Genomic DNA, 56925 nt, shown 5'->3' on the forward strand with positions numbered 1-56925 from the left:
TGTCTTATGAATTTCGTGGCTCCAATGGCAAACTGGAGCCACTGCCTGGCACGGCATTTATGCCGGGCAGTGGCGGGGATGGATCGAGACCGCGCAGGTTCTCGGAACCGTGCTAGAGTGGGATCGTTCCCGTCAATTTCCATGGGGCCTGAACGGATACGCGGGGGAGAACCCGCCCCGTATGACAAGCATAGGACAGGGAAAGATGACCAGACACACTATTGGCGTGGATATATCAAAAGACCATTTGGACCTTCACGCATTGCCTTCAGGAGAGGAAGTGAGGATCCAGAACAGGAAAGGCAGCTTTCCCAAGCTGATCCGATGGCTTCGGAAGCTGGAGCCGGAGATCGTCGTCTTCGAACCGACAGGTTCCTATCATCGAGCATTCGAACAGGCTTTGCACACGGCAGGAATCCCCGTTTGTAAGGTGAACCCACTGTATGCGCGCCGGTTTTCGCAATCCGCTGGTGTCTTGGCCAAGACCGATCGGGTTGATGCAGCTATGCTGGCACGGATGGGATTTGCCTTGGACCTTGAGCCACAGCAGCCGCAGCGGGAGTTGGTTGCCATCTTGCGTGAGCTGGCGATGTTCAGACGGGGATTGGTTAAAGAGCGCACAGCAACACTGAATAGGCAGAAGGTGCTGACCCACCCCCTGCTGAGACGCCAGTGTGCGGCCCAGTTGCGCCAGATCGAGCGGCAGGTGAAGCAGTTGGATGCCGAGATCCGTAACACTGTCGAGGCAGATAGACAGTTGAAGCGGCAGAAGGAAATCCTGATCAGCATTCCTGGCATTTCGGATGTTACTGCCTTCACCGTATTGGTGGAGATGCCGGAAATCGGGACACTTTCTTCGCCGCAGGTTGCCAGCCTGGCAGGCCTTGCGCCGATGACGCGGGAATCCGGAAAGTGGAAGGGAAAGTCCTTCATCCAGGGCGGAAGGGCGGTCTTGAGGCACGCTATGTATATGCCTGCACTTGTCGCCTCCCGTCATAACCCGGACCTGCGCGCCCTGTATGAACGGCTTGTTGCAGCCGGCAAGCCAGCCAAGGTTGCGATAACAGCGGTGATGCGTAAGCTGATTGTTTTAGCCAATGTCCTGATCAAGGCTGACAGGCCTTGGGAAGTGCGTCCTGCCCTCTAGCCTCCAAAAGATCAATACAGTATTCTAAGCGTCAGTACCGCTTAGATTGATTTTCCCGAGCGGAATTTCAGGATTTTGGAGACGCGATGAGCTTCGACGATGAGGAAATCAGGGCCATCAAGACGAGGCTGCTTGAAGATGGTTATGTCAACGACGAGCAGGGCCTGGGTGCAATCGCGTTCAAAGATCATGGAGACGCAATAATTTCTGATCTTCGGCTGGCCGGTTACTCTCAGCCAATTGCCCGCGGTGCCGGCTACTTTTCAGGCAATGGCAACGTCTACTGGATGCATAACCCGGATCTGGTAAGTGCCGATGAGGCCCGCTGCATGACCCGCAGATGGGTGAATGACCGTGAACACTGCTAAGGGCTTTCCTGTTCGACAGCGGCCTTTCCTTCTCAAGGACAGGTTCAGAGTGTTTTGCTTTCAACCGAAAGTGAGCACCCTCATCGCGAGATGAAGGTGCCCATCATGGTGTGCCTAGAGTATATGAGATGGAGGAACCAATCTCGACTCTCCTTATAGGTGAAGTAGACTTAGGTTTCGTTAACTCATCGCAGGAGTTTGATCCAATTGACGAACTTGAGACAATGGACACTGGCATTGGGTGCGGCCGCCTTTGCGGATGCATCAATGTCGGTTGCGGAGAACAGTGAACCCGTACCAGACGAGGTTATTGCTGCGCAGCGCGCCTCTTTGGCCGCTGCAACGGAAGGGACAGGTTTTGGCCCTCAGTCACCGCGTGATATTGGACAGGCGGAAGGTACCAACCCGCGCGTGTTCAGCAAGGCGCCAGCTGTTACAGGGATGACTCTTTGCGATATTCATTTTCATGAGAACGCTGAGCATCGTGGTGGAGAGTTCACCACCTATGCCGGCAATGGTGATGGCAATGGATACGGAACAGGTTACAAATTCTCCGGAGAACTGACACCAGCCGAGAAAGCTTCTGCCGGCAAAGCGGTTGGAGCCAGCGAGCATGGAGACCTGGTGCCTGGCGACACAATCGAAGCCCATTTCGTTTATTCAACCGCACAGGCAACGCTTGGAAATGGATTGGGCACCTGCCTTGGTGAAGCGACCAGCAACCCCCAATTGCGGGTGGAAGCTGTTGTTGCAGTCCTTGTTTCTGAGGGAGGCGCAGACTTTACCGAATTGGCGCGGATCCAGGAAACTGGCGGGCTGAACCAGCTTCCAAACCTGCCGACCGATTTGGGGGCACCGGTGACCTACACAGGATCAACCACGGGCCCGGCCTATAACGAGAAGGGATCTCCCTTCCAGGTTACCTGGAATGTCCGGCCGAAAGTTCTCAAGCTTGATATCCATTCAGTTGACGCCTGGCTGGGCGACAACCCGTTTTCGGAAACACATGCGCATGGTGTCCGGAACCTGGTCCGGAACCCAGCATTGCTTTCGCCAATCAATTGAGATGAAACGGGTAAGAGGAGCGATTTCTCAGCTTCCTCTTACCCAACCTGCCGTAGCAGACACCTTGTGTTTAAAAGTTATCCCAGCCCTGCGCCGCCGGAAGCACCTCTTGATCAAAGTCATCAAAGGCCGCGTCAGCATCTGGCATCGGAGGATGCGCTTGAGGCAAGGATTTAGCCGCTGCGGGCGGAGCTGTATCTCCTTTGAACTTGGAGATCTCCTGTGTGAGCTGGCTGGCGTCGTTCGACAGCATCTGGCTTGCAGCAGATGTCTCCTCAACCATTGCTGCATTCTGCTGCGTCACTTGATCAAGCTGGGAAACCCCCATGTTGATCTCACTCAAAGCTGTCGATTGCTCAGAGGCCCCTGTGGCGATTTCACGGATGTGATCTGAAATCGTTGCCACGCTCTTGATAATCTGCTGCAGTTCTTGGCCGGATTTTCCGACGAGGCTCACACCATTGCCTACTTGCTGGTTGCTTTCACTGATCAGCTGCTTGATCTCTCCTGCAGCATCAGAAGACCGCTGGGCAAGTGCTCTGACTTCCGATGCAACAACTGCGAAACCGCGGCCGGCCTCACCTGCCCGTGCAGCTTCCACGCCAGCATTCAAAGCTAGCAGGTTGGTCTGGAACGCAATGTCGTCGATCACACCGATAATCTTGGAGATTTGTTCCGAAGAGTTTTCAATTTTTGACATCGCATCAACAGCGCTAGTTACAACTTCGCCGCTGCGTTCCGCAGAGGCCTTGGCGTCAGTCACGATCTCTTCGACATTTCGTGCGCCGTCTGCTGAGGCTTTAACTGTTGCCGTCAATTCTTCCAGCGCTGCAGCCGTTTCCTCAAGGGTTGCAGCCTGGCTTTCGGTGCGCTGGGAAAGATCATTGGCGGCCTGGGCGATTTCATCCGATGTCCGCCCTACTGCTGCAGAAACCTGCTTTACGGCACCAACGGTGGTGGCAAGCTGCTCCAGAGAATGGTTGAAAGCGTCTCCAAGGGCTGCAATGTCCGGCTGATTGGATGCTTCAATTCTGTAGGCAAGGTTGCCTTCGCTCAATTCCTTCAGGCCAGCCCCGATTGCTTCCAGCCCGCGGCGGCGCTCGGTCACGTCTGAAGCAACCTTCACAACCCGTTCGACCTTGCCGGTGTCATCCTCGACAGGCGCATACGTCGCTTGAATCCAGATGGTTTCGCCGGACTTTGTCATCCGGGGAAATTGATCCGTAAATGCCTTTCCGCTGGCGAGGTCGGACCAGAATGTCCTGTATTCTTCAGAGGCAACCAGCTCAGGAGCAACAAACATGGAGTGATGTTTTCCCTGGATCTCTTCGAGATCATAGCCAAGTGCGTTCAGAAAATTCTGGTTGGCTGTGATGATTGTTCCATCGGGGTGGAACTGAATTGTTGCCTGTGTCCGGTCAACCATGCCAGCAATGATGGCATTCGTATCCGGCTGTTTTGAATCCGCAGTTTTCCTGCTTTTGAAGAACATCTCGATTACTCCAAGGCTATCTTCTGGGCCACACACCTTCGAACTGCGAACGTACGAAAGCTTTGTGCCAAAACCGTTAATGCAGATTGCTGAGGTTCAAATGGCTCTAGAAGCCCTTTCAATTAGCCTTGACGCAAGACGGATACTCTGGGCTGTTGCGGCTGTGGGTGAACCAGCTAGTCTGACCTGATGAAACAGTTTTCGGAGACCCTATGAAGCGCCGAAGCACATTGATTTTACTTGCTGGCGCTGCGGCGCTGGCCGCCTGCGCAGGCACCGCCTCTCCGCCGGAGGAGGCCCGGTTTGACCCGCCGCTCTATCCCAATGAGACGCCGGAGCTGCGCCAGAAGATCAATCATTGGGCCGATCACTACGAGGTTCCGCGCAGCCTGGTGCACCGGCTGGCGGTCCGGGAAAGCACTCACAGACCGTGGGCCGTGAACCGGCCGTACTACGGGCTTTTGCAGATCCTTCCGGCGACGGCGCGATCGATGGGGTTCACCGGCCAGCCCAAGGACCTGCTGGACGCCGATACCAACCTGGAATTTGCCGTCAAATACCTGCGTGGCGCCTGGCTGATCTCTGATGGCAGCCAGGACAACGCTGTGAAACATTATTCCCGCGGCTACTATTTTGAGGCCAAGCGCCGCGGCATGCTGAAAGAAACCGGACTGCTGCCCTGACCCAGGTCGCAGGCAAGGCCCCCAGCGCCCCGCAGGGGCGCTGCCGGGCCCAACGGGACGCAGGCGCTGTCCGCAGGACGGTGCCAAGGCCGGGCGGGAGCGCTCGCGCGGCCAAGTGGCCGATCCACCAACCCCCAGGGACTTTAGGGAAATTCTAACTGCCGCCGGGTTTACTGCCCGAATGCTGAGCCTTCTTAAACTGCTGCTGCCCGCGCTGATGCCCTCCTGGCGGTTCTTTCAATCAGTGGACCCTTCGCCCCGGGTGGAATGGGCCCTGCTGAACAGTGCGGATGATGCTTCTGTCCAGTGGCAGGAATTCCGCCCCCGACCGCAGCATCTGCCACTGCGGGCCATGGCGCAGCGCCTGCTGTGGAACCCGCGTTGGAACGAAAGCCTGTTCCTTGTGTCCTGTGCGGAGCGGCTGACCCTCGCACCCACATCGCACAGCGAGCAGGAAATCCTGCGCCGTATCAGCGCCGAAATCGCCCGCAGCCTGCCGCCCGCGTGCCATTTGCCGTTGCTGCAGTTTCGCCTGGTCTTTCTGGATCGCGGCGAAGACGGCGAGATCATCAAAGCCGTGACCTATCAGTCGGAGCCGCAGCCGCTGGCCGGGTTGATTGCCGCATGACGCTGGACCTGGCCCTGCGCGCAACCGAGATTCTACTGGCTCTGGCCTTTTTGCAGCAAAGCGCCGAACATCTGGCCGGCTTTCGGGAGGAACGGGGTCTATTCGGTCCGCGGCTGCTGCTGTCGGCATTGCTGCTGCTGGGTGTCGCCACACCCTGGGTTCTGCTGGGGTTGGTCTTGCTGGCGCTGCTGATCCTGCGGCGGTTTCAAGGCCCCTATAATGGCGGCAGTGACAAGATGGGACTTCTGATCCTGTGCTGCCTGACCGCCGCCCGCTGGTTGCCGCAGGAGCACTGGCAGGAATACGCCTTGGCCTATCTCGCGGGGCAACTGGTGATCTGCTACTTCATGTCCGGCCAGGTCAAAATCGTCAATCCCGAATGGCGCTCCGGGCGCGCGCTGCAGGATGTGTTCCGCTTTTCGGCCTATCCGGTCAGCGAAGACCTGCGGCGACTTGCAGACCGCCCGTGGCTGCTCTGGGGGATGGGCTGGGCCGTCATCCTGTTCGAAGTCATGTTCCCCCTGGCCCTGTTCAGCCGCGAGGCACTGGTGCTGGCCCTGTGCATTGCGGCCCTGTTTCATCTGGCCAATGCCTGCCTGTTCGGGCTGAACCGGTTCTTCTGGGTCTGGCTGGCCGCCTACCCGTCGCTTTTGTGGCTGCAGGAGCGGGTCATCCTCTGACCGCCGCCGAAACGAAAAAGGCCGCCCCCTTGGGCGGCCTTTCCGTAAGATACGCAGGTCAGAGGTTTATTCCTCTTCCAGCTCCTCAACAGCTTTCTGCAGATCGTCCTTGGAGACCTCTTTCTCGGAGACTTTGGCCTGCTCGACGATGTGGTCGACAACCTTGTCTTCGAAGATCGGCGCGCGCAGCTGCTGCTGCATCTGGGCGTTCTGCTGGATGAACTCGAAGAACTGGCGTTCCTGGCCCGGGTACTGGCGAGCCTGCGCCATGATCGCCTGAGTCATTTCGGCGTCGGTCACTTCGACCTCGGCTTTCTGGCCCAGCTCGGCCAGCAGCAGGCCCAGGCGGACGCGGCGTTCGGCCAGGGTGTTGTGCTCGTCAGTGGCTTCGATTTCGCCGTGGTCGTGGCCTTCCACTTCCGGGTTGTCCTCGTGCCACAGCTGATGCGCGATCTGCTTGGCTTCAGCTTCCACCAGCGACGGCGGCAGGTCGAAGGAAACCAGGGTGTCCAGCTGGTCCAACAGCGCACGCTTCATGATCGCGCGCGAGGCGCCAGCGTATTCGGCTTCCAGACGCTCGCTGATCTGACCTTTCAGGGCGTCCAGATCGTCGGCGCCGAATTTCTTGGCCAGCTCGTCGTCGATCTCAGCCGCTTTCGGCGCTTTGACTTCCTTGACGGTGCAGGAGAACACGGCCTCTTTACCGGCCAGGTGCTCGGCGCCGTATTCCTCGGGGAAGGACACGGTCACGTCTTTTTCTTCACCGGCTTTGGTGCCGACCAGCTGCTCTTCGAAGCCGGGGATGAAGGAGTTGGAGCCCAGAGCCAGCGGGTAGTCATCGCCTGCGCCGCCGTCAAAGGCTTCACCGTCGATGCGGCCCACAAAATCGATCACGACCTGGTCGCCATCTTCGGCTGCTGCGCCCTCTTCGCGGGCTTCGAATTCCTTGGCGGTCTCGGCCAGGTTGGCCAGCGCTTCGGTGACGGCTTCGTCCTCAGCCTTCACAACCAGCTTTTCCAGCTCAACGCCGGAGAAGTCGACCTCGGGGATTTCCGGCAGTGCCTCATAGGACATCTCGACGTTGACGTCGTCGCCTTCTTTCCAGTCTTCGTTGGTCATCTTGACGTCGGGCTGCATCGCCGGACGGTCGCCGCTGTCCTCGAAGTGCTTGTTCATGGCGCCATCGACGGCTTCCTGCATGGCTTCGCCGATCAGGCGCTGGCCGAACTGCTTTTTCAGCAGTGCCATCGGCACCTTACCCTTGCGGAAACCTTTCATTTCAACTTCCGGCTGGGCTTCGACCAGCTTTTCGTTGACCTTCGCGTCCAGCTCGGCGGCGGTGACGGTGATGGCGTAGCCGCGTTTCAAACCTTCGTTCAGCGTCTCGGTGACCTGCATCCTATTCCCCATAGAGATTCGGGGCACCTGCGTGCAGGGGCCCCCAGACAATTTGCGGTCTTCTATTTCCCCCGGCCCGGCGGCGCAAGGGGGATTGCCCCATTCCTGTGCAATCCTGCAGGTTTCCGGGTCCGCAAACGAAAAAACACGCCCGCAAAGGGGCGTGTTTCCTGATCTGAAACCGAGGGAGTGGCGGTTCAGAACTTCCAGCGGGCGCCGGCCAGGATGACGTTTGCGTCCTGATAGGCCGTGGCGCTGGTGTCAGCATAGGAATAGTCGCGGTAAGCCACATAGGTCTCGACATTGTAGGCATCGATCTTCTGAACGGCGGCAACACCCCAGGATTCGGCGCTGTCGCCGGTGGTGACCATGTCGGAGCCGTCATAATAATCGACCGAGAAAGAGGTCGAGCCGACCGCGATCAGGTCCGCCGAGTAGCCCAGCTTGGCGTAGGCATAGGTGCCTGCGATGTCACGCTCGCCCGCAGCGATGTTCAGCGACAGGCCGGTGGCCTTGTGCAGCACCGCAAAGGAGCCGGAGATGTCGCGGTAATCGGCCTGGCCGGTTTCCTCAGTCCAGGAGGCGCCGATGCCGGAGTCTATGGCAAAGCCTGCGGCGTCATCATTGGCCCAGCGGACTGCCACGTCATAGCTTTCGCGGTCGTTGGCGTCGCGCAGAACATCGGTGCCCCAGGACGTCGACAGGGTGAAACCAGCAAGCTCAGATGAATCGTAACGGACACGGCCCAGACGGCCACCGTCCAGATCCGTGAACGCATCGCTGATGTCCACGCCGCTCAGCACGCCTGCGCTGGTGCGGAAGGCATAACCGCCCGCAGAATCAGCCACCGCGTTGGAGGCGCCAAGGGCCGTACCAGAGAAATCCGCACCGGTGATGCCGTCAGTGGCCATCGAGCCCTGACCCGCCGAGAAGCGGCCATAGCGTGCTGTGTCGAACTGGAAGTCCACATGGCGGATGTTGGTACGGTCCCAGCTCAGATTGTCGCCGGTCGAAGTCTGGCTGACCCCGTCAGAAGCGCGAAAGCCAAGGGCGGTCTCGAAGTTGAACCGCAGGGTGTTCGCGCCATAGGCCTGCTCCAGCCAGAAGCCGATACGCGAGTTGGAAGCCGTGTTGTCGGTCAGCCGGTTGAAGTCCTGTTCGCCGTCATCGAAGGACTGGTAAACCGGGTTGAACTGACCGTACCAGCGAAAGCTGCCACCGGTGTCGTTGGTGTAAGTCGGGCCAGCAAAGGCAGGGGCCGCAAGTGCTGCTGCCAGCGACGCTGCGCCTGCGCGTGCTGCAAATTTGGTGCTCATTATTTTTGAGTCTCCTGTTCCGTCGGCGCTGTCCCTCTCCATCCCTGAGAGCAGTGCCGGGAATTTGGCTAACATGCGATTTCCAGCTCCATGAGGGTTGAAAGAACGGCGCCGAATTCAGCCGTATTGCATAGGCGGTTTTTTGCCGATGGCAGGTTTTGATTTGCGGAAATACGCCTATGGTCAGGCGTTTATGTGAAGCTCTTCACACTTACCTCGGTGCTAAGGGCAATGCAGCCATGCAGCTAGCGCAACCCTGCGCCAGCGCAGAAACAGCTAGGTGTTTGCGCACAGGCATACGGCCAGAAAATGCGCGCCATCATAGGAATGCACACCAAGCCCGGTCTCCCCCAAGGCAGCCAGTTTTCGGTCTCATACCTTCGTGTTCACCGTGCAGGCGGCGGTCTGTAGGAGTTCTTCCGCCGCAATCCCTTCAGTCAGGCGGCATTGCCAGCGAAGAATGAGAAACAGGTGAGGAGAAGCAGTAGCCCAGCCATCCGATCATTGATGAATGTGAACAAGTAGAGTGATCTGACGATGGGATGACCGCGGATATCGCCCGCGCCGCACTACAGGAGGTGAAACAGAATGAGCACGCAGATCATTCCCGATGACGCAAAATACGTGTCGGCAACGCAAGCCATCGAATCCCCCGCTTGCCGTTCAAACGCGACAAGTTCTATAAGATGGGAAAGATAGAGAACATCACCCCCATCACGCTCTACCAAAGTGCGCGACCGTTCTACTCGGTGGCTGAGATTGATGCTTTGTTCCAGCTTGCCAGCGAATAGCAAAGTGGGGGGCCAAATCCCATGAAATCCGAAATAACTAAACGTTTTCAATGGCAATGTGGTGCGGGTGAAGGGACTCGAACCCCCACGCCTTGCGGCGCCAGAACCTAAATCTGGTGCGTCTACCAATTCCGCCACACCCGCACTGCGCCGGGACAAGCCCGCCGCGTGACGCGGTGAATAGCAAAGCCTGGTCAGGGATGCGAGGGGAAATCGTGTCGAAACTGCCGTTGTGCAAAACAGCAACAATCCGTCCGGAATATGGCAACAATCGGCGGTTTTTTGCGCAAAAGGCTGGGCGCTGAATCCGCTTGTGCAGTAGTTTGGCAAAAAAGTCTGAGGCAGACAAAGCGAGCAACACTATGAAACCGTTTGGAAATGCGGCCTTGCGCGCGCAAATGGCGATGCGTGGGCAATCACAGCCCCGACGGCTGTTTCAAGGCAGCCAGAACATCAGCCTCTTGCGCGGCACCCTTGTGCTGACCCGCGAGGGGGAGCGCGCGGCTGAGGAAATCAAATCCGGCGACAGCCTGATCACCCGCACGCAAGGCATGGCCCAGGTGGGGGCCGCAAGAACCCGCCGCGCGATGCTTCAGGCGGTTTGCTTTGCCGCCGGCTCGCTGGGCGACACACGCGCAGACGGTGATCTGGTGGTGCCCTGGGATCAACGCATCCTGGTGCGCGACTGGCGCGCCAAGGCGATGTTCGGCCAGCCGCAGGCGGTGGTGCCAGCCTATGAGCTGGTGGACGGAGAATTCATCCGTGACTTGGGCCTGCAGATGATGGATCTGACGGTGCTGGAGTTTTCCCGCCCACATGTGATCTATGCTGGCGGGCTGGAACTGGCAGCCGCCGCCGCGCCGCAAGAAGACCTGCGCCCGGCAGCCTAAGCCGCTTATAATCCCAGTTTACGGAACACGGCTGGGATCTGCTCCGGCAGATCCTCGGCAATCAGGCCGGGGCCGAACTCCAGCGCACATTCCACATGGATATAGGCTGCCGTTTCCGCCGCCTGCATCGGTGAAAAGCCGCGCGCCATCAGCCCGGTGATGAACCCCGCCAGCACATCGCCTGACCCGGCAGTTGCCAGCCAAGGCGCGGAGCGTTCGTAATGGGCGGAATTGACCGAGCAGCGCCCGTCCGGCGCAGCGATCACCGTATCCGGCCCTTTGAACAAGACCACACAGCCTGCACGTTTGGCAGCCTCGCGGGTGGCGTCCACCTTGGAATAGGCGGGGCCTGCGGTGGCGGGCGCGTTCAACTTCTCGGCCAGATCCGGGAACAGCTTGGCAAATTCACCGCCATGCGGGGTGATCACGCAGGTCTCATGCAACAGGTTGAACAGCGCTTCTGGCTTTCGCTCAAAACGTGTGAGCGCATCAGCATCCAGAACAGTCGCACGCTGCTCCTTCAGCACTGCCATCACCACCGCCTGGGTATCCGCGCCACGTCCCAATCCGGGGCCGAGGCAGATGGCGTTGAAACGCGTGTCCTCAAGCATTTCGCTGACCCCATGCGCGCCATCGATCTGTTGCAGCATGATGGCCGTCAGATTGACGGCATTTTCAAACATTGCCGAGCGCGGCGAGCCAACGGTGACCAGCCCTGCCCCGATCCGCAAGGCGCCACGGGCCGCCAGTCGGGCGGCGCCGGTCTTGCCATGGCCGCCGGAAAGGACGAGGGCGTGGCCGTGGCTGTATTTGTGTTTCTGTTTGCCAGTTCGGAAATCTGAACTCCGCTTGGTATCAGCACTACGAATTCTTGCCGTCATCAAAGAAGTAATGCTGCTGTCGCCCCTACCCGTTGCATTTCGTTTGAATGAAGGGACTTTGGCACCCAGTCCGATATCCTTAACCACTACCTTATCAGTTGCAGCCGCCAGTCCAGCCAAATAATGGCCCTGGCGCGGCCTTTGGAAAGTAACTATCAGTTGCGTGTCTGGCGCATCGGACCAATCCTTGTCTTGACTGTCCAAGAATCTGCCACTGTCTGAGCAAAAGCCAGAGGGCACGTCGATGGCGACCTCTGGTGTCGATTTGATCATCTCCCAGCAGAACGCCCAAGCGTCACCCTCCAACGGACGTGACAAACCAGAGCCAAAGACGGCATCAATTCTCAATTCAAAATTCTGACAGAGATAGTCGCGTCTCATCAGACTGTTATCAGTTAATTTTCCGGTCTCCAGCCACCGCTCATAATTCACCTTCGCATCCGGCGGCAGCTTGTCCGGGTCTCCATACAGAAACACCTCCACCTCCCAGCCGCGCTCCTTCAACAGCCGTGCCACCACAAAACCGTCGCCGCCATTGTTGCCCGGCCCGCACAGGACCACGGCCCGGCGCGTCCCTTCATCTTTCTCCAAATACTCCGGGGAGCGCGAGGGGCTGGCCCCTCGCCCGATGTCAACAGACTCCGCCAGCTCTGGCCACTCCTCGAAAATGGCCTCAACCACCCCCTGCCCGGCCCGCTCCATCAACTCCAAGCCGGTCACTTCGCCGGACTCAATCGCGGCCTGTTCAATGGCCCGCATCTGGGCTGCGGTCAGCAGTTCAGTCATTTTTTGACCTTCTCCGATTCAATTCTGCGCTATTTCCGGGCGCAGTGCTTATTTTTTAGGCGGACAGCTTCAAATCCTGCCTTCAAATGCCGCAGCTGCAGCCTCCTGCATTGCTGCCTTCATTTAGAAGTGAAATGACACCCCCAACAAGCTTGCGAGGAGCCTGCGCATGAAAAAGATCGAAGCCATCATCAAGCCTTTTAAACTGGACGAGGTGAAGGAAGCGTTGCAGGACGTCGGCGTGCAGGGGCTTTCTGTCATCGAGGTCAAGGGCTTTGGCCGCCAGAAGGGCCATACTGAGCTCTACCGCGGCGCCGAATATGTGGTCGACTTTCTGCCCAAGGTGAAGGTCGAGGTTGTCCTGGACGACGATCAGGTCGACCAGGCGATCGAAGCCATTGTCGACGCGGCCAAAACCGACAAGATCGGCGACGGCAAGATCTTTGTCTCGCCCGTCGAGCAAGCCGTTCGCATCCGTACCGGCGAGACCGGCCCGGACGCGCTGTAAGACTTCAAAAACATCCTGACATCTACATCAGAAGGACCAAGGGAATGAGCGTAGACGCAGTTCTCAAGACACTCAAAGAAGAAGACGTCGCCTATGTCGACATCCGGTTCACCGACGTGCGCGGCAAGCTGCAGCACGTGACCGTGGACGTGGACCTGGTGGACGAAGACTTCCTCGAAGAAGGCTTTATGTTCGACGGCTCCTCGATTGCCGGCTGGAAGTCGATCGAGAACTCCGACATGAAACTGATGGCAGACACCAGCTCTGCCTATATCGATCCGTTCTACGCGGAAAAAACCCTGTGCATCCATTGCTCCATTGTCGAGCCAGACACCGGCGAAGCCTATGAGCGCGACCCGCGCGGCACCGCCCAGAAGGCCGAAGCTTACCTCAAGTCCTCCGGCATCGGCGATGTGGCCTATATGGGGCCGGAAGCGGAATTCTTCCTGTTCGACGATGTGCGCTTCTCCAACACCATCAACAAGGTGTCCTATGAAGTAGACGCAACCGACGGTTCCTGGAACACCGACGCCGAGTTCGAAATGGGCAACATGGGCCACCGCCCGGGCCTGAAGGGCGGCTATTTCCCGGTGAACCCCATTGACGAAGCACAGGACCTGCGGTCTGAAATGCTCTCGACCATGAAACGTCTGGGCATGAAGGTCGACAAGCACCACCACGAGGTTGCCTCCTGCCAGCACGAGCTGGGCCTGATCTTCGACAGCCTGACCAAACAGGCCGACGAGCTGCAGAAGTACAAGTACATCATCCACAATGTGGCGCATGCCTACGGCAAGTCGGCAACCTTCATGCCCAAGCCGATCTATGGCGACAACGGTTCCGGCATGCATGTCAACATGTCGATCTGGAAAGACGGCAAGCCGCTGTTTGCCGGCGACAAATATGCGGACCTGTCCCAGGAAGCGCTGTATTTCATTGGCGGTATCCTGAAGCATTCCAAGACCCTGAATGCCTTCACCAACCCGTCCACCAACTCCTACAAACGCCTAATCCCCGGCTTTGAGGCCCCGGTTCTGCGCGCCTACTCTGCCCGCAACCGGTCCGGCTGCGTGCGGATCCCGTGGACCGAAAGCCCGAAAGCCAAGCGCGTCGAGGCCCGTTTCCCCGATCCGGCGGCGAACCCCTACCTGTGCTTTGCCGCGCTGCTGATGGCCGGCCTGGACGGCATCAAGAACAAGATCGATCCGGGCGAAGCCATGGACAAGAACCTGTACGACCTGCCGGCCGAAGAGCTGGAAGGCATCCCGACCGTCTGCGGCTCGCTGCGCGAAGCCATGGACGCGCTGGCCGCCGACCACGACTTCCTGCTGCAGGGCGACGTGTTCACCAAAGACCAGATCGACGGCTATATCGAGCTGAAGATGGAAGAGGTCCACAAGTACGAGCACACCCCGCACCCGGTGGAATTCGGCATGTACTACAGCTGCTAAGCTGCCAGATCAGACACGAAAAGGGCGTCCCGCGGGGCGCCCTTTTCCTTTGCAGGGCTTGCTCTTGAGACAGGCATTCCTTATCCAGCGCGGCTCGCGCTTGGCAGACAGGAGCCTTCCATGACACCTCCAAACACTCTTGGCATCGACTTTGGCACCTCCAACTCAGCCGCTGGCATTGCAGTTGCCGGCCAGCCATGGCTGGTGGAAATGGAACCGGGGCAGCAAACCCTGCCCACGGCAGTGTTCTTTGCACAGAGCGCAGGCGCCATGCGAATCGGCCACAGTGCGACGCGGGCGCTGATCAGCGGCGAAGAAGGCCGGTTCATGCGTGCGCTGAAAAGCCTGCTGGGCACGCCACTGCTGCAAGAGGAGCGGCGGCTGGGCGGCGAACGCCTGAGCTTTGCCACCCTGATTGCGCGGTTCCTGGCCGAGATGAAGCAGCGGGCAGAAGCGGCAACACATATGGAGTTCACCCATGCGCTGTCCGGGCGTCCGGTTCGCTTCCATTCCAAGGACGAGGGTCGCAACGCGCAGGCCGAAGCAGACCTGCGCGCCTGCTATTTGGCGGCTGGCTTTCAGGATGTGATGTTCATGTATGAACCAGAGGCCGCCCTGCAGGCCGCACTGCCTGCGCCGGGCCCGGGGCTGATTGTCGATATCGGCGGCGGCACCTCGGATTTTACGGCCTTTGAACAGGACGCGGACGGCACAACCCGCATTCTGGCCTCGCACGGCATGCGGCTGGGCGGCACTGATTTTGACCGGCAGCTGAGCATACGCCATGTCATGCCGCTGTTGGGCTTGGGCAGCCAGATCCGCAATACGTTCGGCAGCGGAACCCTGCCCGCTCCGAACCGGCTGTTTTATGATCTGGCGACCTGGCAGATGATCCCCTTTCTCTATGCACCGGAAAGCCGCCGCGCGGCACGGGACCTGGCGGCCAATGCGGCGGAACCGGCAAAGCTGGAGCGGCTGGTTTCTGTGCTGGAGGATGAGCTGGGCCATGAGCTGGCGTTTGCCGTGGAGCACGGCAAGATTCGCGCCAATTCCGGCAGCGCATCGGCCCTGATTGACCTGAAGCTTCTGGAACGCGGATTGTCGGTGCCGCTGGATGACGCCGTCGTGGCGCAGACATTGGCGGATCAGACCGCGGCGATTGGTGCCTGCGCAGCAGAGACCTTGGCGCAAGCAGGCCTGCCTCCGGCAAAAGTGGAGCGGATCGTTCTGGTCGGCGGCTCTTCGCTGCTGACGGCCGTGCAGGCTGAAATGCGCATCCTTTGCCCAAATGCCCGGCTGGAAACGGAAAATGCGATGACAGCGGTCGCAGACGGCCTTGCCCTGGCGGCAGGAACGGCTTTTGCCTAAGCGAATGGGAAGCAAGGGCAGCTTTTCCCGTTAGACAAGATCGGCCAGCGCGTTAGGCTGCAGGGCAAGAGTCACAATTTGAGAGTTTCCTTCATGCGCCGACTGCTGGCCCCAGCCCTGATCTCCGCCCTTCTCGCCGCCCCGGCCCTGGCTGCCGACTGCGGCAACACATCTGCCGGGTTTGACACCTGGAAACGGGAATTCCAGCGCGTGGCCAAACGCGCAGGTGTGCGCAAGAATGGCCTGCAGGCCCTGGCCAATGCCCAATATGCCCGCCGGACAATTTCAGCCGACCGCAACCAGAAGAGTTTCAAATACTCGCTGGAGAAATTCATGCAGATCCGCGGATCTGCCACGATCGTCGCCCAGGGCCGCAAGCGTAAAGCCCGCAACCCGGATTTCTACGCAGCGCTGGAACGCAAATACGGCGTGCCCGCAGGTATTCTGATTGCCATTCACGGGATGGAAACCGCCTTTGGCAATTACATGGGCGACAGCCAGGTGGTCTCTGCCATCGTCACGCTGACCTATGACTGCCGCCGCTCCGGTTTTTTCCGCCCCCATGCGCTGGGGGCGTTGAAACTGGTGGATCAGGGGGCCATCAGCCCCGCCACTCTGGGCGCCAAACACGGCGAGCTTGGCCACACCCAGTTCCTTCCGGGCAACGCACTGAAATACGGCGTGGATTGGGACGGAAACGGTCGCGTCGACTTTTACAATATGGGCGATTCTCTGGCCTCGACCGCCAATTACCTGCGCAAAAAGGGCTGGAAACCCGGCAAAGGCTATCAGCAGGGGGAGCCAAACTACCGCGTGCTGAAGGAATGGAATGCCGCCACCGTCTACCAGCAGTCGCTGGCGATCATGGGGAAACAGATCGACGGCTGAAGACTGGCGCCCCTGAAACCCGGCATGACTGCGCCCGCCCTGCCCGGCGGGCGTTTTCTGTTATTCCCGCCGAGTAATACAATCTCCAGCTATCGTGAAGATTGCAAGCCTTTGGGCATCAATGTGTCGACCTCCCGCCACAGTTGAGCCGCAATCCAGCGTCCGCCAATCTGGATAACTCAAAATTTACATTACTTTTCAGACAATTGATCACTTCTTAAGTTCATTTTCACAGACCAGCACAACTTCCGGAAAATCAGTCACAGACGCCCTACTTTCAACTATTTCAAATTTTAATCTTCCTGTAACGGCACCCTGAATGGAGGATCCGGACAGTGGCGAAAGATGTGCAATATACAGGTCGGTTGGGGCTGGAAGGCCGCGACAGCGGAACGATGTCCGAAGCGGTGACCACGGTTGTCGACACGCTGGATGACTTCGGCCACCCGGCTGAGCAGATAGAGGCACGGGCCGAAAATACGGCCAGGCTTCAATGCGACCATTATCAGGTGACTGTGCGCGTGCGCCGCCTGCCTCTGTGTCGCACCAGAAAACTGCCTGGCAGTGTCATGCAGCCTTCGGCGCTGCTGGAGCTGTCGCTGACGCCGACCTACCCTGATTATTGCGACCGGGAAATTTCCGAGCTGATTCTTGCCGCCATGCTGAGGCGCCTGGTGGATAAGGTCGAGGCAACTTCAGTGGAGTGGCTTGATACTGGGGTGACCCTGACATGCGAGCAATTCCAGAGCGCATTTGATCCCCAGACAGCCGATGCGGGGCATTCTGTTTCGCCAAAGGACGCCGCTGAAGACAGTTCATCTGCGGCTGAATGGGCGATACCGTCCAAGCCACGCGGAAGAGAGTGTTTTACCCCGGTTGAACAGACCGCCTTGGCGCTCGAAGCGCATTGCGAACTTGCGTTTCAGCAGGCTGAACGGCCTAATCCCGAAAGTTTCGATGCACAGGTTTCCGGCAAATCGCGGACTGGACTGATAGTCACAATCCCCACAGCAGAGTTGCGCGGCAGCTGGGGGCGCAAGCTGCAGGATTCTGCGCTGGCAGCCCTGTCCTTCTCGGGGCCGCGCCGTTTGCGCTTCATCACCCATATGCTGCTGCTGACTGCTCTGGTTCTGTATCTGGACAGCGCAGGCATGGTCCTGGCCGCCCGGTCGCTGGTGCCATAAGGGCTGGCTGTCGGCAGAGAAAAGGCCTGACTCTTCTGCCGACAGGCTAGGTCAGAAACGACGTTAAAATCCGTCGCTTTCAGCCGCGATTCCGAAAAGATGGGGCGCCACGCTGGACACACCTGTGCAGCAAGGACTTCCCAGCATGAATGAGCATTACCGCGACATCCGAAAAATCGACCCGACCCGCGGCGCCACATTGGGCGACAACACCCCGAATGACAATGACCGGGTTGAAATCGGCCCCACACAACTGGCCTTCTCTGAATGGGCCGCAGCCGGGCTGCAGCTGCCCGACCTTCAGGCGCTGCGCAAGTTCCGCTGGGAACGGCTGACCCGGTTCATCAACGACCGCGGCTATGGCGGCCTGCTGGTGTTTGATCCGCTGAACATCCGTTATGCAACCGACAGCACCAATATGCAGCTGTGGAACACCCATAATCCGTTCCGCGCACTGCTGATCTGCGCCGACGGCTATATGGTGCTGTGGGACTACAAACAGTCCCCGTTCCTCAGCGAATTCAACCCTCTGGTGCGCGAGCAGCGCGCGGGCGCAGACCTGTTCTATTTCGATCGTGGCGACAAGATCGACGTGGCCGCCGACAAATTCTCCAACGAGGTGCGCATCCTGCTGGAAGAACACAGCGGCAGCAATAAACGGCTGGCGGTGGACAAGGTGATGCTGCATGGCCTGCGCGCACTAGAGGCGCAGGAGCTGGAGATCTTCCCCGGCGAAGAACTGACAGAGAAATGCCGCGCAGTGAAAGGCCCGGATGAAATCCTGGCGATGCGCTGCGCCCATCACGCCTGCGAAACCGCGGTGGCAGCCATGGAGAAATTCGCCCGCGAACAGATTCCCGGCGGCACTATCTCCGAGGATGACGTCTGGGCGGTTCTGCATGCGGAAAACATCCGCCGCGGCGGCGAATGGATCGAAACCCGGCTCCTGGCTTCCGGCCCGCGCACCAACCCGTGGTTCCAGGAATGCGGCCCCCGCATCATCCAGAACAACGAGATGATCAGCTTTGACACCGATCTGGTCGGCTCCTACGGCATCTGCATCGATATCTCCCGCAGCTGGTGGATCGGCGATGACACGCCACGGCCCGATATGATCTATGCGATGCAGCACGGGATCGAACACATCCGCCACAACATGGAAATGCTGAAACCCGGGGTGAACATTCAGGAGCTGTCACGCGGCTGCCATCTGCTGGACGATCAGTTCCAGAAGCAGAAATATGGCTGCATGATGCATGGTGTTGGTCTGTGTGATGAATGGCCACTGGTCGCCTACCCGGACCAGATGGTCGACGGCGCCTTCGACTATGAACTGGAACCGGGCATGGTGCTCTGCGTCGAGGCGCTGGTCTCGCCTGAGGGCGGCGATTTCTCGATCAAGCTGGAAGACCAGGTGCTGATCACCGACGACGGCTATGAGAACCTGACCAGCTACCCCTTTGACAAGGCGCTGCTGGGCGAAGCCTGAGCCCAAATGCCGGCCTCTCCCGCAAGGAGAGGCCGGAACAGCCTGTGGCGCCGTCAGGCGCCTCCGCTTAGCAATGGCGTTGCAGGAACGGCGCAAGCTTGTCGCGCAGAACCAGCACCCCAGGAGAACCCGTCACCTCTGCCAACCGCTTCAGCGGCACCCAGGCGAGAGAGTGGGATTCTTCACTGGCGGAAATCTTCCCGGCCTCTGCCTGAAACAGGTAGCGCACATCGAAATGCAGATGCGCGGCTTCCTTTGCGTTTTCGGGGATCTCGTGGATGTCGACGTCAAACACCCATTCCGACATCCGCTTGATCCGCGTTAGCCCGCTTTCCTCATAGGCCTCTTTCTGGGCCACAAACGGCACATCGGCGATGCCATCGCAGTGGCCTCCCAGCTGGAACCAGCGGCCCAGTTTTCGGTGATGGGTCAAAAGCACGCTCTGCATATCCCAAGACATCACAAAGGCGGATCCGGTCACATGGCCCGTTTGCGGGTCCCTGCCAAAGGGCTGCGGTGCGCTGGCACAGAAATCCTGTAACCTTTGCCACATGTCACAGTCGCGTGCGGTTTGTGGATTGTAACATCCGATCCCCATAAGGCTGCTGCTGCTCATCTGCCTTCACCTTCCCGTGACGTCCCGTCCCATTGCCTTGTTCAGAACCCAAACAGTGCTCAATCTATGCAGAACACCCAACAAAGGCCACGCCCATGCCCACGGAACGGATATCCTTCCCCGGCCACGCCGGAAACACTCTTGCTGCCCGCCTCGACCTGCCCGAGGGGCCGGTACTGGCCACGGCGCTCTTTGCCCATTGCTTCACCTGCTCCAAGGACATACCGGCCGCACGGCGGATTGCCGGGCGTCTGGCGGCCATGGGGATTGCAGTTCTGCGTTTCGATTTCACCGGCCTGGGCCATTCAGAGGGAGAGTTTGAAAACACCACCTTCAGCTCCAATGTGGCGGACCTGATCAAGGCCGCCCAGTATCTTGCCGGGCGCAGCATGGCACCGTCCCTGCTGATCGGCCATTCACTGGGCGGTGCTGCGGTGCTGCGGGCCCGGGCTGGCATCCCGACGGTCAAGGGCGTCGTCACCTTGGGAGCGCCGTTTGACCCCGGCCATGTATCACATCATTTCGACGCGGCGCTGCCGGAGATTGAAGCCAGCGGCAAGGCAGAAGTCTGCCTCGGCGGGCGGGCTTTTATCATCGGCAAGGAGTTCGTCGACGATATCAGCGCTGAAGCGCTGGAGCCGGCTATCGCCGGGCTGAAAGCCGCCCTGCTGGTTCTGCACGCTCCGCGCGATGAAACTGTGAGCATCGACAATGCGGCGTCAATTTTCACCGCTGCGAAACATCCCAAAAGCTTTGTCACACTTGACGATGCCGACCACCTGATCTCGCGGCCTGCAGATGCGGAATATGCAGCGGAAGTCATCGCTGCCTGGGCCGGGCGTTATGTGAAAATGACACCACCCGCACCTCCGCCCGGCGCGCCGGAAGGCATCTTGCGGGTGACAGAAGCCGATCCCGAGGGGTTTTTGCAGGATGTACAGTCCGGCCCCTATCACCACACCTATGCAGATGAACCGCTGGCCTACGGCGGCACCAATCGCGGCATGTCACCATACGGCTTTGTTGCGGCCGGGTTGGGGGCCTGCACCTCGATGACCCTGCGGATGTATGCCCGCCGCAAGGGCTGGCCGCTTGAAGGGGTCAGCGTGGATGTGAGCCATGACAAGGTGCACGCCCAGGACGCTCAGCCCACCGGACCTGCCAAGATCGACCAATTCACCAGGGTCATCCACCTGTGCGGCCCCTTGGACGATGCGCAGCGGGCAAGGCTCATGGAAATAGCCGACCGCTGCCCGGTGCACCGCACGCTGGAGAGCGGTGCCAAAGTGGTGACCCACCTGGACGCCAAACAACATTCGACCGCTGTCTGAGGGGGAGTCGGGGTACTCCCGCCCCCGGCCATTGCAGAAAATCTGCAACAGCAGCGGCCTTGGGGCCCCGGCCCCCCCCCCCCCCCCGGGGCGGGCCCCCACAACGCCCGGGGTGGCCCAAAATCTGCAACCGCCGCGGCCTGGGGCCCGGCACCGCGCCCACGCGCGGTGCCGGGCCCAACTGCGGCAGGTCTTCGCCAGAAGACCGTACCGCAGGCGGGAGCTTCTGCTTTTGCGATACGTGGCGACCGGCAGGGGCCCCGCCGTCCACTCTGAAACGACGCAAAGAGACAGCATCGCTGTCCAAGACATGTCAAACCCACGGAGTTGGCGGCGGGCCGACGCACCCGTCTTTTGCGCCCGTCCGGCGCGCCCTGCGCCTCATCGCTGATGAAGACCCGCAAAATTCCTGCTCAAAGCGGTGAAACCGCACATGATACCGCAATCATCAGGGCAATCTGCCTCATCACCCTCTCCCAGCCTTGCTGTCTGCCCTCTCCTGATCTAAGAGGCCGGGCATCTGCTGCACAATCACAAAAAGGTGCTTTCGCCCATGATCCCGCGCTATGCCCGCCCCGAGATGGTCGCCATCTGGTCCCCCGAAACCAAATTCAAGATCTGGTATGAGATCGAGGCACATGCCTGCGAAGCCATGGCAAACCTGGGCGTGATCCCGCGCGCAAACGCCGATGCGGTATGGAAAGCCAAAGACGTGGAGTTCGACGTCGCCCGCATCGACGAAATCGAAGCTGTCACCAAACATGACGTCATCGCCTTCCTGACCCATCTGGCAGAGCATGTCGGTTCCGAGGAAGCCCGCTTTGTGCATCAGGGCATGACATCATCGGACGTGCTGGACACCTGCCTGAACGTGCAGCTGGTGCGTGCTGCCGACATTCTGCTCGAGGGCATGGACAAGGTGCTGGCTGCTCTGAAAAAACGCGCGCTGGAGCACAAGGACTCCGTGCGTGTCGGCCGCTCGCACGGCATCCATGCCGAGCCCACCACCATGGGCCTGACCTTTGCCCGCTTCTATGCGGAAATGGATCGCAACAAGAACCGTCTGGAAAAGGCCCGCTGGGAAGTGGCCACCGGCGCGATCTCAGGCGCGGTCGGCACATTTGCCAATATCGACCCGGCGGTCGAGGATCATGTCTGCGAGCAGCTGGGCCTGCGCCCGGAACCGATCTCGACCCAGGTGATCCCGCGCGACCGCCACGCGATGTTCTTTGCCACCCTCGGCGTCATCGCTTCGTCGATCGAAAACATCGCCGTGGAAATCCGCCATATGCAGCGCACCGAAGTGCTGGAAGGCGCGGAATTCTTCTCGATGGGCCAGAAGGGCTCCTCGGCGATGCCGCACAAGAAGAACCCGGTTCTGACCGAAAACCTGACCGGCCTCGCGCGCCTGGTGCGCATGGCGGTGATCCCGGCAATGGAAAACGTGGCGCTGTGGCACGAGCGGGACATCTCCCACTCCTCCGTCGAGCGCGGCATCGGTCCGGATGCCACCATCACCCTCGATTTTGCCCTGAACCGGCTGGCCGGTGTTGTCGACAAGATGCTGGTCTTCCCCGAGAACATGCTGGACAACATGAACAAGTTCCCTGGTCTGGTGATGTCCCAGCGGGTGCTGCTGGCGCTGACACAGGCCGGTGTCAGCCGCGAGGACGCCTATGCCATGGTGCAGCGCAATGCCCTGAAGGTCTGGGAAGAGCGCGTTGATTTCCGTGAACTTCTGCTGGCGGATGCCGATGTTGTTGCGGCACTTGGCGAAGACGCGATCAACGAAAAATTCGACATGGGCTATCACACCAAACATGTCGATACGATCTTCAAGCGGGTCTTCGGCGAATAAGCCATACTAAAGAAAGTTTGTCAGACGCCCCGCCCTTCCGGTGGGGCGTTTTGTTTGTCTGCTAAAAACGCCTTTGTGAACAAAAATACAGACCGCTGCCCCGGTTCTGAGGTTAAACTGTGTCAGAGATTGCATTTGGAGTTTACGACATGCGTATTTTCGCCTTGGCCGCTGCCTTGACCCTGCCAGTTGCAGCCCTTGCTGCCAGCGGCAACGACTGGAACCCGCCGAAGCCGTCCGAAACCACCAAAACCTGCAAGGGCAAACGTGTCTGGGACGAGGAAAAGAAACGCTGTGTGCGGCCTCAGAAGTCCTCGCTGAATCAGGAAGGCTTGCTGGAGGCTGCGCGGGAACTGGCCTATGCCGACCGCCAGGAGGATGCGCAGGCCGTGCTGGGCGCAATGGCGGATCAAAAGGACAGCATGGTGCTGACCTACTGGGGGTTCACGCACCGCAAACTGGGCAACCTGAAACTGGCCCAGGCCTTTTATGATCAGGCGCTGGCACAGGAACCGGACAACATCCTGGCCCGTTCGTACATGGGGCAAGGCTTTGTTGAACAGGGGAAATACGGCGCGGCTCTCGCCCAATGGAAGGAAATCAGGGCCCGCGGCGGTGCAGGCACCTGGGCAGAAGCCTCGCTGCACAGCGCGCTGCAAACCGGCGCCACCTACAACTATTAGGCTTCAGCCTTTCTTTACGGCTTCCGTCCTATTCTGCACCCCGCGATTGAGAAGAATCTTATCTAGGGTGCGAGAATGCCTCAAGACGATATGCTGGCGCTTCCACTGGACTTGGGCGGAGGCGGAATGGGCGGAATGGACATGGGCGATTTCGCCGCGCCTGCGCCACTGGGCGGCCTGGATGCAGGCGGTCTCGGTGGCGGGATGGGCGGCGGAGCATTGGCAGATCCGGCCGCGGCCTCTGGGCTCAGCGGCAAGGCCAAGGCGGCCATCATCGTGCGGCTGCTGCTGAATGAGGGCGCGGAGATTCCGCTCGAAGAGCTGCCCGACGATCTGCAGCTGGAGCTGACCCAGCAGATGGGACGGATGCGGATTGTTGACCGCGACACGCTGAACGCCGTGGCGGGCGAATTCGCCGATCTTCTGGACAATATCGGCCTGCATTTCCCCAACGGGCTGGCCGGCGCCCTGACAGCGATGGAAGGCAAGATCAGCCGCCATACCCACAGCCGCCTGCGCCGGGAAGCCGGGGTAAGACAGTTCGGCGACCCCTGGGAACGGCTGAAGCAACTGCCACCCGAAGATCTCGCCGAGCTGGCAGAGGCCGAAAGCACGGAAGTCGCCGCAGTGCTACTGTCCAAGCTGGACACCGCCAAGGCAGCCCAGATGCTGATACATCTGCCCGGCCCCACGGCCCGCCGCATCACCTATGCCGTCAGTCAAACAGCCAATGTGACACCGGACACGGTGGACCGCATCGGCCTGTCGCTGGCTGCCCAGGTTGAATCACGGCCCGATCTTGCCTTCGATCAGACACCCGGCCAGCGCCTGGGCGGCATTTTGACCGAAGCCGCGGCCGCCAAGCGCGACGAAGTGCTGACCGCACTGGATGAGGAAGACGAGGAATTCGCCGTCACGGTCCGCAAGGCGATCTTCACCTTCGCACTTATTGCCGAGAGAATGCAGGCGATGGATGTCCCCAAACTGATCCGCGTTCTGTCGCAGCCCGATCTGGTCACCGCCATTGCCTTTGCCACCGACGAAGAGGACGTGGCCACCTCCGAGTTCCTGCTCAAGAATATGTCGAGCCGCATGGCGGACAATATCCGAGAGGAAGTCGCTGAACGAGGCAAAGTCAAACGCAGCGAGGGTGAAACCGCCTATGGCTTGATCGTTTCCGCCATGCGCGATCTGGCCACTTCAGGCGAAATTACGCTGAAGTCGACCGACGAGGACGAAGAAGAGGACGCCGGTTAACGCCAGCCACCGGGGCTGGCCACGTTCTGCCAGCCCTGTGCCAGTCCTGTGCCAGCGCAGCTTGTACCTGCTGCATCAGCTGCGTATGATGCAGGCTTCCGGGCGCAGTTCCGCGCCGCAGCCATCCAGACGCCATGCCCGCAGATCCTTCCCAGCTCTCCACCTGGAGCCATGTCAAATATTTTGGCAGCAACCTGTTTCTGCGCGGCCTTCTGCGGGCCGCCGGGCTGGTGCCCTACCGGTTGCGGGTTCCGATGATGGGCCGGCTTGTCACTGCCATGGGGCGGCTGGCAGGCTTTGACAAGCGGGTGCGCAACAACCTGAAACTGGTCAGCCCGGAATTGGCGGACATGGACCCGGCAGAGCTCTACCGCAATGTCAGCGACAATGCGGGCCGGATGATTGCAGAAATCTACGCTGGCAAGCCCTTTCATGACCGCGCCCATGCCGCGCCGATCTCCGGTCCGGGCCTGCAGGCTCTGGAGGAGGCGCGCGCAGCAGGTCGCCCGGTGCTGCTGGCCACCGCCCATTTCGGCAATTACGATGCCGCCCGTGCCGCGCTGGTCGCCCGCGGTCACGAAATGGGCGCGCTTTATCGCCGAATGGCCAACCCCTATTTCAACGCACATTATGTGGACGCCATCAAACAGAATGGCGAGCCGCTGTTTGAACAGGGCAAACGCGGCATGGTGGAGCTGGTCCGGCATCTGAAAAAAGGCGGTATCGCCGCCATTGTCACCGATCTGCATGCCCAGGGAGGTGAGCTGATCGACTTTTTTGGCAAGCCTGCAGTCACCTCTACTGTCCCGGCGGAACTGGCACTGAAATTCGGGGCCGTACTGATTCCCGTCTATGCGGTCAGGCAGGAAAACGGTCTGGACTTTGAGATCATTATGAACGCCGCAGTGCCGGCTTCTGATCCGCTGACCATGACCAAGGCGCTGAGCGCCGATCTGGAGGGTATTGTCCGCAAACACACCGGCCAGTGGTTTTGGATTCACCGCCGCTGGAAACCTTATGTGCCCGTTGGAAAAGCGGCAAAACAACCCAGGCAGGACGCAGGCTGACGCGGAAGATCAGTCGACCCGCACCGCAGCAATGACCGGGCCGAACGGGGCTGCCTGCACCAGCACGGCGGAAGCTGCGCTGCCAGGTGCCGGAACTGCGATCTCCAGGTCGCCTGCCCCATCCCATTCCGCTGCAATCTGCCAGTCTTCAACCACATTGGCATAGCTGAGTGTCCGTCCGGCCAGTTCTCCGCGATTGATGCTGACAGTCTGCTGCGGCGTATATCGGATCAATTGTACCAGCAGCCGGTCTTCGGACAATTGCGCCCTTGGCTGCAACCGGATCACCACCTGTTCCCCCTGCCGTTTCGCAGACAGCGATACAGACCGCGGCTGCTTTTGATGGCGGGCGATGGCATCCTCTACTTTCATCCTGTCGGCGCCAACCACATCGTCCTGGCCCATGATGATCATCTGAGGGGTGTAGATCATGCGCCGCCCGCCCGCCTGGGCATATCCCTTCTGCCGTTTGGTGTGCGAGGGGTTTGCGAATGCATCCTTCCAGCCGATGTAGTCCCAATAATCGACATGAAACGCCAACGGCAGCACATCTTCGCGCTCTGCCAGCTTGTGCAGCAGCGCATCTGCGGGCGGGCAGGAAGAACAGCCTTGCGAGGTATAGAGTTCAACCACAACAGGTTCCGCTGCGGATTGGCCGTACACCGGCAAGGCTAGTCCAAGAACAGCCGCGAGCGGCACCAGGAATCTCATGAATCGCTTTCTATGTTTTTCAGGCTTCTGGTCTAAAGATGTGCCGCCGATTTAGCCAATCAATCATTTTTGAGGGCACCGAGAGGCAGCACAGCGCAAAATATGTGTACGATTGCATACAAAAGCACCCCCTGCGGCGTTTGTGCTATTGAATGCTTAATCTTCCTCATGCATTTAGCAGTCAGCGAATTCCCGATCTGAAATTCTTGAGGGAGGCCAAACATGCCTATCACCGTCGGTCAGGACAATGCCAAAGCGCGCCGAACACTCAGCGTCAACGGCAAGTCGATTTCCTACTACTCCATTCCCGCCGCCACTGAGGCCGGCTTTGGCGATTTTTCCAAACTGCCCGCCGCGTTGAAAGTGGTGCTGGAAAATATGCTGCGGTTCGAGGACGGCGGCTTTTCCGTCTCCACGGACGACATCAAGGCCTTTGCCGAATGGGGCGCCCAGGGCGGCAAGAACCCGCGTGAGATCGCCTATCGCCCGGCCCGCGTGCTGATGCAGGATTTTACCGGCGTGCCAGCGGTTGTGGATCTGGCGGCCATGCGCGACGGCATCGTCGGCCTGAAAGGCTCTGCCGCCAAGATCAACCCGCTGGTGCCGGTGGATCTGGTCATCGACCACTCGGTGATGATCGACGAATTCGGCAACCCGCGCGCGTTCCAGATGAACGTCGACCGCGAGTATGAGCGCAACATGGAGCGCTACCAGTTCCTGAAATGGGGCCAGAACGCCTTTGACAACTTCCGCGTTGTGCCGCCGGGCACCGGCATCTGCCACCAGGTAAACCTGGAATATCTGGCGCAGACCGTCTGGACCGACACCGACCAGAACGGCGAGGAAGTCGCCTATCCGGATACGCTGGTCGGCACCGACAGCCATACCACCATGGTCAATGGCGCCGCGGTGCTGGGCTGGGGCGTTGGCGGCATCGAGGCCGAAGCAGCGATGCTGGGCCAGCCGATTTCCATGCTGATCCCCGAAGTTGTCGGCTTTGAGCTGACCGGTGAGATGGTCGAAGGCACCACCGGCACCGACCTGGTTCTTAAGGTCGTGGAAATGCTGCGCGCCAAAGGCGTGGTTGGCAAATTCGTCGAATTCTACGGGACTGGTCTGGACCGGCTGCCGCTGGCCGACCGTGCCACCATCGCCAACATGGCACCGGAATACGGCGCCACCTGCGGCTTCTTCCCGATCGACGGCGAAACCCTGCGCTATCTGCGCAACACCGGCCGTGACGAAGACCGCATTGCGCTGGTCGAAGCCTACGCCAAGGAAAACGGTTTCTGGCGCGACGCGGATTACAATCCGGTCTACACCAGCACCCTGAGCCTGGACATGGGCACTATCGTTCCGGCCATCTCCGGCCCGAAACGCCCGCAGGACTATGTTGCGCTGACCGACGCCAAATCGGCCTTCGCCAATGAGATGGAAGAGACATTCAAACGTCCGATGGGCAAGGAAGTCGCCGTCAAAGGCGAAGACTACACCATGGAATCGGGCAAGGTCGTGATCGCCTCGATCACCTCCTGCACCAATACCTCCAACCCCTATGTGATGATCGGCGCCGGTCTGGTCGCGCGCAAGGCGGCTGCCCTCGGTCTCGACCGCAAGCCCTGGGTCAAAACCTCGCTGGCGCCCGGTTCGCAGGTTGTCTCCGCCTATCTGGAGGCCGCGGGCCTGCAGGAAGATCTGGACAAGGTCGGCTTTAACCTGGTGGGCTACGGCTGCACCACCTGCATCGGCAACTCCGGCCCGATCCAGCAGGAGATCTCCGAGGCCATTGCCGAGGGCGACCTGGTGGCAACCTCGGTGCTGTCGGGCAACCGCAACTTCGAAGGCCGTATCAGTCCCGATGTGCGCGCCAACTACTTGGCCTCTCCGCCGCTGGTGGTGGCCTACGCATTGGCCGGCACTATGGACATCAACCTGGCGTCTGACGTGATTGCGCAGGACAAGGACGGCAATGACGTCTACCTGAAAGACATCTGGCCTTCGACACAGGAAGTCGCAGAGCTGGTCGAACGGACCGTCACTCGCGAGGCGTTCCAGTCGAAATACGCCGACGTCTTTAAGGGCGACGAAAAATGGCAGGCGGTGGAAACCACCGACGCGGAAACCTATGACTGGCCCGCAGCCTCTACCTATATCCAGAACCCGCCCTACTTCCAGGGCATGGGCACGGAGCCGGGCACCATCTCAAATATCGAGAACGCCAAGGTTCTGGCGGTTCTGGGCGATATGGTCACCACCGACCACATCTCCCCCGCTGGTTCCTTTGCCACAACCACCCCGGCCGGCCAGTACTTGCTGGAGCGTCAGGTGCAACCGCGTGAGTTCAACTCCTATGGCTCGCGCCGCGGCAACCACGAGATCATGATGCGCGGCACCTTCGCCAACATCCGCATCAAGAACGAGATGCTGGACGGCGTCGAGGGCGGCTACACCAAAGGCCCCGATGGCGCACAGACCTCGATCTTTGATGCCTCAATGGCGCATCAGGAAAACGGTACCCCGCTGGTGGTGTTCGGCGGTGAACAATATGGCGCGGGCTCCTCGCGCGACTGGGCGGCCAAGGGCACGGCGCTGCTAGGCGTGAAGGCGGTGATCGCCGAATCGTTTGAGCGCATCCACCGCTCCAACCTGGTGGGCATGGGCGTGATCCCGTTCGAATTCACCGGTGGCGACAGCCGCAAATCCCTGGGTCTGACCGGCGAGGAAACCGTCTCGATCAGCGGGTTGGACACCATCCAACCGCTGCAAGAAGTTCCCTGCTCGATCACCTTTGCCGACGGTTCGGTGAAAGAAATCACCCTGAAGTGCCGCATCGATACCGCGCCTGAGATTGAATACATCGAACACGGCGGCGTTCTGCACTATGTGCTGCGCAACTTGGCCAAGTCATAAAATCCAACTGGGTTTTGCACCTAATAACATGCACCCTTCGGGGTGCATGTTTGTTTTTGGCCCCAGGGTCTGTGTGTGCTGCCCCCGCAGACAAAAGAAGAACACCCATTGTCTGACAAGCGCATCCGAGGCACACTTTTTACGTGTAATTTCAACAGCTTTTAACGGCTGTACGGCATTGCATACTTATGCAAAGGTGCATCAAAAATACACCTAATGATTTGAGCAGATCACTAACAAGGCTAGGCCCCCCGCATGAAAGAGGCAGCTTTTGTAGTTGTTTATCCCGACATCGAAACATTCGATGGCCATCTCAACGCAGTCCTGGACATGCTGCCCGCCACCCGTTCCTTTCCCGGTTGTCTGGACGCCCATGTTGGTATCGATCGGGAACGCTTCGAGATTGCCATTTTCCACCTGTGGGAAACGGCCGAGCATCTGAACCACTATATGGATTGGCGCGCCGAACGCGGCGATCTGGATGCCCGCAGCGCAACCATGCGTCGGGAACAGGAGTTCCGCACTTTCTCGGTGCCATAGCCTCGACCTGAACGGGGGCTGCACAGGATCTGTTCAGGTTTAGCCCATTGCAACTGTGCACTGGCAGGAAGAGATTGCAGCCATGAAACAGACAGAAAACATCAGCGGCTATCACGCCCATGTTTACTTTGACGCAGAGACGGTCAAACAGGCGCGCAGCCTGTGCCAGCGCGCTGCGGATACCTTTGCTGTGGAAATGGGCCGCGTCCATGAAAAGCCTGTCGGCCCGCATCCCATGTGGTCCTGCCAGCTGGCGGCCACACCGGATCAGTTCGCACAATTGCTGCCCTGGCTGGCCTTGAACCGGGACGGGCTGGTGGTCTTTGCCCATCCGGAAACCGGCGATGCCATTGCTGATCACCGCGACCATGGCATCTGGTTGGGCACCGGGCTGGATCTGGATCTCAGTATTTTTGGTTGACCTAAAACGCAAATTTACCAGAAATTTCCGGGGAGCTGGGACCCTTTCCAGCACTCATAAATCCCAGAGGATTCAATGGCAGAAGCAGTAATCATCAGCTTGCGCCCCAGGCCAGGAAAATTCACTGAGCTGACGGCACTTATCACTCAGATGGTGGAGGAGGCCCGTAAACACAACGGATGTTTGCAGGCGGAAATCCTGCTGGCGCCGGAACGGGAAGAAATCTCCGTATTCCAGAGATGGCAGGATTCAGAAGCATTCGGCGAATACCTGATCTGGCGGTCTAAGCAGGAACACCTTGATCGTGTTTATGCGCTGGCAGAGGCCGAGCCCGACTTCAGCAGCTATACGTTGATTGAACCGGTCCAACCCTGACGGCTGATTACTGCCCGGCGGCGGCTTTTTCCATTGCCGGGCGCAGGGTGCTGTCGATCACCCGCTGAGTGATGGGGCCTGCCCACCGCAGGATGATTTTGCCGTTGCCGTCCACGACATAGGTTTCCGGCACCCCATAAGAACCCCAATCAATGAACATCCTGCCCTTTGGATCAGCGCCAACAGCTGAATATGGGTCTCCAAGCTCTTTTAGAAAGTTAACCGCTTTCTCTTCCTGATCCTTGTAGTTGACACCGTAGACCGGAATGCCTTCCGCTGACAGCGCCTCAAGGTTGGGATGCTCCGCCCGGCAGGGCGCGCACCAGCTGGCCCAGTAGTTCACCAGCTTCACGCTGCCGTCCCGCAGGGTCGCGTCGCTGAACAACTCTTTGCCGGGGAATTCGTCCAGCACCACCGGCGGCGCGGGCTGGCCTTCCCGGGCAGACGGCAGGCTATTGGGGTCTTCGCGGAACATGCCAACAAGCGCCAAACCAACAAAGCTTGCAAACACAACACCGGGAACCGCCATCAGAGGCGAGATTTTAGCCATTGCGTTTCATCCGTGTTTCCAGAGTTTCCATCTCCCGGCGCACTTTGCGACCGCGCCAGATGGTCAACACCACCAAAGCCGCAAGCAGCAGCAGCGAGGCGCCATAGGCCGACAGCACCGTATCGGCATATTTTCCAAGATCGGGCATCAGGCCTCCAGCCGTTCGCGCGCCATCAATGCCTTGATGCGGCGGGCGCGGATTTCAGTTCCGGTGCGATAGAGCACCAGCGCAAGGAACAGCAGGGCAAACCCCGCCATGCAGACATACAGCGGCGAAGAGAAGGCATCGTGCACATTCTCTTTCTCATCCAGCGACAGCGACGCCCCCTGATGCAGCCCTTGGTTCCAGAAGTTCACGGCATAGCGGCTGAGCACGGCAAAGACCGAACCCACCAGGCAGAGGATCGACGTCAGGTCTGCAGCAGTGTCCGGGTTGTCGATGGCCTCCCACAGGGCGATATAGCCGAGATAGAACAGGAACAGCACCAGAAAGGACGTCAGCCGCGGGTCCCAGGCCCACCAGGTGCCCCACATCGGCTGGCCCCAGAACGCACCGGTAATCAGCGCAATCACGGTCATCACCACACCAATGGGCGCTGCGGCACGGGCGGCCAATGCGCTGACATGATGGCGGCGGATCACCCAGACCAGCGAGGCAATCAGCATCATGAACCAGGCATTGATCGCCATCAGGGCGGACGGCACATGCAGGAAGATGATCTTGACAGTAGACCCCTGCCGGTAATCGTCAGGCGTAAAGAAGAACCCCCAGATCAGGCCAGCGGAAATCAGCACCGCAGAGCTGACCCACAAGGCCGGCATCACCTTCTCAGAGGTGGTCAGGAATTTCTTCGGGTTGGCGTATTCCCAGATCGACATGATGGCTATTTAGCTCTTGTTCTCGGGTTTCTCAATTCACGGGGTCGGCATGCGGTCAGCGCAAATTGACGCGCAGGACGGCGGCGCTGGCAAAAGGCAGCAAGGCGATGGAGGCGGCGGAGATCCCGGCCAGCAGCAGCAGCGGCGTCTGCACTGCCATGCCCTCGGCGCCGCGGCGGGCGACCTCAGACCCGAAGATCAGCGTCGGCACATACAGCGGCATCACCAGCAATGACATCAACAGGCCACCGCGTTTCAGCCCAACGGTCAATGCGGCGCCAAAAGTGCCGATGACGGACAGCGCAGGCGTGCCCAGCAAGAGCGAGATTACCAGCCACAGAAAGCCCGGCGTCGGCAGGTTCAAAAGCACTCCCAGCACCGGGGCCGCCAGCACCAGCGGCAGGCCGGTGGTGATCCAATGCGCCAGCGCCTTGATGGTGACAATGCTTTCCAGCGGCAGCGGCGCGGTGGCCAGCAGGTCGAGCGAGCCGTCCTCCCAGTCCAGTGCCAGCAGGCGGTCGAGCGACAACAGGCAGGCCAGAAGCGCACCCAGCCACAGCACGCCAGGGGCGATGCGGGACAGCAGCTCGGATTGCGGGCCGACTGAGAACGGCACCATCACGGTCACGATCAGGAAAAAGGCCAGCCCCAGACCAAAACCGCCGCCCGCGCGCAAGGCCAGTTTCAGATCCCGCAGCAAAAGCGCAATCACAGGAAGCCTCCGTCAAAATCGTCGATCTCGGGCGGTTTGGCCTTGTGGGGGCCGGTGTCCAGCACCTCTGCCTCCAGCCCCAGATCGATATGGGTGGCAATCAGGGCAGATCCGCCCTGCTCCAGATGCGTTCGTATCGCTTCGGCAAACATCGCCACCGAGTTTGCGTCAAGGCTCACCGTTGGTTCATCCATGATCCAGACAGGCCGACCGGTCACCAGCATCCGGCTGAGACCAAGGCGGCGCTTTTGACCTGCCGACAGGGCGCCGGCATGCCGGTCGCGCAGAGATTGCAGATCAAAGCTGTCCAGCGCCTGTTCAATACCGCTGCGCCCGAAAACGCTGGCCCAGAAGGTCAGGTTCTCTGCCACGGTCAGCGTCGGCTTCAGCCCGTCGGAATGGGCCGCATAGGCAATCTGGTCTTCGGCGCCCGCAATCCGGCCTTTCAACGGCGGCTGCAGTCCGGCGACGGTGCGCAAGAGCGTGGTCTTGCCGATACCGTTGGGGCCGCGCAGAATCAGCGCCCTGCCCGGCTCCAGCGCAAAGCTCACGCCCTCCAGCACCGGGATGCCGCCGCGGGCCACGCTCAGGTCCGTCACAATCAAGGTCATGAATTTCGCTTATCCCATTGCACCGCCGCCTGAAAAGAACATTCCGCAGCGGCCCGCCTTGCGGCAGGTCAAATACATCGGAAATTCATCTTCAAACCGGCAAAACAGCCAGGGCTATACGGCGCCCTTCAGACAAGAGCACATTGTAGGTGCGGCAGGCCGCCGGAGAATTCATGGCCTCGACGCCCAGTCCGGCCTGTTCCAGGGCATTGCGCAAGTCAGCCGGGATATGGGCGATCTCCGGCCCGGTGCCGATGAACAGCACATCAATCTCGCCAGCCAGCGCCAGCAGCGGTTCCGCGTCGCGCATACCGCCCCAGGAGGCTGTGCCGGCAGCAGAGGTCAGCACAGCGCCCTGATGCACCTGGCCGCCGATACGGAAGAACCCGGCACCGTAGCCGTCAACCGGTTGCGCGTCGGAATAGCTTACTTCATTCAGGCGCATGCGCTGGTCCTTTCAGTCAAACACCGGAAGGCTGGTTAACACGGCCAGCGCAATCACGGAATAGGAGGCAAAGCGATAGAGCTGCTCCAGCTTGGGATCAAACAGTGCTTTGCCGGTGAGAGTGGTGATCAGATATGGAATGCCCAGGAAGCCTGCCAGAATGAAGGCCTGCAGGCTGGCCCGCCCGCCAAAGATCAGGTTGACCGCAATCACCACATCCAGTGCAGCCAGGAAGACAATGGTGTTTGCCCGCACCCGTGCCACGTCGCGCACATTGGCCAGGTAGAAAACAATCACTACAGGGCCGGTCAGTCCGGTCATGCCACCGACCACACCCGCTGCACCGCCAATGGCAAAACGCCCCGGCCAGCCCAGCGTGCCCTGCCAGCGCCAGCCGGACACCACAGCGGCCAGGGTCAACCCGATGACACCAGCGGCCAGCCAGCGCACGGTGAGCGCGTCCATCTGCCCCATCAGCCACAGGCCTACAGGCACAGTCACTGCAGCCGCCATGGATAAGGCGCCAACCTCCGCCCTGTCTGCATTGCTCCAGGCCTGCGGGAACAGGGTGATGGTGGAAAACACCCCCATCAGCACCATCAGGAACACCACATCTGCCGCAGGCAGGAACTGCGCACCAACGGGCACAAAGATCATCGCGGTGCCAAAACCAGTGAAGCCGCGGACAAGACCCGCGGCTCCCATGGTGACAAGCAACCAGAACAGCCCCGGCGTGGCCAGGGCTGCGTCGAACGCTTCAAGCATCGATGTTTCCGAACTGGTTGCCGGTGGTGTTGGCCTGTTTCGTCCAGTCCCGCTTTACCCCCAGCTTCAACAGGATGGTGGAGGCGACAAAGACCGACGAATAGGTGCCGACGATCACACCCCAGATCATCGCAAAGACAAACCCGCGGATCACGTCACCGCCCAGCACATAGAGCGATATCAGGGCCAGCAGCGTGGTCACCGAGGTCATCACCGTCCGGCTGAGGGTCTCGTTGATCGACAGGTTCAAAACCTCTGCCAGATCCTTCTTCTTGTAACGGCGCAGGTTTTCGCGCACCCGGTCGAATACAACCACAGTATCGTTCAGCGAATAGCCAACGATGGTCAGCAGCGCCGCGATGATTGCCAGGTCAAACTTGATCTGCAGCTCCGAGAACACGCCGATGGTCAGCACCACGTCATGCACCAACGCCGCCACCGCGCCGAGTGCGAACTGCCACTCAAACCGCAGCCAGATATAGACAAGCACTGCAGCAATGGCCAAGGCGACCGCGATGATCGCGGTGGTGATCAGTTCGCCCGAGACCTTGGGGCCAACGGATTCGACGGACACGAATTTGATACCCGGCGCGACAGCGTCAAGCGAGGCCTTCAGCGTTTCGATAATCTCGCCGGAGATCGCCTCGCCGTCGTCCTGTGCCTGAATACGGATCATGGCGACGTGCTGATCTTCCTCGAAGGCCGGATCGAATACCTCGGTAATCGACACATCACCCAAACCGTGCACCGCCAGTGCATCGCGGTAGGCGCCGACGTCCACCGTTTCCGATGACTCGGTGCGGATTGTGGTGCCGCCGCGGAAGTCGATGCCAAAGTTCAGCCCCTGAAACAGGAAGGACGCAAAGCCCACCACCATCATCAGAGCCGAAATGCCCAGCCACAGCTTGGCGCGTTTGAAGAAATCGAAAGAGGTCTCCTGGGGAACCAGTCTCAGCCGCATATCACACCTCAATCGTTTTCGGACGGCGCCGTTCAAACCACATGACAATCATCAGACGGGTCACAAAGATCGCGGTGAAGACCGACGTCATGATGCCCAGCCCCAACGTGATCGCAAAGCCGCGCACAGGACCAGAGCCCATGGCAAACAGGATCACCGCGGTGATGAATGTGGTGATATTGGCGTCCAGAATGGCGCTCAGCGCCTTGGAGTAGCCTTCGTCAATCGCCTTGGCCGGGCCGCGGCCTGCCTTCAGCTCTTCGCGGATGCGTTCAAAGATCAGCACATTGGCGTCCACCGCCATACCCACGGTCAAAACGATACCGGCAATACCCGGCAGGGTCAGCGTGCCGCCAATCAGGCTCAGCATGCCGAAGATCAGCGCGATGTTCAGGATCAGCGCCACATTGGCAAAGAGACCGAACAGGCCATAGCTGAGCCCCATGAACACCAGCACCGCGACAAAGGCCACGATGGTGGCGATCTTGCCCGCGTCAATGCTGTCCTGGCCCAGTTCGGGACCGATGGTGCGCTCTTCCAGGAACACCAGTTCCGCCGGCAGCGCGCCTGCGCGCAGCAGCACCGCCAGGTTGGTGCTTTCCTCAATGGTGAAGTTGCCAGTGATGATGCCGGAGCCGCCCGGGATATGCGACTGGATCACTGGCGCTGAAACCACCTCATCGTCCAGCACGATGGCAAAGGGGGAACCGATGTTTTCAGCCGTGTAATCCCCGAACCGGCGCGCGCCAGAGGTGTTGAAACGGAAGGTCACCGCAGGCTGGCCGTTCTGGTCGAACGACGGCTGCGCATCCACCAGATCTTCACCGGTGACAACGGCGGCGGATTCAATGGTGTAGTAGAAACCTTCCTCGTCCAGTGACGGGATAACTTCATTGCCAATGCCCGGCGCTGCATCGGGATCACTGCCGCGCCCCACAACCGGGTTGAACGTGAGCTGTGCGGTGGTGCCGATGATGGCCTTCAGTTCCGACGCAGAGCCGATGCCCGGCACTTGGATCAGGATCCGGTCTGCGCCTTGGCGCTGAATTGTCGGCTCGCGGGTGCCGACCTCATCAATCCGGCGGCGTACAATCTCCAGTGACTGGCGCACCGTGCGGTCATCCGAGGCGATCTTTTCCGCTTCGCTCAGCTGCACCACCAGGATGTCACCCTCGGCGGAAACCTCGATATCATTGGCACCGACGCCGGTCAGCGTGGTGATGGGATTGGCCAGTCCGCGCACCACTTCCAGCGCGCGGGCCATACCGTCAGGCTTGGAAAGTCTCAGACGAATCTGATCCGATGCGCCCGGCTGACGGCGGAATGTGCCGACAGTTGCGCGCTCAGGCCGCAGCGCATCGCGCACTTCCGGCCACAGCGCGTCCATCCGCGCTTCATACACATCGCCGACCTGCACTTCGGCCAGCAGATGCGCACCACCCCGCAGGTCAAGGCCCAGGTTCACCAGGCCAGACGGCAGATAATCCGGCCATTGGCCCGCAACTTCCAGCCGCTCCGGCGTCTCGCCCTTGGCGATGATGTCGGCGGCCGCGTCATTGGCCTGTTCGACGCGGGTGTAAAACCCGTTTGGCAGGGCAAGCATGATACCAGCTGCACATACCAGCCAGATCAACACCCTCTTCCAGAGATCAATTTGCAGCATTGCCCTGCCTTTTCAGATCGTTGCGGGAAACGCTCAGGACGCGGGCTCTGTCTTGTTCAGAACCTGTGCGATGGTCGCCTTGACCACGCGCACTTTGACGCCTTCTGCGATTTCCACTTCGATCTCGCCGTCTTCTTTTACTTTGGCCACCTTGCCGATGACACCGCCCTGGGTGACCACCTGGTCGCCGCGGCGCAGGCCGTCAACCATCGCCTGATGCTGCTTCATCTTCTTTTGCTGCGGGCGGATCAGCAGGAAGTACATGATCGCGAAGATCAGGATAAGCGGGAGAAATTGGGCGACTGCGCCACCGTCCATGGGATATTCCTTCTGTCTATGCGGCATGTGGTGTCATGCCGGAATTTTGCAGCGGAACCTATGCGCTAGGGGAAAGGGTTGCAAGGCTCAGCGCCGCCCCAAATGGGCCAAACGGCCGCCTGACACTGTTGTTCCGCAATAAGAAGCCGCCCTGCCTGTCCGGTGCAGGTCCGTCGGGTCATTCCCGCATCCCGGAAACCTCGGCACCAAGACAGCAGCCCGCGTTCCACAAACCCGAACCGTCAGCCTGAAAACCGCGTCCAAGACAGCTCAAATCAGCGCTTCCAGAACCGCTTTGGCCGGGGCTTTTGTGCCTTGAGGTGTTTCTTCAGGTCAGTGAACCCGCCGATTTTGACACCATCGATGAAGATCAAAGGCGTCGTCGTGATGTGGTGCTTGTCTTTGAAAGCATCAGTTTCACGGCGCGTCCGAAGTATATGCTCCTCAACTTCGAACTTCTCGCGGTGCAGCAGATCACGCGCGGCGGTACCGTAGCCACAGGTGTAGTTGGGCAAATCCATGCGATAAAGTACGGCCTTGGGCATTTGAACACTCCCCCTTGTTTCCGGCAGGTTTGGGATGCAGTTGCTGACAGCGCAAGTTCAGATCGATCACTTTGGCGTGGGCTTTACAGGCCGGAGCGCGGCATCTTTCCATACCAACCGGAGATCCGGGCTCCCCATCTGCCCGCCGCGCGATTTTCCAGAAACGCGCTGCTGCGCACGGCCTCGCGGCAAGCTGCAGGTCAGGAACAGTCAGCGTCCACTGGCCTCCCCCTCTTTCCCTTTCTTCACCCTTGCGTCATAGGATAGGCCTACTGATTCAAATACCATTCAACGCTAGGAGAGACTCTCATGCATGACATCCGCGCAATCCGCGAAAATCCTGCCGCTTTCGACGCCGCTGTGGCGCGGCGCGGGGATGCGGGCGTGTCATCCGGGATTCTCGCGCTGGACGAGGCGCGGCGCGCCAAGATTCTGGCCGCTGAAACCGCGCAGGCCGAACAGAACAAGGCCTCCAAGGAAGTTGGCGCGGCCAAGAGCCGCGGCGACGAAGCCGAGTTTGAGCGCCTGCGCGCATTGGTGGCCGAGAAGAAGGCCGAAGTGGCAGCGATGAACGCCGAGGCCAAGGAACTGGACCAGCAGCTGAACGATATGCTGTTGACCATTGCGAACCTGCCGTTTGACGATGTGCCGCTGGGCGATGATGAAGACGACAACGTCGAAATCCGCACCTGGGGCGATCCAAAGGAACTGGAGTTCGAGGCCAAGGAGCATTTCGAGATCGAAGGCGTAAAGCCGGGCATGGATTTTGAAACCGCAGCCAAGCTCTCGGGCAGCCGTTTTGTGGTGCTGTCCGGTGCGGTTGCCCGCATCCATCGCGCGCTCGCACAGTTCATGGTCAACACCCATGTGGACGAAAACGGCCTGACGGAAACATGGTCTCCTGTACTGGTGCGTGAAGAGATGATGTACGGCACCGGCCAGCTGCCCAAATTCGGCGAAGACAGCTACAAGACCACCAATGGCTGGTGGTTGGTACCAACGGCTGAGGTGACGCTGACCAATATCGTCAATGGTTTGACTGTCGAGGAAAGCTATCTGCCGCGCCGCTATGTGGCGCATACCCAATGCTTCCGCTCTGAGGCTGGCAGCGCGGGCAAGGACACCGCCGGCATGCTGCGTCAGCACCAGTTCGAGAAAGTCGAGATGGTCTCCGTCACGCATCCGGACAAAAGCATCGAGGAGCATGAGCGCATGACCCGTTGCGCCGAAAACATCCTGGAACGGCTGGGCCTGCCCTACCGGACCATTGTGCTCTGCACCGGCGACATGGGCTTTGGCGCCCGCAAGACCCACGACATCGAGGTCTGGGTCCCCGGCCAGAAGACCTACCGCGAGATTTCTTCGGTCTCGGTCTGCGGTGATTTTCAGGCCCGCCGGATGAATGCCCGCTTCAAGCCCGCTGATGGCGGCAAGCCGCAATTTGTGCACACGCTGAACGGCTCCGGTCTGGCTGTGGGCCGCTGCCTGATCGCAGTGCTGGAAAACGGCCAGCAGGCGGATGGCTCTGTCCAGCTGCCAGAGGTACTGGCCCCCTATCTGGGCGGCAAACTGACTCTGACCGCTGACGGCAATCTGGCCTGATCCAAAGTGCGGACCTGATCCAGACTACGGGCCTGATCCAGACTACGGGCCAGAAAACAGAAAACCGGCGCAGACTGCCGCCGGTTTTCATGCCTAAGACAGCAAGCTATGCCCGCTTTTTCGGCTTCTTCTTCTTTTCAGCGCCTTCGCCTGCCAAGATTGCCTTTGCCTTCGCCTTTTCCTTTTCTATGGCTTTCCTGGCTTTGGCTTTGACCTTCTTGGCCTTTTTCCTGGCCTTGACCTTGGCCTCCGCGAACTCCTCCATCAGCTGCGCGGCCTGACGTTTGGCTTTTCTGGCCTTATTCTGTGCCTTGGCAGCCCTTTCTTCAGCCGCCTGAAGCGCGGCTTCCGCCGCTGCAAGCCGGGCATTCAGATCGTTGCACTCAGGCACTGCGGACCCGTTGTAGGCCCGTGCTGCATCCAGCAGCAGACCGGCCCGGCCAGCGCCAATCCCGGGAATGCTGCGCAGCTGCAGCTCCTCCATCCCGGCAAGCGCCTCAACGGAATGCACACCGTTTTCCTCAAGGATCCGGGACAATGCCGGCCCCACGCCCCGCAATTTTGAAATCGCTGTCATGCCGCTATCAGACTCCTTTGCTTGCCCGTCTGTTTGCCCGGCAATCCTTGCAGGAAACATCTATGCTGGAAAGGGCACCAGGCATTTCTTCTCTTCATCCCAAAGCTTCAGGGTCAGCGCCCGCAGCGCTTCTGAAAACTTGATCCGCCGCAGCCCCAGTTCCGGTGGCAGGCTGTAATGGCACTGACGCAGCCGGTAGGACGGGATACGAGCGTTGTAATGGTGAATGTCATGCAGGGTGATATTGGCGACGGCCATGTCAAACAACCAGCCGAAATCCAAACAGGACGACCCCTGCAGCGCCGCCACCTGTGGATTGAGCTCGGGGCGGCGATCCCAGTAGGTGTCCTCAAAATTATGCTGCAGATAGACCAGAAACACACCGATCATGCCGCCCAAAAAAGAAAACGCCAGCCACACCCAGATCCCCGTCATTCCCGCCATCCAGTACAGCAGCATCAACAGGGCCGCGATTACCAGATTGTGCAGGACCACACCCCAGATGCCGAAATGCACCGTGTTCTTGGGCCAGCGGTAGCGAATAAAATAGGTAAAGGCAGAGCCCAGCGGCACCAGCACAAACGGGTTGCGATAAAGCCGGTAGCCCAGCCTTTCCCAGGCCCCGGCGGCGTGCCACTCCCGCAACGTCATCGTGTGGATCTCACCAGTTTCACGGTGCTCCAGATTGCCGATGTTTGAATGATGCAGATTGTGGTTCTGCTTCATCACCTCAAAGGGCGCAAAGGTAAAAGGGGACAGGACGTGACCCGCGATCTCATTTTGAAACCGGGTTTCGAACAGCGAATGATGGCCAGTGTCGTGTTGCAGCACATAAAGCCGCACAGCAGCAAAAGCAAAGACACCCCCCGCCGGCAGCATCACATACCAGCGGTCGATGTGGATGATGGCCAGATACAGCGACTGGAAATAGACTGCAAACGTGCCAAAATAGCTCAGCGATGCCAGCCGGTTGTCCTTCACTGTGTATTTGCGCGTGTGTGCCCTCAGATCCATGAATTCTTCCGTCAATGCACGATTTGAGCGACAGGCGAACAAGACGCAGCCCATCCAATGTCATTCTCAGATATATCCGACTTGGCCAAAGGCAAGGCGGCAGAGGACCAGATCCTCAACCCTAGGGTTATCATCTGGACACGACCGATGGAACAAACGCCCTACAGTGGCCGCCGCCCGGCGAAAGCCCGCCGAAACCACAGAAGAAAATGGCGTGCAACGCAAAGGCGCCGCTCCTTGGAGCGGCGCCGGGCCCAACGGGCCAAAGTATTCTGTGAATGCTGCAGGCCGGGCGGGAGCATGCGCCCCGAGCCTCCCCGAGCTGCTCAGCTGCCGCGCTTCTTCAGGTGCTTTTCCAGCGCGCCCGCGTTTTTGGCCCGCTTGCCCTTATAGGGGTTCTTATCCCCCTGCCCGCGCATGAACAGCCGGATCGGCGTGCCGGGCATGTCAAAATCTTCGCGCAGCCCGTTGACCAGATACCGGTTATAGCTGTCCGGCAGCTTGTCCGGATGTGAACACATGACCACGAACCCAGGCGGGCGGCTCTTGGCCTGTGTCATGTAGCGCAATTTGATCCGCTTGCCCTGCGGTGCTGGCGGCGGGTGCTGTTCCAGCATGCCAACCAGCCAGCGGTTCAGCGCAGCTGTCGGCACCCGGCGGTTCCAGACAGTATAGGCCCGCATAATGGCTTCATGCAGCCGGTCCAGCCCCTTGCCGGTCTTGGCGGACACAGTCACCAGCGGCGCGCCGCGCAATTGCGGCAGCAGGCGGCCGAAGGCTTCCTTGAGATCGCGCAGCTTTTCCTGCTTGTGCTCTTCGGAATCCCATTTGTTGACCGCCACCACCACCGCGCGGCCTTCCCGTTCTGCCAGATCGGCAATCCGCAGATCTTGCTGTTCGAACGGGATGCTGGCATCCAACAGCACCACCACAACTTCGGCGAATTTGACCGCGCGCAGACCATCGGAAACGGAAAGCTTTTCCAGTTTTTCCTGCACCTTGGCCTTTTTGCGCATGCCTGCTGTGTCAAACACGCGCATGGGCGTGTCTTTCCAGTTGATCTTCAGCGAGATCGCATCGCGGGTGATCCCGGCTTCTGGTCCGGTCAGCAGACGCTCCTCGCCCAGAATCCTGTTGATCAGAGTGGATTTGCCTGCATTCGGGCGGCCAACAACAGCCACCTGCAGCGGTTTGGCGTCGGTGGGAACAGGAACAACCTCTTCCTCATCCTCGCCGATTTCCTCATAGACCTCGACATCCGTGACCGGCGCGTGATCGACGGCTTCAGCCTCGAATTTTTCCGCCAGCGGCTGCAGGATGCCATAGAGATCCGGCATCCCCTCGCCGTGTTCGCCCGACAGTCGCAGCGGCTCGCCCAGTCCCAGCCCATAGGCTTCCAGCACACCTGCCTCGGCTGCGTTGCCCTCGGCCTTGTTGGCGGCCAGGATCACATGGGCGGACTTGCGGCGCAGAATATCAGCAAAGACTTCATCCGTCGGCGTGACACCGGTGCGCGCGTCGATCATGAACAGGCAGATGTCGGCCATATCCACCGCCCGCTCGGTCAGGCGTCGCATGCGCCCTTCCAGCGAATTGTCGGTGGCGTCCTCCAGACCTGCGGTATCGATCACCGTAAATCGCAGATCCCCCAGCCGCGCCGCGCCTTCGCGCAGGTCGCGTGTCACACCCGGCTGGTCATCGACCAAAGCCAGTTTCTTGCCCACGAGGCGGTTGAACAGGGTGGACTTGCCCACATTGGGGCGGCCCACGATGGCGAGGGTAAAAGACATCAGACCAGCTTTCTGCGATTCAGACGCGGCTCATAACGCATCCGGGCGGCAACCGCCACCCGGAAACACCGGTCACCTATATGCCAGCAAATCGCCCTTGGTGGAAACCACATACAGCGTAGTGCCGGCAATGACAGGCGCGGTTGTGGCGCCGCCCGGCACTTCGGCGGTGCGGGTCAGGCTGCCATCCTGCGGATTGAAGAAGCGCAACAGCCCATCATTGGAAGCGACAACCACCTGCCCGCCAGCAACGACGGGGCCGTGATGCACATGGATCTGGCCGCGCTTGCGAGGCTTGTCTTTCACATAGCCCGGCAGGTCGACAGCCCAGATCACCTCGCCGGTGCTGGCATCCAGCCGCAGCAGCTGGTTCAGGTCGCTGACCTGAAACAGGCTGCCTCCCGCAGGCCAGGCCGTGCCTGATGCGCCTTCGCGCGCCGTCCACAGCCGGTCGCCGGTTTCCATGTCGATTGCAACGGTGCGGCCAGAGTTGTTACCAGCATAAAGCCGGTTGCCGGACACAACCGGCGCGCCCGTCACATCACTGATCCGCGACAAAGTCTGCCCGGTGCGCTGCCCGGAAACCGAGGCGCTCCAGCGGCGCAGGCCGCCGCGGCGGAACGTGGCAATCAGATCGCCGGACCCAAAGGCAAAGACGGCCAGGTCGCTGGTCACAACCGGCGCCGGTGCCCCCAGCACGTTGGCCGGTGACGGCGATGCATTGATCTGCCAGGCGATGCGGCCATCCTTGGCATTCACCGCCCAGCCGGTATCATCACCTGCGACCAGATAAACCAGACCACCGCTGACGCGCGGCTGGCCAGAGCCCGTCGCCTCCAGTTCCTGCCGCCAGACCAGATTGCCGTCCGACGCGTTCAGCGCAGTCAGCACCCCGAAACCCGAGGAGATGTAAAGAACACCATCATGGTAAGCCAAACCGCCGCCGGTCGCCTGACCTTCGCCATCAGTCGACGGGAGCAGTTCACTTTGCCACAGAACCTGGCCCTGTGGCGAAACCGCTGAAACCCTGGCCGCGCTGTCCAGCGTATAGATGCGCCCGCCCCCGACAACCGGGGTCGCCGTGATGCGCTGGCGACGGCTGTCGCCGGACCCGATGGCAGCCGACCAAATGCGCTGCGGCGCGGCGGCCAGTGCCGGGTGCGACGTGCGCCCGGCCTCGGCCCCATGCCCCTGTTCCCAACTGGAATTGGCAACCTGCTTGGGCAGGGAAATGGCGCGGGATTGATTGACGGTCTCCACCGCCAGGTCCGGCCGGATGTCCTCGCGCTCGCCGCGCAGAATCGGTTCCTCTTCCGTACAGGCAGCCAGAACGGCCACAGCTGCGGTGGTGCAAAGAAGAACCCGTGCCCGGGTGAAAGATTTGAATAATGTCATTGCCCTGCCCTGTCTGCCGTTCTTGTACCGCAAGATCCCATCTGCGGCGCGCCCTTACCCCTCCGGCGCAGCGTCCCCGTTGACCGAGCCGCCAAGCGCCACAATCACCTGAGACGCGCGTTCTTTCAAGTCTGCGCTGACGGTTGCATCCGCGACGATGTCCCGGAGCCGGTTTACTGCTGCTTCCGTATTGCCTTCTTCGACATCCAGCAGCGCCAATTGTTCCGCCGCCAGCAGCGCCAGCGGCGCACCCGGCTGGGCCAGCGCCTCATATTGGACACGACGGTCAGCGGCGCTCAGACTGTCAGCCTGCAGGGCCAGCGCCTTGAAGCTGGCAATGCTCCTGTAGATCAACGGCAGATCGCCATCGACTGCAACTGCCTCAAGCCGGGCAACCGCTTCTGCCGTCTTGCCAGCCTCCGCCAAAGCGCCCGCTTCCAGCATGTTCAAAACAGCCGCACCGCCGGCGCTCTCTGCCGAGACAGCCGCCAGCGCCGTGGCCTGTGCTTCGCTGCCGTCGATTTCCAGCGCTGCCGTAATTTCATCGCCAAGCTTTTCGGCGGCAGCCAGATCTTTGGCCTTGGTGTATTCGCGAAACGCAGCACCGCCGACGATCAGCGCCACCGCAAGCCCGCCAATCCAGCCATAGCGTTTCAGCATCACGTAAAGCCTGTCACGGCGAACCTCTTCGGTCACCTCGTCGATAAAACTGTCGGTATCGCTCATGAAAGCCCCTGATATGCGCAGCCCGGGCAAGGCCCGAACCGGTTTTGAATGCGTTGCGCCCCTCTTACCCCGGCTCAAAGGCCAAGCCAAGTGGCCCGTTTGCACCAGAAACTTTGCCAATTCGATCAGAAAAGCAAGAAATGTGAACTAAACCACTTAGTTTAGATTGGACATCTCGTATATCAACCTTATCACATACCCGCGACTCCCGCTGTGAACAGGCCATCCGCACCCCCAATGAGCCAGTCCGCACAGGGATAAAGACAGAGAACAGGAAAGCCCAAGATGCGCATTGTACCGATACTGACCGCAGTGGCGGTAACTGCCAGCCTGTACATGGTGGTTATTGAGCGTGATGACCTGATGGCCTTCGCCCGCGGCGAGGATGCACCAGAAGCTGAGCAGGCCACCCCTGCAACCGCCAATGGGCCGCAACTGGCAGATGCAGCAGAATCGCGCGTCGGCGTCGTGGCCGTGCACAGCAAGGCCCGCAGCATCGGCAACGCGGTCATTCTGCGCGGCCAGACCCAGGCCATCCGCCAGGTTGAAGTGCGGGCCGAAACCACCTCCACCGTGATCTCCGATCCTCTGCGCAAGGGGTCTCATGTCCAAAAGGGCGATCTGCTGTGCGAGCTTGATCCCGGGACCCGTCCGTCGATGCTGCTCCAGGCCCAGGCGCAGCTGAAAGAGGCCAAGATCAACCTGACCGCCGCGTCTAAACTGTCCAAGGGCGGCTATGCCTCTGAAACCCGGCTGGCCTCTGCAGAGGCGGCTGAGCGATCGGCCCAGGCTGCGGTCGCAACCGCCGAACGTGAAATCAGCCATCTGACAATCACCGCGCCTTTTGACGGCTTGCTGGAAAGCGACACCGCCGAGCTTGGCAGCCTGCTGCAACCCGGCAGCCTGTGCAGCACGGTGATTCAGCTGGATACCATCAAGCTGGTCGGCTACGTGCCGGAAGCGGAAGTCAACAAAGTAACGCTGGGTGCCAGTGCAGGCGCCCAGTTGTCCAACGGCCAGGAGGTTCAGGGCAAGGTCACTTTCCTCAGCCGGTCTGCCGACCCCGCCACCCGCACCTTTGAGGTTGAGATCACCGTTCCCAATCCAGACCTGAGCATCCGTGACGGTCAGACTGCCGATATCGCCATTTCATCGGCCGGCTCGCTGGCGCACAAGCTGCCGCAATCGGCGCTGACACTGAACAACCAGGGTCAACTGGGTGTGCGTGTTGTCGGATCCGACAGCACCGTGGTATTCTACCCTGTGAAGCTTCTGCGGGATGAGGCGGATGGCGTCTGGCTGGACGGGCTGCCTGAAACCGCGGATGTGATCGTGGTGGGACAGGATTTCGTGACCGAAGGCGTCGCCGTTGCGGCCACCTACCGGGAGACTGAACAGTGATTGGCATCGTCGATTGGGCCGCCGACCGCGCCCGGATGGTCCTGGCATTCATCGCAATTTCGCTGCTTGTCGGCGGCTTTGCCTATTCCATGCTGCCCAAAGAGGGCGAGCCGGACATCGACATCCCGATGCTGCATGTGTCGGTCGAGTTCCCCGGCATTTCGGCAACCGACAGCGAAAGCCTTCTGATCAAGCCCATGGAGACCGAGATGGCGGATCTCGACGGGCTGGACAAGATGACCGCAACTGCGGCCGAAAACTATGCCGGCCTGCTGCTGGAATTCGATTTCGGCTGGGACAAAAGCGCCACCATCGCCGATGTGCGCGATGCGATGAACACCGCACAGGCCGACTTCCCCAGCGGTGCTGAGCAATACACCATCACCGAGATCAACTTCTCGGAATTCCCCATCGTCATCGTCAACCTGACCGGCGCCGTCCCCGAACGCACCATGGCCCGCCTGGCCAAGGATCTTCAGGACGAATTTGAAGCACTGGATTCGGTGCTGGAGGCCGGCATTGCCGGCAACCGCGATGAAATGGTCGAAGTGGTTATCGACCCGCTGCGCCTGGAGGCCTACAATGTCACCGCACTGGAGCTGATCAATGTTGTGCAGAACAACAACCAGCTGATCGCGGCGGGCGAGGTGGAAACAAGCCAGGGAACGTTCTCGGTCAAGATCCCCTCTTCCTTTGATGACGTTCAGGATATCTACGCGCTGCCGATCAAGACCAACGGCGACCGTGTGGTCACGCTGGGTGAACTGGCCCAGATCAATTACACCTTTGAGGACCGCAAAGGCACCGCCCGTTTTGACGGCGAAAGCACGCTGGCACTGCAAGTAGTCAAGCGCAAGGGGTTCAACCTGATCGACACTGTTGATCAGGTGAAGGCCATCCTTGCCGACGCGCAGGAAAATTGGCCAGAAGAGCTGCAGGCAGCGGTCACTGTCGGCACCTCCAATGACCAAAGCCGCGTTGTCGGCTCGATGGTGCGCCAGCTGGAAGGCTCGGTGCTGACTGCCGTCGCACTGGTGATGATCGTCATCCTGTCGGCGCTTGGCAGCCGGGCCGCAATGCTGGTCGGCTTTGCCATCCCGACATCCTTCCTGCTGTGCTTTGCATTCCTCGCGGTGATGGGTATCACCATTTCCAACATGGTGATGTTCGGCCTGATCCTGGCCGTGGGCATGCTGGTGGACGGCGCCATCGTGGTGGTTGAATACGCGGACAAGCGGATCAAGGAAGGCACCGGCCCGATGCACGCCTATGTCGAGGCGGCGCAGCGGATGTTCTGGCCTGTGGTCTCCTCCACGGCGACCACGCTTTGCGCCTTTTTGCCGATGCTGTTCTGGCCCGGTGTACCGGGTGAATTCATGGGCATGCTGCCTGTCACAATGATCTTTGTTCTGTCGGCTTCGCTGCTGGTGGCACTGGTCTATCTGCCGGTTGTCGGCGGCGTTTCCGGCAGGTTGAGCCGGGTGTTTGAAGGCGCTTCGCAAGTGCTGCGGATGATCCTGCCCTGGTGGCTGCGCGCCCTGATCGTGCCCGTACCGATGTTCGGCATGTTTGTCGGCGCCATGCAGATGCTGAACCCCGAATATATCCTGCCCGCAGGCTCAGAAGGCTTTGGCGCGCTTCTGATCGGGGCAACTCTGTTTATTGCGTCGGGTTTTGCGGCCTCGATCACCCTGGGCGCTGCCAAGATCCAGCGTGCCGAAAAAGAAGTGGCTCCCGGTTATCGGCATTCTGCATTTGGTCACTTTATCAAGTTCATCACTGGAAATCCGGTGATGCCTGTTGTGACCATTGTTGCAGTGGCATTCTCCATCAGCTCCGTGTTCGGCTACTTCGGAGAGAACAACAACGGCGTTGAATTCTTTGTGGATACAGAGCCGGAACAGGCCACGGCCCATGTGCGCGCTCGCGGCAATATTTCGCTGCATGAAAAAGACCAGATGGTGCGCCAGGCCGAAGACATCATCATGGCGCATCCGGCGGTGGTGAACGTCTTTTCCTTTGCCGGCGAAGGCGGGCTGAACACCGGCGGCCCCGGCGGCGGCGACGGCCCCAGCGACTCGATCGGTCAGATCCAGTTTGAAATCATCCCCTGGGAGAACCGGCCGACGCAGACCGAAACCTGGTTCTACGGCCTGCTGACCCGCGAAGTCACTGCGACAGAATTCGACGGCAACACGGTGCTGGACGAACTCAATGCGGAATTGTCCAAGCTTCCGGGGTATGAGGTCGAGGTCAAACCGCTGGAGCAAGGCCCGGGGCAAGGCAAGCCTGTGCATCTGCGTGTGCGCGGCGACAATTGGGCGGATTTGACTGCCGCAGCCGAAACCGCCCGTGCCCAGTTCGACGCCACCCCCGGTCTGACGCTGATCGAAGACAGCCTGCCCCTGCCCGGCATCGACTGGCAAATTGACGTGGATGTGGCCAAGGCCGGACGCTATGGCGCTGATGTGGCGACTGTGGGCGCGATGGTGCAGCTGGTCACCCGCGGCGTCCTGTTGGGGGACATGCGCCCAGAGGCCAGCGACGAGGAAATCGATATCCGCGTCCGTCTGCCCGAAGAAGACAGGGTACTGTCCACTTTGGACACTCTCAAAGTCCGCACTGGCGAAGGTCTGGTTCCGCTGTCAAACTTCATCACCCGCACACCTGTTCCGAAACTCGCCATGATCAACCGGGTCGATCAGGAGCGGTTCTATGATGTGAAGGCTGATGTGGTTCCAGGGCTGAGCAAAGCGCAGACTGAAGACCCGGAGACCGGAGAGCTCAGCGACCTGGCCCTGATCAAAGAAGTGGCAGCAGGTGCTGCGCCTAAGGGGGCCGTTGTCACGACAGCTGCCGGTGCCCAGATGGAGGTGGTCCAGCTGTCCGACGGTGTGTCTGCTGAAGACCTGCAAACTGCATTGGACAATGGCGCCAAGACTTCTCCGGTCAATCCCAACGAACGCATTTTGTATCTGACTGAATGGCTGGAAACCAACCCGCTGCCTGCAGGCATATCTTGGGAATGGACCGGTGATCAGGAAGAACAGGCCGAATCCGGCGCCTTCCTGATGAACGCTTTTGCCGGTGCATTGGGGCTGATGTTCGTGATCCTGCTGGCCCAGTTCAACAGCTTCTACAATTCGGTTCTTGTGCTTCTGGCCGTGGTTCTCTCCACCACCGGGGTGCTGATCGGCATGCTGGTCATGGATCAATCCTTCTCGATCATCATGACCGGCACCGGCATTGTCGCGCTGGCTGGTATCGTTGTGAACAACAACATTGTTCTGATTGATACCTATCAGGAATATTCCAAGCACATGCCCCGGATCGAGGCAATCATCCGCACCGCTGAGGCCCGCATCCGCCCGGTGCTGCTGACCACCATCACCACGATGGCCGGTCTCACCCCGATGATGTTCGGCCTCAGCCTCGACTTCATCAACGGCGGCTACTCAATCGACAGCCCTACGGCGCTGTGGTGGAAGCAGCTGGCCACCGCTGTGGTCTTTGGCCTTGGTGTTGCCACTGTGCTGACCCTTGTCGTCACGCCCTCGCTGCTGGCAATCCGGGTGTGGTTTTCTACCTATATGCTTGCCTTGGGCCGGCTGCTGTCACGGATCACCCGCGGCCGCTCCAGCCGCATTGCACGGGACACCAAGCTGTTCAAAAAGGCGCGCCAGCTGCCGACTACGGAAATCCAATGGGTCGAGGACTCACCGCCTAAGGCGGACAAAGCCCAGGCCGAAGAAGAAGACGACAATCCGCAGCCACCTGCCCCAAGCAACCGCTTGCAGGCTGCCGAATAGACAACAAAAAGCCCCGCTCAGTCGGGGCTTTTCTATTGGAGTTGGCAATTCCTGCTGGGGCAGCTTCAGTCGGTAAAGACGTATTCACCCAGATCACACAGATCGAGGCCAAAGTCCTCTTCCTCCGACCTGTCTGCAAAGCTGCCGCGGATGTCATACACGCAGGTCGTTGCACCGTCTGCAATCAGCACGCCGATCTCATAGCCGGGCGCCAGATAGCCGCCGTCAATCAGATTGTCTTCCCATCTGTCGGAAGACGCCGGCGACACATTGAATTCAACCAGATCGGCACTGCTGTCGTTGACCAGCAGGAATTCGAGGTCCTCGGCAAAGGCCGGCGCCTGAGACGCAAGAAGCACAGCTGCAGAGGCAGCGGCAGTCAGAAGGGTCTTCATCCAGTATTCCTTTTGCACGGATCAGCCAGCGTGGATGCTGCGGATTTCCTGTCATGGCGCCACTTTAGGACCGGGACCGGGTAAGGTAATGGGAAAGCCGGTGATGGTTTCCCACTTTAGCAGCCCGCCAGAAACAGTCAGGCGGCGTCCTGATCCGCCTGCTGGCGCTGCCACAGCCGGGCATAGCGGCCCTGGCTGGCCAGAAGATCCTCATGGGTTCCGGTTTCGGCTATCTCGCCCTGTTCCAGAACCACAATCCGGTCCGCCTCGGCAATGGTCGACAGCCGATGTGCAATGGTGATCACCGTGCGCCCCTGCCCGGCCCGCGCCAGGGCCTCCTTGATCTCCTGTTCGGTATCGGTGTCCAGCGCTGATGTTGCCTCGTCCAGCAGCAGCACCGGCGGGTTTTTCAGCAGCGTCCGGGCAATCCCCACCCGCTGCTTCTCGCCGCCCGACAGCTTCAATCCGCGCTCGCCCACCTGGGTGTCATAGCCCCCCGGCAGCGCCATGATGAAATCATGGATCTGGGCATCCCGCGCCGCCTGCTCGACGTCTTGCTGGGTGGCGCCGTCACGGCCATAAGCGATGTTGTATCGGATCGTGTCATTGAACAGCACCGTGTCCTGCGGCACCACGCCGATGGCCTGATGCAGGCTGCGCTGGCTCACCTCCCGCACATCCTGCCCGTCGATTTTCAGCGCACCACCGGAGACGTCATAAAACCGGAACAGCAGCCGCCCGATGGTCGATTTTCCCGATCCCGTAGACCCGACAATCGCCACCGTCTGCCCCGGTTCAGCCTCCAGCGAGATGCCCTTCAGGATTTCCCGGCCCGCATCGTAGGAAAACCGGACGTTCTCCAGCGTGATGCGCCCGCCGGTCACCTGCAGCTCGGCTGCGTCTGGACGGTCGCTCACATCCGCGGGCTGCTCCAGCAGATCGAACATTTCCCCCATGTCGACCAGGCTCTGACGGATTTCGCGGTAAACAGTCCCCAGGAAGTTCAGCGGCACGGTGATCTGGATCATATAGGCGTTGACCATGACAAAATCACCAACCGTCAGCGCGCCCCGTTCCACCCCCATCGCAGCCATCACCATGACACCGATGAGGCCTGCGGTGATAATCACACTCTGGCCAAAGTTCAGCGCCGCCAGAGAATAGGCGGTTTTCAACGCCGCCTGCGCGTAGCCCCGCATGGCCCCGTCATAGCGTGCCGCCTCGCGCTCTTCGGCGACGAAATACTTGACGGTTTCAAAGTTCAGCAGGCTGTCGATCGCCTTTTGATTGGCGTCGGTATCCTGTTTGTTCATCTCGCGGCGCAGCTTCACCCGCCATTCGGTCACCGCAAAAGTGAACCACACATAAAGCGTGATGGTCCCGGCCACAGCCGCCAGATACCAGGCATCAAACAGCACTGTCAGAATAATGGCCACCAGTGTCAGTTCCAGGATCAGCGGCCCGATCGAGAACAGCATGAACCGCAGCAGGAATTCGACGCCTTTCACCCCGCGCTCGATGATCCGGCTCAGCCCGCCGGTCTTGCGGGTGATGTGATAGCGCATCGACAGCCGGTGGATATGGGTAAAAGTCTCCAGCGCCAGCCGGCGCAGTGCCCGTTGGCCCACCGGGGCAAAAACCGCATCCCGCAGTTGCTGGAAACCGGTGGTCAGGATTCGGGCCATGCCATAGGCAACCGTCAGGCCAACGGCTCCCAGCGCCAAGGGCGGCACACCTTCGCCTGCCAGGCTGTCCACCGCGCCCTTGTACAGCATCGGCGTATAGACCGCGATCAGCTTGGCAATCACCAGCACTGCCAGCGCCAGCATCACACGGACCTTCACCGAGGAATTGCCTTCAGGCCAAAGATACGGTCCCACCTTGCGCAGCGTGCGCAGCCCGGATCGGCGTTCATCCTGGGCAATGTCTTCTTGCGCCGGCACAGCGGTCTGATCATTTTGGGTCATGGCTATTCCTGGCTAGACACTTTCAGATATCCACCTGTTCACGGATTTGCGAGGGGCAGGAACAAAAAACGCGCCACAGGGGCGCGTTTTCCTGGAATTATGCCGGTGCGAGGTCACTCCGGAATTGTAAAAACCTGTCCTGGGTAAATCAGATCCGGATTGCGGATGTCGCCCTTGTTGGCTTCAAAAAGCCTGACATACAGAAATCCGCTGCCGTATCTCTCTTGGGATATCGCCCAGAGGGTATCGCCTTTCTGCACGGTGATTGCCCTGATCAACGGCGCCGGCTGATCCGGGTCCGCCTCGCGTTCTGGCTGTGCCAGCACATCCGGCGTTTCCCGCTTAAACGGGGTTTCCAAGCGGCTCAGCACCTTGCCGGACGCAGTTTCAATCTCATCCAGCCGTAGAGTGTAAACCCCCGGAGCCACATCCTCCAGCCGTCCGCTCCAGCGTCCGTCCTGCGCAGCATCCAGCTCTGCCACCGGCAGGTTGTCCACATAGACACGCACCTGCGACTGAGGACGCGCGCGGCCCGTAAGCTCAACCCCGCCGGTGTCGTTGTAACTGATCGCATCAAGCGCCACTTCCGTGTTCAGGTCCGGATCGGCGGACACTGCGGGCTGCACAACTTCAATCCCGGTCTCATCCGCGCGCAGAACAGCCACGGCCTGCCCTTGGGGCTGCGGTTCCTCCGGCTCTGCTGCTGGCTGCGATACAGCCACAGCCGACGCCTCTGCGGCGGTCTTTTCCGCACTCTGCCCCTCTGCGGCAGTTGCCGTCGCAACCACCTCGCCCGGCACTTCCTGCGCGGTTTCCGTCGGCACAGAGGCCGCTTCGGAAACAGGATCTGACGCGGCTCCGCTGGTGTCCTGCGTTACAGGGGCTTCCACAACCGGCGTTTCAGCAGAGGGTTCTTCTGCCAGTGCTGCAAACTGTTCATGCAGCGGCTCCTCTGTTGTTGTTTCTGAAACCACCGACGCCGGGCTGACCGGAGCCAGAATGAACGACGCACCAGAAGCGGTCTGAGAACCGTCATGTTCTGCCAGCAGCGACACGACTTGAGGTTGCGAACTGGGCGCAATGGACGTCAGCGAAACAAATTCACCGCCTGACGGCACCTGCAGCTGTTCCAGCACTTCACCATCAAGAAGCACCGAAACCTGTACGCCCTCCTGCGCCCGCCCGGCAATCACCGCAGCGCCTTCACTGTCTACGCGCACCAGATCGAGTTCAGGTGCCTGCAACACAAAGATTTCTTCTGCGGCAGCAGCCGGTTCCGCTTCGCCCTGCGCTGCCTCCCCGGTGTTTGCAGTTTCGGTCAAGCCCGCCGGTTCACTGCCTTGATCCCCAAAACTGTCTCCGGCAGCCTCCACTTCGGCGGTCCCTTCTTCGGCGGCACTTTCCTCTGCGGCTCCCTCTTCGACGGCATTGTCTCCGGCACTGCCTGATCCATTCTCAGCCACAGTGCTGTCCACAACAGCGGCCTCCGGCTCAGCTTCCTCGGATGAAGTTTCCGCCTGTTCCAAAGCCTTTGGCTCTGCCTCGCCCGCTTCCTCTGACGTGCCGGTCACGGGGTCCTGAGTAGCTTCTGCCGGTTCCACAGCTGCAACCTGATTGCGCGCAGCTTGCTCCGCTGCCCGGTTTTTCAGCGGCTGACCGGATTCCTCGCCATCGCCGGAAAATTCGGTATTGCCGTTCGCCGACTGCCCCGCTGCCCCCTCGGAAACAGCAGTGCCTTCGGGCCCGGCAGTGCCAAACACCCCAAGCTGGTAGAGGACGACTCCGCCCACGACCACAATCGCGCCGGTTATTCCGCCAAATGTGAGGGCCCCCAGACCCCCGCTTCCAGATGCTTCCGCCATGTCTTTCCCTTCGGCAAATGCGGAATGTGTCCTTCCGCTTAGTTGAGGGAATCTAACAACCCCGCTATCAGGGGTCAAAACACCAATTGGTTTTCACCTTGATATTCCACAGAAAGGCTGGCCGATGTGCATAAAATCCGTCTGTGTCTACTGCGGTGCCCGCGCTGGCGCCCTGCCCGCCTATGCAAAAGCAGCCCGCGCATTCGGCGCCGCGCTGGCGGAAAACGGGATGCGGCTGGTCTATGGCGCCGGCGATGTCGGCCTGATGGGCGAGGTCGCCCGCGCCGCGCAGGCGGCTGGCGGCGAAACCTTTGGCGTGATCCCCGGCCATCTGGAACAACGCGAGGTTGGGAAATCAGACCTCACCACCTATGTAGTCACCGAAACCATGCATGAGCGCAAAAAAGTCATGCTGTGGAACGCCGATGCAATTGTGGTCCTGCCAGGCGGCGCAGGCTCTCTGGATGAGCTGTTCGAAGCTCTCACCTGGCGCCAGCTTGGCCTGCATGCCAAACCCATCGTGATTCTGAACACCGAAGGCTATTGGGACACACTGCGCGTTCTCCTGGATCAGGTTGTGGCCCAGGGGTTTGCCGGACAGGACACTGCAGACTGCTTGATCTGGGTCGAGACGCCGGCCGCCGCGATCGCGGCCCTGCGCGAAACCGACTGCTGACGCAGCGCCGCACAGGAAACCACCGGTAGCCGCGCGCTGGATCGGCACCCTGGATCGGCACAATGGCGGCGGTGAATGACGCCGCAAAAACCAGAACCGCGACAAGGAATGGCAATGCCGGGTCCAGAGACTGCGGCACGCCAGCTATGACCGGCCACATTCTGCGGGCGCCATAGGCGACAGTTACCGATGCAAACAAGAAACGCCCGGTCAGCCGACCGGGCGTTGCAGAAATTCCGTGCTGTTGCGGGCTTACATCCGCGAGGCGACGTTTTCCCAGTTCACCAGATTGTCCAGGAAGTTGGTCAGGTAGGCGGGACGCTTGTTGCGGAAGTCGATGTAGTAGGAGTGCTCCCACACGTCGCAACCCAACAGCGCGGTCTGGTTGAAGCACAGCGGGTTGACGCCGTTTTCAGTCTTGGTCACAGCCAGCGAACCGTCTGCATTCTTGACCAGCCACGCCCAGCCGGAGCCGAACTGGCCAGCGCCTGCGGCGGAGAACTGCGACTTGAACTCATCCACTGAGCCAAAGGAGTCCACCAGCGCCTTCTCCAGATCACCCGGCATTTTGCTTTCGCCCGGGCCCATCATTTCCCAGAACTGGTTGTGGTTCCACAGCTGAGAAATGTTGTTGAAGATACCGTTCTGGGCAACCGCGTTCGCGTCATAGGTACCCTTGATGATCTCTTCCATCGACTTGCCGTCCCACTCGGTGCCGGCAATCAGCTTGTTGCCGTTGTCGACATAGGCCTTGTGGTGCAGGTCATGGTGGTATTCCAGGGTTTCCGCCGACATGCCCTTGGCAGCCAGAGCGTCATGTGCGTACGGAAGATCGGGAAGTTCAAAAGCCATTTGGGCCCCCTGTGAAATAAGTTTGCATTCCTGCGCAGATACATGCTGTGCGGGCGCTATCAGGTCAAGTCCTTAGGCATGAAATCCATGCAGGGACTATGTGCAGTTTTCTACAGCTTTCCGCAGCTTCCTCTATAGGACAGCAGCGCAGCAGCGGCAGGTCCAGCCCCCAAGGCGCCAAGCGGAGCAAAATGAGGACAAGCTGCCGTGTTCAGCCGGGCAAGCCATCTGCCACCATCGGCAGACTGCCCTCCTGCTGGCAGCGTCCTGCGCCGCGAACTGGTTTGGCACGTCCTCCGCGGGCGGAGGCCTGGATGCTCATCTTTTGATTGGCTTTATTCAGTACCGCTCTGTATTCCGGCTCCTGCCGCCAGCCGTTCGGCATCACGGCCAATTCCGGCAGCTTCCATGTCAGAACAAATGAGTTTTCGCTTTTCTGAACCACCAGAGCAGGAACCGACACCGAAAAGGCAACATCCGTCACTGTCGCCGATCCAAAATCTGGTGAAAAATGAACGTCAATCCGGCTGGGGACCCAAGCCTGCCCAGACAGCGGCTTCAGATCGCAGGTCATGCTCGGCCCTGCTTGGGAAACACCACTGGCTATCGTAAAAAACAATGCCGCAAT

Annotated in this window: 53 protein-coding genes and 1 tRNA gene; 26 read left to right on the forward strand and 28 right to left on the reverse strand. The window is 60.1% G+C overall.

The genetic code is table 11. From position 1 onward, the window contains the following. Positions 1 to 205 precede the first annotated feature (205 nt). The 3 genes from ACP151_RS11715 to ACP151_RS11725 all read left to right on the forward strand — a co-directional run bounded on the left by ACP151_RS11715 (position 206) and on the right by ACP151_RS11725 (position 2580). On the forward strand, positions 206 to 1147 hold the full coding sequence (locus ACP151_RS11715; RefSeq protein ID WP_424978945.1) for an IS110 family transposase: 942 nt from the start codon (positions 206 to 208) through the stop codon (positions 1145 to 1147). 86 nt (positions 1148 to 1233) lie between these two features. Continuing rightward, the gene (locus tag ACP151_RS11720) at positions 1234 to 1515 is read left to right on the forward strand and encodes a hypothetical protein (RefSeq protein ID WP_424978946.1); all 282 of its coding nucleotides are present in this window, start codon (positions 1234 to 1236) and stop codon (positions 1513 to 1515) included. A gap of 207 nt (positions 1516 to 1722) precedes the next feature. Beyond that, a complete protein-coding gene (locus ACP151_RS11725; protein WP_424978947.1) occupies positions 1723 to 2580 on the forward strand; it encodes a delta-class carbonic anhydrase in 858 nt (285 codons plus the stop codon). Between the two features lie 70 nt (positions 2581 to 2650). Here ACP151_RS11725 and ACP151_RS11730 read toward each other — a convergent pair whose 3' ends face one another. Next, positions 2651 to 4072: a methyl-accepting chemotaxis protein gene (locus tag ACP151_RS11730; RefSeq protein WP_424978948.1), complete on the reverse strand. Its 1422-nt coding sequence runs from the start codon at positions 4070 to 4072 to the stop codon at positions 2651 to 2653. A 212-nt stretch (positions 4073 to 4284) separates the two neighbouring features. Between ACP151_RS11730 and ACP151_RS11735 the strand changes: the two genes are divergently transcribed. The 3 genes from ACP151_RS11735 to ACP151_RS11745 all read left to right on the forward strand — a co-directional run bounded on the left by ACP151_RS11735 (position 4285) and on the right by ACP151_RS11745 (position 6063). Then, complete coding sequence (locus ACP151_RS11735; RefSeq protein WP_424979090.1) at positions 4285 to 4755, forward strand: transglycosylase SLT domain-containing protein; 471 nt, start codon at positions 4285 to 4287, stop codon at positions 4753 to 4755. A 181-nt stretch (positions 4756 to 4936) separates the two neighbouring features. After that, positions 4937 to 5383, forward strand: coding sequence for a hypothetical protein (locus ACP151_RS11740; protein WP_424979091.1), 447 nt, complete (start codon positions 4937 to 4939; stop codon positions 5381 to 5383). Next, complete coding sequence (locus tag ACP151_RS11745) at positions 5380 to 6063, forward strand: HTTM domain-containing protein (protein ID WP_424979092.1); 684 nt, start codon at positions 5380 to 5382, stop codon at positions 6061 to 6063. The genes ACP151_RS11740 and ACP151_RS11745 overlap by 4 nt, the downstream gene beginning before the upstream one ends. Positions 6064 to 6129: 66 nt before the next feature. Here ACP151_RS11745 and tig read toward each other — a convergent pair whose 3' ends face one another. From tig to ACP151_RS11760, 3 genes are all read right to left on the reverse strand, one after another. Continuing rightward, complete coding sequence (gene tig / locus ACP151_RS11750) at positions 6130 to 7461, reverse strand: trigger factor (RefSeq protein ID WP_424979093.1); 1332 nt, start codon at positions 7459 to 7461, stop codon at positions 6130 to 6132. A gap of 197 nt (positions 7462 to 7658) precedes the next feature. After that, entirely contained in the window at positions 7659 to 8777 is a 1119-nt protein-coding gene (locus ACP151_RS11755) for a porin (RefSeq protein ID WP_424979094.1), read from the reverse strand. A gap of 850 nt (positions 8778 to 9627) precedes the next feature. Then, positions 9628 to 9712, reverse strand: a tRNA-Leu gene (locus tag ACP151_RS11760). 218 nt (positions 9713 to 9930) lie between these two features. Here ACP151_RS11760 and ACP151_RS11765 point away from each other — a divergent pair. Further along, positions 9931 to 10458 carry a Hint domain-containing protein gene (locus ACP151_RS11765; RefSeq protein WP_424979095.1) on the forward strand — a complete coding sequence of 176 codons (528 nt, stop codon included), beginning with the start codon at positions 9931 to 9933 and terminating at the stop codon, positions 10456 to 10458. Positions 10459 to 10463: 5 nt separating this feature from the next. Here ACP151_RS11765 and ACP151_RS11770 read toward each other — a convergent pair whose 3' ends face one another. Beyond that, positions 10464 to 12125: an NAD(P)H-hydrate dehydratase gene (locus ACP151_RS11770; protein WP_424979096.1), complete on the reverse strand. Its 1662-nt coding sequence runs from the start codon at positions 12123 to 12125 to the stop codon at positions 10464 to 10466. Positions 12126 to 12294: 169 nt separating this feature from the next. Between ACP151_RS11770 and ACP151_RS11775 the strand changes: the two genes are divergently transcribed. The 6 genes from ACP151_RS11775 to dddP all read left to right on the forward strand — a co-directional run bounded on the left by ACP151_RS11775 (position 12295) and on the right by dddP (position 19013). Beyond that, positions 12295 to 12633 carry a P-II family nitrogen regulator gene (locus ACP151_RS11775; protein WP_424979097.1) on the forward strand — a complete coding sequence of 113 codons (339 nt, stop codon included), beginning with the start codon at positions 12295 to 12297 and terminating at the stop codon, positions 12631 to 12633. 44 nt (positions 12634 to 12677) lie between these two features. After that, the gene (gene glnA / locus ACP151_RS11780) at positions 12678 to 14084 is read left to right on the forward strand and encodes a type I glutamate--ammonia ligase (RefSeq protein ID WP_424979098.1); all 1407 of its coding nucleotides are present in this window, start codon (positions 12678 to 12680) and stop codon (positions 14082 to 14084) included. 120 nt (positions 14085 to 14204) lie between these two features. Next, complete coding sequence (locus ACP151_RS11785; protein WP_424979099.1) at positions 14205 to 15452, forward strand: Hsp70 family protein; 1248 nt, start codon at positions 14205 to 14207, stop codon at positions 15450 to 15452. A 93-nt stretch (positions 15453 to 15545) separates the two neighbouring features. Then, entirely contained in the window at positions 15546 to 16340 is a 795-nt protein-coding gene (locus tag ACP151_RS11790; RefSeq protein ID WP_424979100.1) for a lytic murein transglycosylase, read from the forward strand. 335 nt (positions 16341 to 16675) lie between these two features. Continuing rightward, a complete protein-coding gene (locus ACP151_RS11795) occupies positions 16676 to 17524 on the forward strand; it encodes a hypothetical protein (RefSeq protein ID WP_424979101.1) in 849 nt (282 codons plus the stop codon). A gap of 145 nt (positions 17525 to 17669) precedes the next feature. Continuing rightward, complete coding sequence (gene dddP / locus ACP151_RS11800; RefSeq protein WP_424979102.1) at positions 17670 to 19013, forward strand: dimethylsulfonioproprionate lyase DddP; 1344 nt, start codon at positions 17670 to 17672, stop codon at positions 19011 to 19013. 67 nt (positions 19014 to 19080) lie between these two features. Here dddP and ACP151_RS11805 read toward each other — a convergent pair whose 3' ends face one another. Then, a complete protein-coding gene (locus tag ACP151_RS11805) occupies positions 19081 to 19629 on the reverse strand; it encodes an NUDIX hydrolase (RefSeq protein WP_424979103.1) in 549 nt (182 codons plus the stop codon). A gap of 95 nt (positions 19630 to 19724) precedes the next feature. Here ACP151_RS11805 and ACP151_RS11810 point away from each other — a divergent pair, with 95 nt between their 5' ends. The 5 genes from ACP151_RS11810 to ACP151_RS11830 all read left to right on the forward strand — a co-directional run bounded on the left by ACP151_RS11810 (position 19725) and on the right by ACP151_RS11830 (position 25825). Continuing rightward, positions 19725 to 20960: an alpha/beta fold hydrolase gene (locus ACP151_RS11810; protein WP_424979104.1), complete on the forward strand. Its 1236-nt coding sequence runs from the start codon at positions 19725 to 19727 to the stop codon at positions 20958 to 20960. 553 nt (positions 20961 to 21513) lie between these two features. Further along, a complete protein-coding gene (purB, locus tag ACP151_RS11815; RefSeq protein WP_424979105.1) occupies positions 21514 to 22818 on the forward strand; it encodes an adenylosuccinate lyase in 1305 nt (434 codons plus the stop codon). 149 nt (positions 22819 to 22967) lie between these two features. Next, positions 22968 to 23501 (forward strand): tetratricopeptide repeat protein, encoded by a 534-nt coding sequence (locus ACP151_RS11820; protein ID WP_424979106.1) that lies wholly within the window; start codon positions 22968 to 22970, stop codon positions 23499 to 23501. A 75-nt stretch (positions 23502 to 23576) separates the two neighbouring features. After that, complete coding sequence (locus ACP151_RS11825) at positions 23577 to 24758, forward strand: flagellar motor switch protein FliG (RefSeq protein WP_424979107.1); 1182 nt, start codon at positions 23577 to 23579, stop codon at positions 24756 to 24758. A gap of 134 nt (positions 24759 to 24892) precedes the next feature. Further along, the gene (locus ACP151_RS11830) at positions 24893 to 25825 is read left to right on the forward strand and encodes a lysophospholipid acyltransferase family protein (protein WP_424979108.1); all 933 of its coding nucleotides are present in this window, start codon (positions 24893 to 24895) and stop codon (positions 25823 to 25825) included. A 9-nt stretch (positions 25826 to 25834) separates the two neighbouring features. Here ACP151_RS11830 and ACP151_RS11835 read toward each other — a convergent pair whose 3' ends face one another. Next, entirely contained in the window at positions 25835 to 26536 is a 702-nt protein-coding gene (locus ACP151_RS11835) for a DUF1223 domain-containing protein (protein ID WP_424979109.1), read from the reverse strand. 222 nt (positions 26537 to 26758) lie between these two features. Between ACP151_RS11835 and acnA the strand changes: the two genes are divergently transcribed. The 4 genes from acnA to ACP151_RS11855 all read left to right on the forward strand — a co-directional run bounded on the left by acnA (position 26759) and on the right by ACP151_RS11855 (position 30782). Continuing rightward, complete coding sequence (gene acnA, locus ACP151_RS11840) at positions 26759 to 29446, forward strand: aconitate hydratase AcnA (RefSeq protein WP_424979110.1); 2688 nt, start codon at positions 26759 to 26761, stop codon at positions 29444 to 29446. A 255-nt stretch (positions 29447 to 29701) separates the two neighbouring features. After that, positions 29702 to 29986 carry a hypothetical protein gene (locus tag ACP151_RS11845; RefSeq protein WP_424979111.1) on the forward strand — a complete coding sequence of 95 codons (285 nt, stop codon included), beginning with the start codon at positions 29702 to 29704 and terminating at the stop codon, positions 29984 to 29986. An 82-nt stretch (positions 29987 to 30068) separates the two neighbouring features. After that, entirely contained in the window at positions 30069 to 30407 is a 339-nt protein-coding gene (locus ACP151_RS11850) for a DOPA 4,5-dioxygenase family protein (RefSeq protein ID WP_424979112.1), read from the forward strand. 75 nt (positions 30408 to 30482) lie between these two features. Next, positions 30483 to 30782, forward strand: coding sequence for a putative quinol monooxygenase (locus ACP151_RS11855; protein WP_424979113.1), 300 nt, complete (start codon positions 30483 to 30485; stop codon positions 30780 to 30782). Between the two features lie 7 nt (positions 30783 to 30789). Here ACP151_RS11855 and ACP151_RS11860 read toward each other — a convergent pair whose 3' ends face one another. The 11 genes from ACP151_RS11860 to ACP151_RS11910 all read right to left on the reverse strand — a co-directional run bounded on the left by ACP151_RS11860 (position 30790) and on the right by ACP151_RS11910 (position 38231). Next, positions 30790 to 31332, reverse strand: a complete 543-nt coding sequence (locus tag ACP151_RS11860; RefSeq protein WP_424979114.1) for a DsbE family thiol:disulfide interchange protein — start codon at positions 31330 to 31332, stop codon at positions 30790 to 30792. Beyond that, complete coding sequence (ccmD, locus tag ACP151_RS11865) at positions 31325 to 31480, reverse strand: heme exporter protein CcmD (protein ID WP_424979115.1); 156 nt, start codon at positions 31478 to 31480, stop codon at positions 31325 to 31327. Before ccmD ends, ACP151_RS11860 begins: the two co-directional genes overlap by 8 nt. Further along, positions 31480 to 32211: a heme ABC transporter permease gene (locus ACP151_RS11870; protein ID WP_424979116.1), complete on the reverse strand. Its 732-nt coding sequence runs from the start codon at positions 32209 to 32211 to the stop codon at positions 31480 to 31482. The genes ccmD and ACP151_RS11870 overlap by 1 nt, the downstream gene beginning before the upstream one ends. A gap of 55 nt (positions 32212 to 32266) precedes the next feature. Continuing rightward, positions 32267 to 32923 carry a heme exporter protein CcmB gene (ccmB, locus tag ACP151_RS11875; protein WP_424979117.1) on the reverse strand — a complete coding sequence of 219 codons (657 nt, stop codon included), beginning with the start codon at positions 32921 to 32923 and terminating at the stop codon, positions 32267 to 32269. Continuing rightward, on the reverse strand, positions 32920 to 33534 hold the full coding sequence (ccmA, locus tag ACP151_RS11880; RefSeq protein ID WP_424979118.1) for a heme ABC exporter ATP-binding protein CcmA: 615 nt from the start codon (positions 33532 to 33534) through the stop codon (positions 32920 to 32922). The genes ccmB and ccmA overlap by 4 nt, the downstream gene beginning before the upstream one ends. A gap of 91 nt (positions 33535 to 33625) precedes the next feature. Continuing rightward, positions 33626 to 33979 (reverse strand): Mth938-like domain-containing protein, encoded by a 354-nt coding sequence (locus ACP151_RS11885; protein ID WP_424979119.1) that lies wholly within the window; start codon positions 33977 to 33979, stop codon positions 33626 to 33628. A gap of 12 nt (positions 33980 to 33991) precedes the next feature. Then, positions 33992 to 34744: a TSUP family transporter gene (locus ACP151_RS11890; RefSeq protein WP_424979120.1), complete on the reverse strand. Its 753-nt coding sequence runs from the start codon at positions 34742 to 34744 to the stop codon at positions 33992 to 33994. Beyond that, positions 34737 to 35705: a protein translocase subunit SecF gene (gene secF, locus ACP151_RS11895; protein ID WP_424979121.1), complete on the reverse strand. Its 969-nt coding sequence runs from the start codon at positions 35703 to 35705 to the stop codon at positions 34737 to 34739. Before secF ends, ACP151_RS11890 begins: the two co-directional genes overlap by 8 nt. A gap of 1 nt (position 35706) precedes the next feature. Next, positions 35707 to 37368 carry a protein translocase subunit SecD gene (secD, locus tag ACP151_RS11900; protein ID WP_424979122.1) on the reverse strand — a complete coding sequence of 554 codons (1662 nt, stop codon included), beginning with the start codon at positions 37366 to 37368 and terminating at the stop codon, positions 35707 to 35709. Positions 37369 to 37401: 33 nt separating this feature from the next. Continuing rightward, complete coding sequence (gene yajC / locus ACP151_RS11905; protein WP_039130110.1) at positions 37402 to 37686, reverse strand: preprotein translocase subunit YajC; 285 nt, start codon at positions 37684 to 37686, stop codon at positions 37402 to 37404. A gap of 275 nt (positions 37687 to 37961) precedes the next feature. Further along, entirely contained in the window at positions 37962 to 38231 is a 270-nt protein-coding gene (locus tag ACP151_RS11910; protein ID WP_424979123.1) for a glutaredoxin family protein, read from the reverse strand. Between the two features lie 309 nt (positions 38232 to 38540). On the opposite strand from ACP151_RS11910, the gene serS reads away from it, so the two are divergent. After that, entirely contained in the window at positions 38541 to 39833 is a 1293-nt protein-coding gene (gene serS / locus ACP151_RS11915) for a serine--tRNA ligase (RefSeq protein ID WP_424979124.1), read from the forward strand. 106 nt (positions 39834 to 39939) lie between these two features. On the opposite strand, the gene ACP151_RS11920 is transcribed toward serS, so the two are convergent. The 5 genes from ACP151_RS11920 to ACP151_RS11940 all read right to left on the reverse strand — a co-directional run bounded on the left by ACP151_RS11920 (position 39940) and on the right by ACP151_RS11940 (position 45335). Further along, entirely contained in the window at positions 39940 to 40470 is a 531-nt protein-coding gene (locus ACP151_RS11920; protein ID WP_424979125.1) for a helix-hairpin-helix domain-containing protein, read from the reverse strand. Further along, the gene (locus tag ACP151_RS11925; protein ID WP_424979126.1) at positions 40471 to 41424 is read right to left on the reverse strand and encodes a fatty acid desaturase; all 954 of its coding nucleotides are present in this window, start codon (positions 41422 to 41424) and stop codon (positions 40471 to 40473) included. A gap of 326 nt (positions 41425 to 41750) precedes the next feature. Continuing rightward, positions 41751 to 43214, reverse strand: coding sequence for a ribosome biogenesis GTPase Der (gene der, locus ACP151_RS11930; RefSeq protein ID WP_424979127.1), 1464 nt, complete (start codon positions 43212 to 43214; stop codon positions 41751 to 41753). A gap of 72 nt (positions 43215 to 43286) precedes the next feature. Further along, complete coding sequence (locus tag ACP151_RS11935) at positions 43287 to 44609, reverse strand: PQQ-binding-like beta-propeller repeat protein (RefSeq protein ID WP_424979128.1); 1323 nt, start codon at positions 44607 to 44609, stop codon at positions 43287 to 43289. A gap of 54 nt (positions 44610 to 44663) precedes the next feature. Further along, positions 44664 to 45335, reverse strand: coding sequence for a hypothetical protein (locus tag ACP151_RS11940; RefSeq protein ID WP_424979129.1), 672 nt, complete (start codon positions 45333 to 45335; stop codon positions 44664 to 44666). Between the two features lie 285 nt (positions 45336 to 45620). Between ACP151_RS11940 and ACP151_RS11945 the strand changes: the two genes are divergently transcribed. Together ACP151_RS11945 and ACP151_RS11950 are read left to right on the forward strand one after the other, a co-directional pair. Then, positions 45621 to 46736, forward strand: a complete 1116-nt coding sequence (locus ACP151_RS11945) for an efflux RND transporter periplasmic adaptor subunit (RefSeq protein ID WP_424979130.1) — start codon at positions 45621 to 45623, stop codon at positions 46734 to 46736. Beyond that, positions 46733 to 50545 carry an efflux RND transporter permease subunit gene (locus tag ACP151_RS11950; protein WP_424979131.1) on the forward strand — a complete coding sequence of 1271 codons (3813 nt, stop codon included), beginning with the start codon at positions 46733 to 46735 and terminating at the stop codon, positions 50543 to 50545. Before ACP151_RS11945 ends, ACP151_RS11950 begins: the two co-directional genes overlap by 4 nt. Positions 50546 to 50610: 65 nt before the next feature. Here ACP151_RS11950 and ACP151_RS11955 read toward each other — a convergent pair whose 3' ends face one another. The 3 genes from ACP151_RS11955 to ACP151_RS11965 form a co-directional block, all read right to left on the reverse strand. Then, positions 50611 to 50940, reverse strand: a complete 330-nt coding sequence (locus ACP151_RS11955; protein ID WP_424979132.1) for a hypothetical protein — start codon at positions 50938 to 50940, stop codon at positions 50611 to 50613. Between the two features lie 137 nt (positions 50941 to 51077). Continuing rightward, positions 51078 to 52907 (reverse strand): ABCB family ABC transporter ATP-binding protein/permease, encoded by a 1830-nt coding sequence (locus ACP151_RS11960; RefSeq protein ID WP_424979133.1) that lies wholly within the window; start codon positions 52905 to 52907, stop codon positions 51078 to 51080. A gap of 113 nt (positions 52908 to 53020) precedes the next feature. After that, on the reverse strand, positions 53021 to 54769 hold the full coding sequence (locus ACP151_RS11965) for a LysM peptidoglycan-binding domain-containing protein (RefSeq protein WP_424979134.1): 1749 nt from the start codon (positions 54767 to 54769) through the stop codon (positions 53021 to 53023). Between the two features lie 124 nt (positions 54770 to 54893). Here ACP151_RS11965 and ACP151_RS11970 point away from each other — a divergent pair, with 124 nt between their 5' ends. Further along, positions 54894 to 55445 carry a TIGR00730 family Rossman fold protein gene (locus ACP151_RS11970; RefSeq protein WP_424979135.1) on the forward strand — a complete coding sequence of 184 codons (552 nt, stop codon included), beginning with the start codon at positions 54894 to 54896 and terminating at the stop codon, positions 55443 to 55445. 252 nt (positions 55446 to 55697) lie between these two features. Here the strand turns inward: ACP151_RS11970 and ACP151_RS11975 are convergent, their stop codons facing one another. Together ACP151_RS11975 and ACP151_RS11980 are read right to left on the reverse strand one after the other, a co-directional pair. Further along, positions 55698 to 56297, reverse strand: a complete 600-nt coding sequence (locus ACP151_RS11975) for a superoxide dismutase (RefSeq protein WP_424979136.1) — start codon at positions 56295 to 56297, stop codon at positions 55698 to 55700. A gap of 211 nt (positions 56298 to 56508) precedes the next feature. Then, positions 56509 to 56781: a hypothetical protein gene (locus tag ACP151_RS11980; protein ID WP_424979137.1), complete on the reverse strand. Its 273-nt coding sequence runs from the start codon at positions 56779 to 56781 to the stop codon at positions 56509 to 56511. Between the last annotated feature and the right edge of the window lie 144 nt (positions 56782 to 56925).

This window comes from Leisingera sp. S232 (assembly GCF_049800895.1).
In the GTDB taxonomy this organism is placed as follows: domain Bacteria; phylum Pseudomonadota; class Alphaproteobacteria; order Rhodobacterales; family Rhodobacteraceae; genus Leisingera.

Bases quoted from the DNA above. Each gene is read 5' to 3' on its own strand.
- ACP151_RS11715 (WP_424978945.1), top strand. From the start codon at position 206: ATGACCAGACACACTATTGGCGTGGATATATCAAAAGACCATTTGGAC.
- ACP151_RS11720 (WP_424978946.1), top strand. From the start codon at position 1,234: ATGAGCTTCGACGATGAGGAAATCAGGGCCATCAAGACGAGGCTGCTT.
- ACP151_RS11730 (WP_424978948.1), bottom strand. From the start codon at position 4,072: ATGTTCTTCAAAAGCAGGAAAACTGCGGATTCAAAACAGCCGGATACG.
- ACP151_RS11735 (WP_424979090.1), top strand. From the start codon at position 4,285: ATGAAGCGCCGAAGCACATTGATTTTACTTGCTGGCGCTGCGGCGCTG.
- ACP151_RS11740 (WP_424979091.1), top strand. From the start codon at position 4,937: ATGCTGAGCCTTCTTAAACTGCTGCTGCCCGCGCTGATGCCCTCCTGG.
- ACP151_RS11745 (WP_424979092.1), top strand. From the start codon at position 5,380: ATGACGCTGGACCTGGCCCTGCGCGCAACCGAGATTCTACTGGCTCTG.
- tig (WP_424979093.1), bottom strand. From the start codon at position 7,461: ATGCAGGTCACCGAGACGCTGAACGAAGGTTTGAAACGCGGCTACGCC.
- ACP151_RS11755 (WP_424979094.1), bottom strand. From the start codon at position 8,777: ATGAGCACCAAATTTGCAGCACGCGCAGGCGCAGCGTCGCTGGCAGCA.
- ACP151_RS11765 (WP_424979095.1), top strand. From the start codon at position 9,931: ATGAAACCGTTTGGAAATGCGGCCTTGCGCGCGCAAATGGCGATGCGT.
- ACP151_RS11770 (WP_424979096.1), bottom strand. From the start codon at position 12,125: ATGACTGAACTGCTGACCGCAGCCCAGATGCGGGCCATTGAACAGGCC.
- ACP151_RS11775 (WP_424979097.1), top strand. From the start codon at position 12,295: ATGAAAAAGATCGAAGCCATCATCAAGCCTTTTAAACTGGACGAGGTG.
- glnA (WP_424979098.1), top strand. From the start codon at position 12,678: ATGAGCGTAGACGCAGTTCTCAAGACACTCAAAGAAGAAGACGTCGCC.
- ACP151_RS11785 (WP_424979099.1), top strand. From the start codon at position 14,205: ATGACACCTCCAAACACTCTTGGCATCGACTTTGGCACCTCCAACTCA.
- ACP151_RS11790 (WP_424979100.1), top strand. From the start codon at position 15,546: ATGCGCCGACTGCTGGCCCCAGCCCTGATCTCCGCCCTTCTCGCCGCC.
- dddP (WP_424979102.1), top strand. From the start codon at position 17,670: ATGAATGAGCATTACCGCGACATCCGAAAAATCGACCCGACCCGCGGC.
- ACP151_RS11805 (WP_424979103.1), bottom strand. From the start codon at position 19,629: ATGAGCAGCAGCAGCCTTATGGGGATCGGATGTTACAATCCACAAACC.
- ACP151_RS11810 (WP_424979104.1), top strand. From the start codon at position 19,725: ATGCCCACGGAACGGATATCCTTCCCCGGCCACGCCGGAAACACTCTT.
- purB (WP_424979105.1), top strand. From the start codon at position 21,514: ATGATCCCGCGCTATGCCCGCCCCGAGATGGTCGCCATCTGGTCCCCC.
- ACP151_RS11820 (WP_424979106.1), top strand. From the start codon at position 22,968: ATGCGTATTTTCGCCTTGGCCGCTGCCTTGACCCTGCCAGTTGCAGCC.
- ACP151_RS11825 (WP_424979107.1), top strand. From the start codon at position 23,577: ATGCCTCAAGACGATATGCTGGCGCTTCCACTGGACTTGGGCGGAGGC.
- ACP151_RS11830 (WP_424979108.1), top strand. From the start codon at position 24,893: ATGCCCGCAGATCCTTCCCAGCTCTCCACCTGGAGCCATGTCAAATAT.
- ACP151_RS11835 (WP_424979109.1), bottom strand. From the start codon at position 26,536: ATGAGATTCCTGGTGCCGCTCGCGGCTGTTCTTGGACTAGCCTTGCCG.
- acnA (WP_424979110.1), top strand. From the start codon at position 26,759: ATGCCTATCACCGTCGGTCAGGACAATGCCAAAGCGCGCCGAACACTC.
- ACP151_RS11845 (WP_424979111.1), top strand. From the start codon at position 29,702: ATGAAAGAGGCAGCTTTTGTAGTTGTTTATCCCGACATCGAAACATTC.
- ACP151_RS11850 (WP_424979112.1), top strand. From the start codon at position 30,069: ATGAAACAGACAGAAAACATCAGCGGCTATCACGCCCATGTTTACTTT.
- ACP151_RS11855 (WP_424979113.1), top strand. From the start codon at position 30,483: ATGGCAGAAGCAGTAATCATCAGCTTGCGCCCCAGGCCAGGAAAATTC.
- ACP151_RS11860 (WP_424979114.1), bottom strand. From the start codon at position 31,332: ATGGCTAAAATCTCGCCTCTGATGGCGGTTCCCGGTGTTGTGTTTGCA.
- ccmD (WP_424979115.1), bottom strand. From the start codon at position 31,480: ATGCCCGATCTTGGAAAATATGCCGATACGGTGCTGTCGGCCTATGGC.
- ACP151_RS11870 (WP_424979116.1), bottom strand. From the start codon at position 32,211: ATGTCGATCTGGGAATACGCCAACCCGAAGAAATTCCTGACCACCTCT.
- ccmA (WP_424979118.1), bottom strand. From the start codon at position 33,534: ATGACCTTGATTGTGACGGACCTGAGCGTGGCCCGCGGCGGCATCCCG.
- ACP151_RS11885 (WP_424979119.1), bottom strand. From the start codon at position 33,979: ATGCGCCTGAATGAAGTAAGCTATTCCGACGCGCAACCGGTTGACGGC.
- ACP151_RS11890 (WP_424979120.1), bottom strand. From the start codon at position 34,744: ATGCTTGAAGCGTTCGACGCAGCCCTGGCCACGCCGGGGCTGTTCTGG.
- secF (WP_424979121.1), bottom strand. From the start codon at position 35,705: ATGCGGCTGAGACTGGTTCCCCAGGAGACCTCTTTCGATTTCTTCAAA.
- secD (WP_424979122.1), bottom strand. From the start codon at position 37,368: ATGCTGCAAATTGATCTCTGGAAGAGGGTGTTGATCTGGCTGGTATGT.
- yajC (WP_039130110.1), bottom strand. From the start codon at position 37,686: ATGGACGGTGGCGCAGTCGCCCAATTTCTCCCGCTTATCCTGATCTTC.
- ACP151_RS11910 (WP_424979123.1), bottom strand. From the start codon at position 38,231: ATGCCCAAGGCCGTACTTTATCGCATGGATTTGCCCAACTACACCTGT.
- serS (WP_424979124.1), top strand. From the start codon at position 38,541: ATGCATGACATCCGCGCAATCCGCGAAAATCCTGCCGCTTTCGACGCC.
- ACP151_RS11920 (WP_424979125.1), bottom strand. From the start codon at position 40,470: ATGTTTCCTGCAAGGATTGCCGGGCAAACAGACGGGCAAGCAAAGGAG.
- ACP151_RS11925 (WP_424979126.1), bottom strand. From the start codon at position 41,424: ATGGATCTGAGGGCACACACGCGCAAATACACAGTGAAGGACAACCGG.
- der (WP_424979127.1), bottom strand. From the start codon at position 43,214: ATGTCTTTTACCCTCGCCATCGTGGGCCGCCCCAATGTGGGCAAGTCC.
- ACP151_RS11935 (WP_424979128.1), bottom strand. From the start codon at position 44,609: ATGACATTATTCAAATCTTTCACCCGGGCACGGGTTCTTCTTTGCACC.
- ACP151_RS11940 (WP_424979129.1), bottom strand. From the start codon at position 45,335: ATGAGCGATACCGACAGTTTTATCGACGAGGTGACCGAAGAGGTTCGC.
- ACP151_RS11945 (WP_424979130.1), top strand. From the start codon at position 45,621: ATGCGCATTGTACCGATACTGACCGCAGTGGCGGTAACTGCCAGCCTG.
- ACP151_RS11955 (WP_424979132.1), bottom strand. From the start codon at position 50,940: ATGAAGACCCTTCTGACTGCCGCTGCCTCTGCAGCTGTGCTTCTTGCG.
- ACP151_RS11960 (WP_424979133.1), bottom strand. From the start codon at position 52,907: ATGACCCAAAATGATCAGACCGCTGTGCCGGCGCAAGAAGACATTGCC.
- ACP151_RS11965 (WP_424979134.1), bottom strand. From the start codon at position 54,769: ATGGCGGAAGCATCTGGAAGCGGGGGTCTGGGGGCCCTCACATTTGGC.
- ACP151_RS11970 (WP_424979135.1), top strand. From the start codon at position 54,894: ATGTGCATAAAATCCGTCTGTGTCTACTGCGGTGCCCGCGCTGGCGCC.
- ACP151_RS11975 (WP_424979136.1), bottom strand. From the start codon at position 56,297: ATGGCTTTTGAACTTCCCGATCTTCCGTACGCACATGACGCTCTGGCT.